Origin of the sequence: Lactobacillus sp. M0393, from assembly GCF_016102025.1 — a bacterium.
Taxonomy (GTDB): Bacteria; Bacillota; Bacilli; order Lactobacillales; family Lactobacillaceae; genus Lactobacillus; species Lactobacillus melliventris.
Genome location: NZ_JACFPK010000002.1, coordinates 29,556 through 87,226, shown reverse-complemented (window position 1 = coordinate 87,226; position 57,671 = coordinate 29,556). Strand labels below are relative to the sequence as shown.

General features: G+C 35.5%; 53 protein-coding genes, 2 tRNA genes and 1 other RNA gene (1 of these 56 only partly in view). 10 read left to right on the top strand and 46 right to left on the bottom strand.

Annotated features, from left to right (window positions below):
• The 12 genes from atpD to H3R29_RS01700 form a co-directional block, all read right to left on the bottom strand.
• Positions 1-616: the 5' end (the start) of a F0F1 ATP synthase subunit beta gene (gene atpD, locus H3R29_RS01755; protein WP_046324714.1), read on the bottom strand. Its footprint begins 824 nt before the window's first position; the window shows 616 of its 1,440 coding nt (coding positions 1-616); it begins with the start codon at positions 614-616; its stop codon lies beyond the left edge, outside the window.
• 22 nt (positions 617-638) lie between these two features.
• Positions 639-1,601 (bottom strand): F0F1 ATP synthase subunit gamma, encoded by a 963-nt coding sequence (locus H3R29_RS01750; protein ID WP_122025962.1) that lies wholly within the window; start codon positions 1,599-1,601, stop codon positions 639-641.
• 11 nt (positions 1,602-1,612) lie between these two features.
• Positions 1,613-3,124, bottom strand: a complete 1,512-nt coding sequence (atpA, locus tag H3R29_RS01745) for a F0F1 ATP synthase subunit alpha (protein ID WP_046324712.1) — start codon at positions 3,122-3,124, stop codon at positions 1,613-1,615.
• A gap of 14 nt (positions 3,125-3,138) precedes the next feature.
• Positions 3,139-3,687: an ATP synthase F1 subunit delta gene (gene atpH / locus H3R29_RS01740; RefSeq protein WP_110445995.1), complete on the bottom strand. Its 549-nt coding sequence runs from the start codon at positions 3,685-3,687 to the stop codon at positions 3,139-3,141.
• Positions 3,687-4,199 (bottom strand): F0F1 ATP synthase subunit B, encoded by a 513-nt coding sequence (gene atpF, locus H3R29_RS01735; protein WP_110445994.1) that lies wholly within the window; start codon positions 4,197-4,199, stop codon positions 3,687-3,689. The genes atpH and atpF overlap by 1 nt, the downstream gene beginning before the upstream one ends.
• Before the next feature lie 45 nt (positions 4,200-4,244).
• Positions 4,245-4,469: a F0F1 ATP synthase subunit C gene (gene atpE / locus H3R29_RS01730; protein WP_034981200.1), complete on the bottom strand. Its 225-nt coding sequence runs from the start codon at positions 4,467-4,469 to the stop codon at positions 4,245-4,247.
• 18 nt (positions 4,470-4,487) lie between these two features.
• Positions 4,488-5,201, bottom strand: a complete 714-nt coding sequence (gene atpB / locus H3R29_RS01725) for a F0F1 ATP synthase subunit A (protein WP_046324709.1) — start codon at positions 5,199-5,201, stop codon at positions 4,488-4,490.
• Positions 5,202-5,318: 117 nt separating this feature from the next.
• Positions 5,319-5,948, bottom strand: a complete 630-nt coding sequence (gene upp / locus H3R29_RS01720; protein ID WP_110445993.1) for a uracil phosphoribosyltransferase — start codon at positions 5,946-5,948, stop codon at positions 5,319-5,321.
• 85 nt (positions 5,949-6,033) lie between these two features.
• Entirely contained in the window at positions 6,034-7,038 is a 1,005-nt protein-coding gene (locus H3R29_RS01715; protein WP_198202385.1) for an L-threonylcarbamoyladenylate synthase, read from the bottom strand.
• A complete protein-coding gene (gene prmC / locus H3R29_RS01710) occupies positions 7,038-7,886 on the bottom strand; it encodes a peptide chain release factor N(5)-glutamine methyltransferase (RefSeq protein ID WP_046324706.1) in 849 nt (282 codons plus the stop codon). The genes H3R29_RS01715 and prmC overlap by 1 nt, the downstream gene beginning before the upstream one ends.
• Complete coding sequence (gene prfA / locus H3R29_RS01705) at positions 7,879-8,967, bottom strand: peptide chain release factor 1 (protein ID WP_110445990.1); 1,089 nt, start codon at positions 8,965-8,967, stop codon at positions 7,879-7,881. Before prfA ends, prmC begins: the two co-directional genes overlap by 8 nt.
• A gap of 17 nt (positions 8,968-8,984) precedes the next feature.
• Entirely contained in the window at positions 8,985-9,584 is a 600-nt protein-coding gene (locus tag H3R29_RS01700; RefSeq protein WP_046324704.1) for a thymidine kinase, read from the bottom strand.
• 145 nt (positions 9,585-9,729) lie between these two features.
• Between H3R29_RS01700 and H3R29_RS01695 the strand changes: the two genes are divergently transcribed.
• Together H3R29_RS01695 and H3R29_RS01690 are read left to right on the top strand one after the other, a co-directional pair.
• A complete protein-coding gene (locus H3R29_RS01695) occupies positions 9,730-11,082 on the top strand; it encodes a Mur ligase family protein (RefSeq protein ID WP_198202384.1) in 1,353 nt (450 codons plus the stop codon).
• Between the two features lie 102 nt (positions 11,083-11,184).
• Positions 11,185-11,433 (top strand): hypothetical protein, encoded by a 249-nt coding sequence (locus tag H3R29_RS01690; protein ID WP_198202383.1) that lies wholly within the window; start codon positions 11,185-11,187, stop codon positions 11,431-11,433.
• 200 nt (positions 11,434-11,633) lie between these two features.
• On the opposite strand, the gene H3R29_RS01685 is transcribed toward H3R29_RS01690, so the two are convergent.
• Both H3R29_RS01685 and H3R29_RS01680 read right to left on the bottom strand, forming a co-directional pair.
• A tRNA-Gln gene (locus tag H3R29_RS01685) sits at positions 11,634-11,705 on the bottom strand.
• Between the two features lie 8 nt (positions 11,706-11,713).
• Positions 11,714-11,785, bottom strand: a tRNA-Glu gene (locus H3R29_RS01680).
• A 198-nt stretch (positions 11,786-11,983) separates the two neighbouring features.
• Between H3R29_RS01680 and H3R29_RS01675 the strand changes: the two genes are divergently transcribed.
• Positions 11,984-12,994, top strand: coding sequence for a serine hydrolase (locus tag H3R29_RS01675; RefSeq protein ID WP_122025951.1), 1,011 nt, complete (start codon positions 11,984-11,986; stop codon positions 12,992-12,994).
• 28 nt (positions 12,995-13,022) lie between these two features.
• Here the strand turns inward: H3R29_RS01675 and H3R29_RS01670 are convergent, their stop codons facing one another.
• The 5 genes from H3R29_RS01670 to H3R29_RS01650 form a co-directional block, all read right to left on the bottom strand.
• On the bottom strand, positions 13,023-13,199 hold the full coding sequence (locus H3R29_RS01670; RefSeq protein WP_174794384.1) for a hypothetical protein: 177 nt from the start codon (positions 13,197-13,199) through the stop codon (positions 13,023-13,025).
• A 280-nt stretch (positions 13,200-13,479) separates the two neighbouring features.
• Positions 13,480-14,946 (bottom strand): hypothetical protein, encoded by a 1,467-nt coding sequence (locus H3R29_RS01665; RefSeq protein ID WP_198202382.1) that lies wholly within the window; start codon positions 14,944-14,946, stop codon positions 13,480-13,482.
• A 1-nt stretch (position 14,947) separates the two neighbouring features.
• Positions 14,948-15,910 (bottom strand): alpha/beta hydrolase, encoded by a 963-nt coding sequence (locus H3R29_RS01660; protein WP_187156550.1) that lies wholly within the window; start codon positions 15,908-15,910, stop codon positions 14,948-14,950.
• Positions 15,911-16,147: a hypothetical protein gene (locus tag H3R29_RS01655; protein WP_187156549.1), complete on the bottom strand. Its 237-nt coding sequence runs from the start codon at positions 16,145-16,147 to the stop codon at positions 15,911-15,913. It lies immediately after the preceding gene.
• A 180-nt stretch (positions 16,148-16,327) separates the two neighbouring features.
• Positions 16,328-18,721: a DUF4982 domain-containing protein gene (locus H3R29_RS01650; protein ID WP_198202381.1), complete on the bottom strand. Its 2,394-nt coding sequence runs from the start codon at positions 18,719-18,721 to the stop codon at positions 16,328-16,330.
• A gap of 106 nt (positions 18,722-18,827) precedes the next feature.
• On the opposite strand from H3R29_RS01650, the gene H3R29_RS01645 reads away from it, so the two are divergent.
• Complete coding sequence (locus H3R29_RS01645; RefSeq protein WP_198202380.1) at positions 18,828-19,928, top strand: helix-turn-helix domain-containing protein; 1,101 nt, start codon at positions 18,828-18,830, stop codon at positions 19,926-19,928.
• A gap of 452 nt (positions 19,929-20,380) precedes the next feature.
• Here the strand turns inward: H3R29_RS01645 and H3R29_RS01640 are convergent, their stop codons facing one another.
• The 3 genes from H3R29_RS01640 to H3R29_RS01630 form a co-directional block, all read right to left on the bottom strand.
• Positions 20,381-21,655 carry a PTS sugar transporter subunit IIC gene (locus H3R29_RS01640; RefSeq protein ID WP_198202379.1) on the bottom strand — a complete coding sequence of 425 codons (1,275 nt, stop codon included), beginning with the start codon at positions 21,653-21,655 and terminating at the stop codon, positions 20,381-20,383.
• Between the two features lies 1 nt (position 21,656).
• Positions 21,657-23,069, bottom strand: a complete 1,413-nt coding sequence (locus tag H3R29_RS01635) for a glycoside hydrolase family 1 protein (RefSeq protein WP_187156545.1) — start codon at positions 23,067-23,069, stop codon at positions 21,657-21,659.
• Between the two features lie 496 nt (positions 23,070-23,565).
• Entirely contained in the window at positions 23,566-24,576 is a 1,011-nt protein-coding gene (locus tag H3R29_RS01630) for a helix-turn-helix domain-containing protein (RefSeq protein ID WP_187156544.1), read from the bottom strand.
• A gap of 136 nt (positions 24,577-24,712) precedes the next feature.
• On the opposite strand from H3R29_RS01630, the gene H3R29_RS01625 reads away from it, so the two are divergent.
• From H3R29_RS01625 to pgmB, 3 genes are read left to right on the top strand one after another with little or no spacing between them, the layout of a single operon-like run.
• Positions 24,713-26,416 carry a glycoside hydrolase family 3 protein gene (locus tag H3R29_RS01625; RefSeq protein WP_198202378.1) on the top strand — a complete coding sequence of 568 codons (1,704 nt, stop codon included), beginning with the start codon at positions 24,713-24,715 and terminating at the stop codon, positions 26,414-26,416.
• Between the two features lie 12 nt (positions 26,417-26,428).
• Entirely contained in the window at positions 26,429-29,248 is a 2,820-nt protein-coding gene (locus H3R29_RS01620; protein WP_198202377.1) for an alpha-L-rhamnosidase, read from the top strand.
• Positions 29,229-29,897: a beta-phosphoglucomutase gene (gene pgmB / locus H3R29_RS01615; RefSeq protein WP_198202376.1), complete on the top strand. Its 669-nt coding sequence runs from the start codon at positions 29,229-29,231 to the stop codon at positions 29,895-29,897. Before H3R29_RS01620 ends, pgmB begins: the two co-directional genes overlap by 20 nt.
• Before the next feature lie 106 nt (positions 29,898-30,003).
• Here the strand turns inward: pgmB and H3R29_RS01610 are convergent, their stop codons facing one another.
• The 4 genes from H3R29_RS01610 to H3R29_RS01595 form a co-directional block, all read right to left on the bottom strand.
• Entirely contained in the window at positions 30,004-31,092 is a 1,089-nt protein-coding gene (locus H3R29_RS01610; protein ID WP_198202375.1) for a PTS sugar transporter subunit IIC, read from the bottom strand.
• Positions 31,093-31,347: 255 nt separating this feature from the next.
• Positions 31,348-32,736, bottom strand: coding sequence for an MFS transporter (locus tag H3R29_RS01605; protein ID WP_198202374.1), 1,389 nt, complete (start codon positions 32,734-32,736; stop codon positions 31,348-31,350).
• Between the two features lie 143 nt (positions 32,737-32,879).
• Positions 32,880-34,229: a glucose-6-phosphate isomerase gene (locus H3R29_RS01600; RefSeq protein ID WP_198202373.1), complete on the bottom strand. Its 1,350-nt coding sequence runs from the start codon at positions 34,227-34,229 to the stop codon at positions 32,880-32,882.
• A 79-nt stretch (positions 34,230-34,308) separates the two neighbouring features.
• Positions 34,309-34,935 (bottom strand): VanZ family protein, encoded by a 627-nt coding sequence (locus H3R29_RS01595; protein ID WP_046324683.1) that lies wholly within the window; start codon positions 34,933-34,935, stop codon positions 34,309-34,311.
• 141 nt (positions 34,936-35,076) lie between these two features.
• Between H3R29_RS01595 and H3R29_RS01590 the strand changes: the two genes are divergently transcribed.
• Positions 35,077-37,278, top strand: a complete 2,202-nt coding sequence (locus H3R29_RS01590) for an LTA synthase family protein (RefSeq protein WP_198202372.1) — start codon at positions 35,077-35,079, stop codon at positions 37,276-37,278.
• Between the two features lie 26 nt (positions 37,279-37,304).
• Positions 37,305-38,171: an SPFH domain-containing protein gene (locus H3R29_RS01585; RefSeq protein WP_198202371.1), complete on the top strand. Its 867-nt coding sequence runs from the start codon at positions 37,305-37,307 to the stop codon at positions 38,169-38,171.
• Positions 38,172-38,214: 43 nt separating this feature from the next.
• On the opposite strand, the gene H3R29_RS01580 is transcribed toward H3R29_RS01585, so the two are convergent.
• The 6 genes from H3R29_RS01580 to glpK all read right to left on the bottom strand — a co-directional run bounded on the left by H3R29_RS01580 (position 38,215) and on the right by glpK (position 45,281).
• Positions 38,215-39,666, bottom strand: coding sequence for a cell wall metabolism sensor histidine kinase WalK (locus tag H3R29_RS01580; RefSeq protein ID WP_198202370.1), 1,452 nt, complete (start codon positions 39,664-39,666; stop codon positions 38,215-38,217).
• An 8-nt stretch (positions 39,667-39,674) separates the two neighbouring features.
• Complete coding sequence (locus tag H3R29_RS01575; RefSeq protein ID WP_046324679.1) at positions 39,675-40,394, bottom strand: response regulator transcription factor; 720 nt, start codon at positions 40,392-40,394, stop codon at positions 39,675-39,677.
• Entirely contained in the window at positions 40,391-40,786 is a 396-nt protein-coding gene (locus H3R29_RS01570) for an SdpI family protein (RefSeq protein WP_122025933.1), read from the bottom strand. The genes H3R29_RS01575 and H3R29_RS01570 overlap by 4 nt, the downstream gene beginning before the upstream one ends.
• Before the next feature lie 15 nt (positions 40,787-40,801).
• A complete protein-coding gene (gene manA / locus H3R29_RS01565) occupies positions 40,802-41,764 on the bottom strand; it encodes a mannose-6-phosphate isomerase, class I (protein WP_198202369.1) in 963 nt (320 codons plus the stop codon).
• 226 nt (positions 41,765-41,990) lie between these two features.
• Positions 41,991-43,733 carry an FAD-dependent oxidoreductase gene (locus H3R29_RS01560; protein ID WP_122037472.1) on the bottom strand — a complete coding sequence of 581 codons (1,743 nt, stop codon included), beginning with the start codon at positions 43,731-43,733 and terminating at the stop codon, positions 41,991-41,993.
• A 33-nt stretch (positions 43,734-43,766) separates the two neighbouring features.
• The gene (gene glpK / locus H3R29_RS01555; protein WP_198202368.1) at positions 43,767-45,281 is read right to left on the bottom strand and encodes a glycerol kinase GlpK; all 1,515 of its coding nucleotides are present in this window, start codon (positions 45,279-45,281) and stop codon (positions 43,767-43,769) included.
• Positions 45,282-45,425: 144 nt separating this feature from the next.
• Here glpK and H3R29_RS01550 point away from each other — a divergent pair, with 144 nt between their 5' ends.
• Positions 45,426-46,304: a LysR family transcriptional regulator gene (locus H3R29_RS01550; protein WP_198202367.1), complete on the top strand. Its 879-nt coding sequence runs from the start codon at positions 45,426-45,428 to the stop codon at positions 46,302-46,304.
• A gap of 18 nt (positions 46,305-46,322) precedes the next feature.
• On the opposite strand, the gene H3R29_RS01545 is transcribed toward H3R29_RS01550, so the two are convergent.
• From H3R29_RS01545 to H3R29_RS01480, 14 genes are all read right to left on the bottom strand, one after another.
• The gene (locus H3R29_RS01545) at positions 46,323-47,525 is read right to left on the bottom strand and encodes an MFS transporter (RefSeq protein ID WP_198202366.1); all 1,203 of its coding nucleotides are present in this window, start codon (positions 47,523-47,525) and stop codon (positions 46,323-46,325) included.
• A 300-nt stretch (positions 47,526-47,825) separates the two neighbouring features.
• Positions 47,826-48,035, bottom strand: coding sequence for a hypothetical protein (locus H3R29_RS01540; RefSeq protein ID WP_198202365.1), 210 nt, complete (start codon positions 48,033-48,035; stop codon positions 47,826-47,828).
• A 662-nt stretch (positions 48,036-48,697) separates the two neighbouring features.
• Positions 48,698-49,063: a transfer-messenger RNA gene (gene ssrA / locus H3R29_RS01535) on the bottom strand.
• Positions 49,064-49,133: 70 nt separating this feature from the next.
• Complete coding sequence (locus H3R29_RS01530; RefSeq protein WP_198202364.1) at positions 49,134-49,940, bottom strand: Cof-type HAD-IIB family hydrolase; 807 nt, start codon at positions 49,938-49,940, stop codon at positions 49,134-49,136.
• Positions 49,941-50,209: 269 nt separating this feature from the next.
• A complete protein-coding gene (locus tag H3R29_RS01525) occupies positions 50,210-51,394 on the bottom strand; it encodes an acetate/propionate family kinase (protein WP_198202363.1) in 1,185 nt (394 codons plus the stop codon).
• Between the two features lie 45 nt (positions 51,395-51,439).
• Entirely contained in the window at positions 51,440-52,441 is a 1,002-nt protein-coding gene (locus tag H3R29_RS01520) for a class I SAM-dependent methyltransferase (protein WP_122025915.1), read from the bottom strand.
• A 190-nt stretch (positions 52,442-52,631) separates the two neighbouring features.
• Entirely contained in the window at positions 52,632-53,141 is a 510-nt protein-coding gene (locus H3R29_RS01515; RefSeq protein WP_198202362.1) for a ComGF family competence protein, read from the bottom strand.
• Positions 53,125-53,400: a type II secretion system protein gene (locus tag H3R29_RS01510; protein WP_122037462.1), complete on the bottom strand. Its 276-nt coding sequence runs from the start codon at positions 53,398-53,400 to the stop codon at positions 53,125-53,127. Before H3R29_RS01510 ends, H3R29_RS01515 begins: the two co-directional genes overlap by 17 nt.
• Entirely contained in the window at positions 53,390-53,812 is a 423-nt protein-coding gene (locus H3R29_RS01505; RefSeq protein WP_198214717.1) for a prepilin-type N-terminal cleavage/methylation domain-containing protein, read from the bottom strand. The genes H3R29_RS01510 and H3R29_RS01505 overlap by 11 nt, the downstream gene beginning before the upstream one ends.
• Positions 53,802-54,143 (bottom strand): competence type IV pilus major pilin ComGC, encoded by a 342-nt coding sequence (gene comGC, locus H3R29_RS01500; RefSeq protein WP_232352193.1) that lies wholly within the window; start codon positions 54,141-54,143, stop codon positions 53,802-53,804. The genes H3R29_RS01505 and comGC overlap by 11 nt, the downstream gene beginning before the upstream one ends.
• Positions 54,144-54,149: 6 nt before the next feature.
• Entirely contained in the window at positions 54,150-55,154 is a 1,005-nt protein-coding gene (locus tag H3R29_RS01495) for a type II secretion system F family protein (RefSeq protein ID WP_046324668.1), read from the bottom strand.
• Positions 55,120-56,094: a competence type IV pilus ATPase ComGA gene (gene comGA / locus H3R29_RS01490; RefSeq protein WP_198202360.1), complete on the bottom strand. Its 975-nt coding sequence runs from the start codon at positions 56,092-56,094 to the stop codon at positions 55,120-55,122. The genes H3R29_RS01495 and comGA overlap by 35 nt, the downstream gene beginning before the upstream one ends.
• Before the next feature lie 135 nt (positions 56,095-56,229).
• A complete protein-coding gene (locus H3R29_RS01485; RefSeq protein WP_046324666.1) occupies positions 56,230-56,613 on the bottom strand; it encodes a VOC family protein in 384 nt (127 codons plus the stop codon).
• A gap of 433 nt (positions 56,614-57,046) precedes the next feature.
• Positions 57,047-57,671, bottom strand: a 625-nt coding sequence (locus tag H3R29_RS01480) for an LPXTG cell wall anchor domain-containing protein (RefSeq protein WP_198214716.1), incomplete at its 5' end; no start/stop codon positions are given.

The following is a 57,671-nucleotide window of genomic DNA, read 5'->3' as shown; positions in this document are numbered from 1 at the left end:
TTTTGCTTAAAACTCCAGATGCTTTCATCTCAAAGTAAAGGTCATTACCTTCACGTGTTCTTTCACCAACACCAGTAAAGACTGAAATACCACCATGCTCTTGGGCGATATTATGGATAAGTTCCTGAATAATAGTGGTTTTACCAACACCGGCACCACCAAACAGGCCGACTTTTCCTCCACGGACATAAGGTTCAAGTAAATCAATTACCTTAATACCGGTTTCAAGAATTTCCTGACTCGTTGTTAATTCATCATATTTAGGAGCATTCTTATGAATACTGTCACGAGCATGATCTTTTGCAAATTTAGGGCCGTTGTCAATAGGCTCACCTAAAACATTAAAAACACGTCCTAAAGTATCATTACCAACCGGTACTGAAATAGGGCCACCTGTGTCTTCAACCTTCATTCCGCGTCTAAGACCATTGGTAGATTCCATCGCAATTGTTCTTAAAACACCATCGCCAAGCTCTAGTGTAACTTCGAGAACAACAGATTCATCGTCCGACTTAACGACGCGCAAAGCATTGTCAATATCAGGCAGATTTTTGTCAAGCGGGAATTTGACATCGACAACTGGGCCGATTACTTGAACAACTTCACCTTCACTCAAAACATCTACCTCCTTTTCTTAATTATTTCAAAGCGTTAGCACCACTGACAATTTCAGTAATTTCAGTAGTGATTTCTGCTTGTCTTGCACGGTTTAATTTAGTAGTTAAACTCGAAACCAAATCGTCAACGTTGTCCGTAGCACTCTGCATGGCAGTCATTGAACTGGCATGTTCAGCAGTTTTGGCATCCAGAATAGCACCGTAAATAGTAGAACGGGCATATTGGGGAATTAGTGTGGTTAAAACAGCATTAACATCAGGTTCGATATCGTATTCCAAATCTTGATGGGCTTTAGCTTCTTTGACACCAATATCAATATCAACGATTGGCAACATTTTTTCAACCCGAAATGCAGATGAAAGTGAGTTGATGTGGTGAGTATAACATACATATAATTCATCATAAACTCCGTTCAAATACATTTTGATTGCAGTTGAAACAATTGGTAAAACTTCATCAAAAGTAGGTACGTCACTAATACTGTCATTTTCATAAACAACGTTCAGCTTGTTTTTCTTAAAGAAATCAGCACCGACTGAGCCAACAGCCAAAACCTTAATATCTTTGTGTTCAGCCTTCGAATCCTCAAACAATCCCATCATGTTTTTGATGACAGCACTATTATAAGAACCAACAAGACCACGGTCACCGGTAATAACCAAATAACCAGTGGAATTGACCTTTTTGCGTGCTTGAACCATATCGGAAACAACACCCAAACCAAAGACATTTTCATAATCGATTTTGCTAATGCTGTCTTCATCAATTGCAACATGTGCCTTACGCAAATGGCTGACGACTTCAGCACTCATCAAGCGTGATAAAGTTTGCCGTACGTGATCATTGTAGATCGTGTAACCCTTATCCCGCTTTTCAGTTTGGTTTAACTTTGATGCCGAAACCATTCTCATGGCCTCAGTAATTTTACCAGTTTGCTTAACCGAAGCTATTTTCTTCTTCAACGCAAGTAAAGATGCAGGCATATAACTACCTCCTATTTATTACTTGGTGAAAAACTATCCGCAAATTTAGAAATTGCTTCTTGTAATTTCTTCTCATCCGGCAATTCACCAGTCTTACGAATGTGCTCTAGCAAATCTGCATGATTAGTATCGAAATTGTCATATAATTCTTTTTCAAATCTGGCAATATCATCAACTGGAACGGAATCAAGATAACCATGAGTTAAGGCATAAAGAATAATAACCTGTTTTTCAACTGGAATTGGTGTATGAAGTGGCTGCTTTAACACTTCAACAACCCTGCGTCCACGATTTAACTTTGCTTGAGTTGCTTGATCCAGATCACTACCAAATTGAGCAAAACTTTCAAGTTCATGGTAAGCTGCCAGGTCGGTACGAAGCGTACCAGCAACTTTTTTCATTGCCTTAATCTGGGCACTACCACCAACACGGGAAACTGAGTTACCGGCATCAATGGCAGGACGGGTTCCTGCAAAGAACAAGTCGCTTTGCAAGAAAATTTGTCCATCAGTAATTGAAATCACGTTAGTTGGAATATAAGCTGAAATATCTCCCGCTTCAGTTTGAATAAATGGAATGGCCGTCATTGAACCGCCACCAAGTTTATCACTCAACTTCGCACTACGTTCAAGTAAACGTGAATGCAAATAGAAGACATCACCAGGATATGCTTCACGACCAGGCGGACGACGGAGAAGTAAAGAAAGTTCACGATAAGCAACAGCTTGCTTTGATAGATCATCAAAGACTACCAAAACATCTTTGCCGTTATACATGAATTCTTCACCCATTGCCGTTCCGGCATATGGCGCTATATACAGCATTGGTGCGGGTTCACTTGGACCAGCTTCGACAACAATTGTATAGTCCATTGCGCCAAAACGCTTTAAAGTTTCTACTTGTGCTCTGACAGTTGATTCCTTCTGACCAATAAAGACATAAATGCAAATTACGTCTTGTCCCTTTTGGCTCAAAATAGTATCAATTGCCAAACTAGTTTTTCCAGTCTTACGGTCACCAATAATTAACTCACGCTGACCGCGACCGATTGGCACTAAGGCATCAATAGCTTTGATACCAGTTTGCAGCGGTTGATTAACTGACTGGCGTTCCATAACACCCGGTGCCGAAGCCTCGATTGGACGAGTCTTTGACGTTTTTATTTCGCCAAGTCCATCAACTGGCTGCCCCAATGGGTTTACCACGCGACCAATTAGTGCATCACCAACCGGCACACGCATAATCTCACCGGTTCTTTTGACTTGGTCACCTTCACGAATATCATCAAAATTGCCTAGAATAATGATACCAACATCATTTGATTCAAGGTTTTGTGCAATACCATAAGAACCATTGTCAAATTCCAATAGTTCGTTGGCCAAAACATTGTTCAATCCGTGAGCCCGGGCGATACCATCACCTATGTATGTTACAACTCCAACTTCATTAATGTCGAGTTTATCATCATAGTGTTCAAGCTGCTGCTTGATTAAAGAGCTAATCTCTTCTGCTTTTATGCTCAATGGTTTCACCTCTTTTAATTTTTATTAATTAACTGCGCACGAATCTTATTCAGTTTGTTCTTGACTGACCCATCGATTACGCAATCACCAACTTTTAGAATCACGCCACCAATAATACTTTGATCAACCTCATTAGTGAGAATGACTTTTCGCAAATTAAATTTTCGAGCGTAACTAGTACCTAATTCCTGCAATTGTCTTTGATCAAGCGCTACTGCTGAAACAGCAACTCCCGTTTCAATTTTTTGATTTTTATTATACAAATCATTGAAACAGTTTATAATGTCCGGCAATTCCATAAAATGGTCATAATCCAGTAACAGGTTCAAAAAATTCTGAACTTCTTCTGACAGACCTTGCTCAATCACAGAAAGCGATTTCGCTTTTTCGGCACTATTAAAAATTGGGTCGCTAAAAATTCTCAAAATTTGCGGATAATTGGAAATAGCCTCAGCTAGTTCCTGCATATCTGCATGAACAGTATCCAAAGCAGACATATCTTCGGCATAATCAAATAGTGCAGTACCAAAACGTGCAGCAATCTCCGCTTTACTTAAGGCCATTATTTATTCAGCCCCTTAATAAATTGATCAACCAAATCTTTTTGGTCATCAGCAGATAAGTTCTTCTCAATTACTTTTTCTGCAATCGTGACAGAAATATCTGCAACTTGTGCACGAGCTTCATCTAAGGCATCCGCTTTAGCCTGAGCAGCATCGGCCTTTGCCTTCTCATGAATCGAAGCCGCATTATCATTAGCTTCTGCAACAATCTGGGTGCTGGTTTTTTCAGCATTCGCTTTTGCATCAGTAAGAATTTGCGTTGCTTCTTGTCTTGAGTTCTTCAAGGCAGCTTCACGCTCATTAGCCAAAACTTCGGCCTTTTTGCGATTGTCTGCAGCTGAATCAAGATCATTGATTACCTTTTGGCGTCTTTTTTCCATCATGTCGGAAACAGGTCCCCATGCATAATGTTTAACCAAAATAAGTAAAATTGCGAAAACAATTAAATACCAGATAGTATTACCCAGATAAATATGACCTGCCGAGGCTGCAAATAAAATTTGAAATGTCATTTACTGCCCTTCTCTCTTTTATCTAAATTGTTTTAAATAAAAAAATTAAACGAAGAGAATCAGGAAAGCAACAACAATCGCCAAAATAGGAACGGCTTCAATCAGACCAACACCGATAAACATTGTTGATCTTAAGTTACCAGCACTTTCAGGTTGACGAGCCATGCTCTCAACTGTCTTAGTGATAACTTTACCATTACCCCAAGAAGCTGCCAATGCAGCAATACCAGCTACAATCGCTGCTGAGATATATTTAAAAGCTTGTGACATATTTAAACCTCCAATAAATTATTCTTTTGTAACTTTTTTCCCAACATAAACCATGGATAAAGTTACGAAAACATATGCCTGGATAGAGCCAATGAAGACAGAGAATCCTTGCCAGATCATAGCAAGCGGTGCTGCTAACACCAAAGTGATAACACCAAAGCTAGGAGCAAAGCTATTACCTATTAAAGTTAATAACACTTCGCCAGCGTAGATATTACCATATAAACGCAAAGATAATGTCAAAAAGTTAGTAATTTCTTCAATCATATTGATCGGGAAAAGAAAACTAACAGGTTCGGCATAATTACGCCAGTAGCCACCAGTACCGAATTTCTGCATACCGAATGTGAATGAAAGAAGCAAGGTCATCATTGCAAACGACATTGTCGTTACCGGATCTGCTGTGGGAGATTTTACAAAAATGTTGTCTCCCGCCTTAACCTCTAAGAAGAGGCCCAACTGGTTCATAAACCAAATGTAAATAAAAAGGACAAAAGCATAAAGCGAAAGGTGCTTTCGTGCATCAACATCACTGACATTGTCTTTAACAATTCCATCAGTAAAGTCAATCAAATATTCCATGATATTTTGCTTTTTATTTGGTTTCATCTCAACTTTTCTTGATAACCAGATGCAGACAAATAATACGACAGCTGCCATTAAAGTTGAGCCAATGATCCCAGAAAGATCAAATGTCAAACCCAGAAATTTAAAAACAAATGATTGCTCCAATTCTTCGTGACCTCCCTTCTCGTGCCCAAATTATCGAACACTCATACAATATTAACACCATTCAATAATTTTGTGAAAAATGTAAGCGTATTTTGCAATTAATTTACATAAAAAAGATTATTTGGTACCAAATAATCTATCGCCTGCATCTCCTAAACCAGGTGTAATATAGCCGTTTGGCAACAATTTTTCATCTTCGGCGGCAGTATAAATATCGACATCCGGATTCTCTTCTTGAATAGCTTTGACACCCTCAGGAGCGGCTACAAGAACAGCCAGCTTAATCACTTTAACGCCCCGCTTTTTAAGCGCACCAATTGCCATATTAGCAGAACCGCCAGTGGCAAGCATTGGGTCAACCACAAGACATTCACGCTCTGCAACGTCTTTAGGCATTTTGCAGAAATATTCGTGAGGCATAAGAGTTTCTTCATCCCGATACATACCAATTACTCCTACCTTGGCTGACGGAATCATTTCCATAACACCATTAAGCATACCGATACCAGCACGTAAAATTGGCACAATAGTCAATTTCTTGCCGGCAATCTCTTTTTGGGTTGTCTTGCCAATTGGTGTTTCAATTTCAACATCTTTCAGCGGCAAATCTCTGGTAATCTCGTAAGTCATCAGTCCCCCGATTTCACCAACTATTCTCCGAAACTCGTTAGAACTTGTCTCCTTACGCCTGATAATTGTTAACTTGTGTTGAATTAACGGATGATTCAAAACCGTAAATTTGCCCATCTTTTTCCTCCTATAAACATAATTACATTTACGTGTATTTTAATAAAAAAAGCAGAGGGTTTAAAGTCCCTTGCTACTAAAATTTTTACTCTTTGACATAATGATGACCAGCGGCAGCTTTATTAAGCCTGTTCATATATGCCAGAGTATTCTCGCTGCCACTAAATCCCTGCACAAAAATTTGTTTGATCTCTGGTTTATCATCGAAGTAACGTAAACCACCAAATAAATTATGGTCGGCCTCTAACAAGTTTTTACCTAAATTAAATTTATTTGCGGCCGGCAGCTTAATTTTTTCAAGCACATCTGTTAATGCCATTACTCCTGTTGCACTTGTTAAATCAATGTTTGCAAAGTCTTCTGGATCATCAACCACGACTACGGGTGCACTCGGAGCATAATGACGGTATTTCATTCCCGGAGCTTTCGGAACATCTTTATCAGCAACTTTACCACTGTTAATTAAAACTTTTTCACCCAAAACCTGACTTAACTCTGCGGGAGTAACTGCACCAGGACGTAAAACAATGGGCGTAGCTACAGACAAGTCAATAATCGTTGATTCCAATCCAACTTCTGTAGGTCCACCATCAATAATTCCCGCAATTTTTCCCTTTAAATCATGATAGACATGCGCAGCTGTCGTTGGACTGGGCTTAGTCGAAGTGTTGGCGGAAGGTCCAACAATTGGGTAACCCAATTTACTGATCAACTGATGAGTTAAGTCATCATTAGGACAGCGAAAAGCCACAGTATCAAGACCACCAGTTACAGCTTTAGGCAGACTGTGAGGTTTAACATAAAGCAAAAGGGTTAAAGGACCTGGCCAAAATTTTTTAATTAACTTTTGAGCACGCTCTGGCACTTCTTTAGCATAATGAGACATCATTTGAGCATCAGAAACGGTCACAATTAACGGATTGTCACTAGGACGTCCCTTAGCCTTATAAACATTTTTTACAGCTTTTTCATTTGTGGCAATGGCACCCAAGCCATAGACTGTTTCTGTCGGAAAAGCAACCAATTCACCTTGAGCGAGTAATTTTACTGCATCATCTATTTGATCTTGTGAAAAAATTTTAGTTTCCATTATTTATTCCACTTTCCTTTAACCATGCGTGGCTTTCCAGCTAAATCATTTTTGAATTCAATGGTAAAATCCGGCAGCTCCCGTCCAAATAAATCAACCAGCTGCTCTTTCTCACTGAAGCCAAATTCCAAGAAAAACTCTCCTCTGCTGTTTAAGTGATCACGCACTTGTTTGACAAACTTCTGGTAAAATTCTATACCATTTTTTCCACCAAAAAGTGCCTCCTGGGGTTCATTTTGCAATACGTTTTGGTCCATCACATCTTTTTCAGTTTCCTTTATATAGGGAGGATTAGAAATGATTTTATCGAACTTTTCAAGACCAATTAAAATGTTTGCTTTTCGAACGGTAACATCAACTTTATGAATCAAAAAATTTTCTTCGCTAGTTCTTAGTGCAGCATCAGTGACGTCAGAAGCATATAAATCAAGATCGGTAATCTGCTTTTTAGCAGCTTCTTTAGCTAGAGCTACTGTAATGCAGCCGGAGCCTGTTCCTAAATCAAGCACTTTATCACCACTGGTCAGATTTGCTAAAGCCCATTCCACTAACTCTTCAGTTTCAAAACGGGGAATTAAAACTCCGCGCTGCACTAAAATTTTATAACCAAAAAACCAGGAGTAACCCAAAATATACTGAGGCGATATCCCTTTAGCCAGCTTGCGCACATCCTTTTGTGCTTGCTTAATTTGGTCTGGTGATAATTCCATGTCCTGTTTTAATTGAAACTCACTAGGACTCAGCTGCAGTCTTTCAGCTAGCAAAAAAGCGATATCTTCTGGTCTTTGTTCTGGTGCAGTTTCAGCAGCCCAAATTCTCAAACTTTTTAAAGTGTCAATTTTAGACATTCTGTTCGGCCAGCTCCTCTAGTTGCTTTGTTTGATTATATAAAATCAAAGCATCAATAATTTCATCAAGTTCTCCATTCATTACCCGGTCAAGCTTATTAAGAGTCAAACCGATACGATGGTCAGTTACCCGGTTTTGCGGGTAATTATAAGTTCTGATGCGCTCAGACCTGTCACCTGTACCAACAGCATTTTTTCTCTTAGCATCATACTTATCACGGTTTTGACTTTCATAGTAATCGTAAACACGTGATTTCAAAATTTGCATGGCTTTTTCCCGGTTTTGCTGTTGACTACGCTGATCTTGCATTGCCACTACAATACCAGTAGGTAAGTGAGTCATGCGCACAGCACTGGAAGTTTTGTTAATATGCTGACCGCCCGCACCACTTGAGCGATAAACATCAACTCTAATGTCTTTGGGATCCAAATCAAGGTCAACTTGCTCATATTCAGGCATGACTGCCACTGTAGCAGTTGAGGTATGAACACGGCCTTGAGATTCAGTTACAGGAACGCGTTGCACGCGGTGCGCTCCGTTTTCATATTTAAGTTTTGAATAAACCTTGTTGCCAGTGATCATAATGGCAACTCGTTTATAACCACCTACTTCAGTTGGCTCACTGTCGACGATAGAAACCTGCCAGTTTTGTCTTTCAGCGTATTTTTCATACATTCTGAGCAAGTCTCCGGCAAACAAGGAAGCTTCATCACCACCAGCTGCTCCTCTAATTTCCATAATAATGTCTTTATCATCATTAGGGTCTTTGGGCAACATTAATATTTTGATTTCATCTTCAAGTTTAGCAATATCCTGCTCTAACTCGTTATTTTCATCTTTGGCCATCTCAACCAAATCTGAATCACTCTCGTTTGCAATAATATCCTTATTGTCTGAAATTTCTTTTTTATCAGCCTTATATTTGCGATATTTTTCAACTACATCGCGTAAATCTGCTTCTTCCTTAGAAACTTCCATGTACCTTTTGGTATCATTGATAACTTCCGGGTCAGCCATCATTTCCTGTAATTCGTCATAATGAGCAACAAGACTTTCAAGCTGTGCCATAATTTTATCCATGTTGTTCTAATCCCTTCCTATCTTGTTTGATGCGGATGAAAATAATGAAACCGACAAACCGGGTAATAACTTTCATCCCCACCTATTTGAACCTGTTCACCCTCGTAAACTGGTTTACCATTGTGTATCCGTTGATTCATTGTAGCCTTTCTACCGCAGTAGTGGCAAATTGTTTTGATCTCTTTTATTTTATCAGCAAAAATCAACAAATTCTTGGTTCCTTCAAATAAATTATTTTGAAAGTCGTTTTTTAAGCCGAAAGTCATGACAGGAATGCATAAATCATCAACAATTTTGGCACATTCTACCACATGATGACGTTCCAAAAACTGGGCTTCATCGACAAAAACACAGGCGATTGCGCCATCACCTTGTGCCTTTTCCTGTTCGTTCAACTTTTTTATATAAGCAAAAATATCAAAATCATGGTCGATCGGAACTGCCTTTCGGTGGAGCCCAATTCTTGAAGCCACAGTGCCTACACCACTACGATTATCAATTTTACTGGTTAACAAAGCAATCTTGCGCCCCTGAGCCTCATAGTTATGAGCATCCTTCAGTATTTCTAAAGTTTTGCCGCTGCTCATCGTACCGTACTCAAAAAATAATTGTGCCATTTTTGCTCCTTTGTTTCATTTAAATTCATCTAACTTATCTAGTATAATGTAAAAATAAAATATGTGTAGTTAAATGGTTATAAAAACTCGTTTTCGGTTTATGGCTATGCTATAGTTGATAATGATTTTAAAGCGAGGGAAAAATATGAGTTTTAAATCTGTAATAGCAAAAAGCGCGGGTAAATCAAGCTACTGGTTTTTACATAACGTTTTAAAAGGTGGCACTAGTTTTCCCGGCAAACTGGCAATGAATCTTGATCCGGAGATTTTAAAGACACTGGCTGACGGCTATGAAACGGTCATTGTTACAGGAACAAACGGTAAAACCATGACTACCGCATTGATTGTGGCGGCATTAAGAGAAAAATACGGTGACGTCTTAACCAATCCATCAGGTTCCAATATGCAACAAGGAATTGTGACGGCTTTTTTAGCCCATAAAAAGAAAAAAGCGGCCAGACCAATTGCGGTGTTAGAAGTTGACGAAGCTAATGTCAAAATGGTGACGGAATTGCTTCATCCTAGTGTGTTTGTTCTTACCAACATCTTTCGCGACCAAATGGATCGCTACGGGGAAATCTACACTACTTACGAAAAAATTGTGGATGGTATTAAATTAGCTCCTGAAGCTACTATTATAGCCAATGGTGACGCCAGTATCTTTTCTTCAGTCGACTTGCCTAATCCTAAAATTTTTTATGGCTTTAAACTGCCAAATGATAATCCGCAAAATGATACCAAGGCTCCAGTTAATACTGACGGCATCTTATGTCCTGATTGTGATCATATCTTACATTATCATGAAAGGATTTACGCCAATCTGGGAGATTTTTTCTGCCCCAACTGCAACTATCGCAGACCTGAATTAACTTATTTTGTTAACAAGATTACTGAGCAGACGCCGAATAACCTTGAGTTTCAAATGGGCAGTAAAAACTATACTATCAACATTGGCGGCACTTACAATATTTATAATGCTCTAGCTGCCTATTCAGTGGCGCGCTATTTTGACCTCAGTGAAGAAGAAATTGCTCAGGCTTTTGCTAAAAACAAGCGCATTTTTGGCAGACAAGAATTAATTAAATATGAAGGAAAAGAAATTGATTTGATTTTAGTTAAAAATCCGGTTGGTCTAGATGAAGTGCTGCACATGCTTAACACGGAAAAAGATGATTATTCCTTAGTTACATTGCTTAACGCTAACCACGCTGACGGCATCGACACTTCCTGGATTTGGGATGGTCAATTTGAAGACTTAAATCACGATCAAATTAAAAAAATTTTGGTTGGCGGCGAGCGCTGGCACGACATGGGCTTTCGACTGGAAGTTGCCGGCTTTGATCCCGGTAAAATGGTTACCTGCACCGATAATGAAGAAGTAATCGCCAATATTGCTAATTTGCCAACTAAAAAAGTTTATATTTTATCTACCTATACTGCTATGCTCTCTTTACGTAAAACTATGGCTGAGAAAAAGATGATTAAGGCAGGGATGTAAAAAATAGTCAAATAATTATTGTTTTGAATATGGCAATTAAAAGCCCGCAAAATGCTTCGTTGATATGACCCTCAAATTTAGGACAAATTTGGGGGTATTATTATGGCTAACTTATCTAAGCAAGACAAAATTGAAATCTTCAATCTTTGGCAAAACTATCAGGTTGGAACCACTGAATTGAGTCGCCGCTATCAGGTTAATCCGTCTACTATTAATTATCTCTTGGCTCTCATTAATCGTCATGGTACAGCTATTCTTGACCGACCTATACAGGCTATTCAATTGCGTTTAAGGAGAGGGTCATTAGACGGGTGTATGTGTAAAATAAAAATTTCAAGTAAAGAAAAATAAACTTATCTTATAAGTAGAAAACTTTCTATTGTCTCCATTCAAAGCTAATTGATAATATTTTAGAAACAAAAAATACACAACCCCCCAAAAATTTAAAAATTGTGTATTTAATCTTAATTAATAAAAACTAGTTTTTCATTAACTCTGATGGGCAAATTAGTTTTTCAACTCTCATAAACCCAGTTGTTGAGCTATTTTTATTGGGATATCCGGGCTCGAACCGAAACATGCAGGAACCAGAAACCTGTGCCTTACCATTTGGCTATATCCCAGTGTTAAATCACCCGCACGAGAATTGAACTCGTAACTCCACCTTGAGAGGGTGGCGTCTTAACCATTTGACCAGCGGGCAAAATCAACAGTAATTATTATGCTTGAAGATACACGCAATGTCAAGTAGTTTTCACGCTTTAGCGGTAAAAATTATCGAACTATTTTTTTGGCAAACGCATCATCATTTTCAGTTGACTACCAGTAGCCACAAATTCTCAAAATTAATTTGAGAATTGTATATAATAGAGTAAGATACTTTTACTAAAGGATAGTTTTTATGATTGACTACTCAAACACCCAGAACTTAATCGAATCAATGGTCACGGAGCGCATTGTACCGGGTGTGAATTATGCTTTTATTAAAGATGAACAGGTTTTTACTTCAACCGTTGGCTTTGCGAGTACTTACCCCAAGGTGACGCAACTGAGTCCGTTTGCCATTTATGATTTAGCCAGTCTGACCAAAGTGATTATCACTGAAAATATTTTGCTTAAATTATATCAAAATGGACAGCTCAATTTTACTGAACCACTGCATGACTTTATTCCTGAATTTAAAGATGAACGCGTACGTCTTTTTCATTTGCTAACTCACACTAGTGGAATAAGGGGCTGGATAAAAAATAGGGATCAATTATCTCGCGAGGAATTAATCGATGCTATCATCCACTTGCCTGTAACAGAAGAATTTGAACATAAAATGCGTTACGCAGATACCAATTTTATTCTTTTAGGTTTAGTTATCAAAAAAATATTTGGTAAACCAGTTCAAGAAGTTGGTCAGAACATAATAATTGAGCCCGCTGGACTCAAAAATACGACTTTTACTCCCGAAAAAGACTTATGTGTTCCCACTGCAGTTTATCAAGGAAGAGTTTTACAAGGAATTCCTCATGATCCCAAAGCACGCCAATTAGGAAGTGATTGTGGCTCAGCCGGTCTGTTCTCTTCTATGAACGATTTGGTTAAATTAAGTAAGGGGTACTTGGGCTTGGATAAAAGTATATTGCCTTATAGTCAAAACTTAGTCGCAAAGCTATTCGAAAATAAAAATCCCCAAGGCTTAAAGCCTCGTTCATGGGGTTGGGATCTACGCTTTGATCCAGAGTTGCACTATCCCTTAATTCTTCATACGGGATTTACTGGAGTTCTGATGCTTCTCGATAGAGTTAAAAAATCTGGCTTAATTCTTTTGACCAATCGCATACACCCTACTGGCCATAATCAAGTCTTCTTAACAATGAGAGAAAGAATCATTCAAAGCTTTTTAAAAGAAAACGACCATTAAAAAAGCAGCTTCATATAGAAGCTGTTTTTTAACACTTTTTACGCTTAGGCCAAAAATGATAAACCAGATCTACCACTGCTTGAGCAAGCATGCCACCAGCCATCCAGTACATTCCCATCATCATATTGCCTGTAAAGGTAAAGTAAGCAGTAATAGCGTATACCACTACCCACAAAACTTTAAAAAATAAGTTATCACACATCATTTGTAAAAAACTCCCTTCAATTCACTTAGAATTATACCGTTTTTAAAGTAAAAAAGGGGGTTATTTCAAGTTATTTAATCACATTAAAGCTCAAGTTTCATTATGATCTGCCATAATTGTTATTAATTCAAAATGTTTACATTCGTAAGCATTAACGAACTTTTTTTAAAAAATTTCTTTGATAAAACCTATTTGATCATTTTTGTGAGTTATGTAATTTAATTGGTTTTTTAACTATCAAAAGGACTTTAAAATTGCAATTCTAAAGTCCTTTTATTTGCTATTCAAAATAATTAGAAACTGTAATCAATGCACATGATTGTGGCATTAGTTCCAAGTTAATCTTGCCATCTTGCATTTTTAGGCTTTCCGCTTTTAATTGTGAAGCAGCACGCAATTCTTTAACTTGCTCATTGTTAACATAGGTTGGTTCTCCCATCTCCTGCCACAATTTCTTTGGATTAGCATGGTTTTCATCAATTCTGTTAATTTCACAAGTACCACTAATTGTTTTGTCCAGATTTATTTCCAATTGTTCTGTTTTTATTGGCTCTTTTGGCACATTATGATTGTAGGCGACGATTTGCAAATCTTTACCTTTTTGAACAGCTAAAATTTCTGCAGTAGCATTATTATTATCTTCAACTTTTATTCTTTGATCACCGAGATTATGGAATATTTCAAATAATCTATAAACTGGTTTTTCAATGCCATCCACTGTTTGCAAACCAAAGCCACCGTGAAAGACTCCTGGTTTTTGGGATTCTTCTTCAAAAATGTCTGAAAATGCCCAATAATCATAACCTTCAACCAGGCCATCATTATCAGCCAGAGTTTTGGCTACCATTGCTGCTCCATAAGGAGTATCATGAGCGGAGTCTCCAACCATCGCTGAAACGCTCCACTCCGTATAAAATAGTGGGTAGTTTTGAGCTTCTTCTCTTGTCTTCGAAGTCATAACTTTAAGTATTCCTCGAGGATAATCTTGTGGAACTCCATTAGTCTTTTTAAAGAATTCGTCAATATCCATGCCACTTTCCCACAACGGATCATCTGTTGGATAATGATGTGTTGAAATAAAGTCCAGCGGTAAATTATTTTTCTGACAAAAGTCTATCATATCTGGTATCCAGGAATTGTAAGATGTGGCAGGACCACCAAAGCGAAGCTTTTCATCAATCTTCTTAGCAGTTCTTACTGTTATTTCATATAAGTGGAAGTAATCTTCTTTGGTACCTGAGAAAAAGCGCGATAAATTTGGTTCATTCCAAACTTCAAAGTACCATGATTCAACCTCATCCTTACCATAGCGCTCAAGAATATGCTCTATGAATTTAGTAATTAGTTCTTCCCAGGCCTTATCGGATTTAGGCATAGAATTATTGCCACCATAAGGAAAGATTTGATTCTGTTTTGAAGCTAAACAGCTGGGCATAAAGCTTAATTCTACAAATGGCTTCATGCCAATTTTTAGTAAGAAATCATAAATTTTATCGATATTAACAAAATTATAGGTGATGCCTTGTGATTTGCCCGTAAAATCCAAGTTCTCAATGCAGACACTCATTTCATCGTCGAACAAACCATGAAAACGGACAAATTTAATACCCATATCCTGATGTACTTTTGTTAATTGCTCTTGATAATCTGCTCTTAATGCGGTATAAGCGTGACTGCTGCCAACACACATTTCCCAATAGTGTGGAAATGGCGTCTTTGAATTTGAATTAATCTTAAAATCTAGCATTCTAATTCTTTCCTTCCATTTTTTCAAAATCACTGACTGCAGGCAGTTTAAGAGCAAAATTATTTTCTAACCACTTGGCACATAAATTGGTCCATTGATTAACAACAGGAGAAATTTGAGATTTAGAACCAGCAGCAGCTTGTGAAGCCAAACTTAGACCATGAGTACCTCGATCAAAAACATGAATTTCATACGAGATATTATTTTTGGCTAAAATAGAAGCCAGTTCCAATGAGTGAAGTGGGTTAACTAGTGGGTCAGTTGCAGTTGTCCATATGAAAAATGGTGGTGTTTCACTATCAACATGATCAACTGGGCTAAGTTTTGTTTCAAGCTCTTTATCTGGAATTTCTGTCCCACAGGTAACAATGTTTGAAGCTGTCATAAAGCGGTAATCCATAGGATTATTTTTTCTCTTTTTAAGATCAGCATCTAAAAGATGATAATCAGTGATGGCATAACCAAGCACAGCAAAGGCTGGCCGTAAATCTTTTTTGTCTACGCCTAAATAATCTGTAAGAACTGGCTCATTAAATTCTGTGGAATAAAGAGCGGCAACATGTCCACCAGCTGAAAAACCGCATACACCAATTCTTTCGGTATCAACGTGCCATTTTGAAGCATTTTTTCTGATCAACAACATGGCCTCACCGAGTTCTCTTATCTGCTTAGGATAAATCGTATTTTCCTTCTTGGGCAAAGTCTTTAACAAATCTGACATTTCTAATGTATCTGAGAAGTATGTAGTATATCTTAAAACAAAAGCGTGATAGCCAAGCGAGGCAAAATACATGGCAACTGGTTCAGCTTCGCGGTCCGAGCAAGTGAAGAAGCCTCCACCAGGACATATTATGACTGCTGGTCTATTCTTGCCATTTAAAGTTTCTATTGAGTCGTCCAAAAGATAGGTTGTCAGCGATGCAGATTGATTTTCTTTACCTAAAAATATTTTTTTGATTTTCATTTAATCTTCTCCTTTTTCATTACTTTGTTGTTTTTCTACTCGACTACCGAATCTGGTAATAAACAATACTTCTGCAGTCACAACTGATACAGCTATGCCAGCCATAAATGAATCGTGGCCTGGTGCAATCTTTACAGCTGCTAGTAACATTGGTACAATCATGCCAGCTACGGAACCAAGTAAAGTAGTGATTGAAACTGCTAATGGAAATTGCTTTTGATCAGTTAAAATTGACATCTCATAGGGGCAGTGGCGTTAACAAGCACAATATTCCCATACCTGAAAAGGCGTTGCCAATGATGTGCAAAACAACATTAGACGAGAACACAATGCAGATAAAAGTAGAGCAAATTCATACTCAAAATACCTATGGCCTTAGAAATTTGTTTTTTAGTCATGAAAGTCACCTTCGTTTTCTTAGTCAAAATCCACATTAAGTTTAGGCAAAACACTTTCTTCGTGTTTTACAATCACAACTGCTTTACCAGAAAAAAGTTTAATTTTACTTAAAGAATATTCGCTGTTATCAGAAGGGTTGCCATTAGTCAATCCGATGATCTGACCATTATTTGCATTAATTTGCAACGAACTATTATCATCGGGAACAAAGTGATTTTGTTCATCAATTGCCTTTAACTCAAATAAAGTACAGTTTTTCCCCCGGTACAAAATAGCAGTATTTACTTTACTAATTTTGTCACTGGTTTCCTTTTTATCTTCAAGCGCAAGCTTATCTTTCACGTATCCTTTAGCTAAAAGTTCTCCAGGTTCATATTTAATCTGCCAATTACATTCATAGTTTTTAACGGCTTTTTTGCCTAAACTTTTATGGTTGATAAACAGTTCAACCTCATCCAGGTTTGAAAAAACTCTGACTTCGGTTTGACCATTTTCAATTGTTAAATCAGTTTTATTCCAAGAAGGCATGAGATGAAGTACCGGCTGATCTTGCCATTGAGCCTGATAATAGTAGAAATAGTCTTTAGGTAAGCCCCCTAAATCCATAATTCCAAATTGAGAACTAATACCCGGCCAACCAAAAGGTGACGGTTCACCATAATAATCAAAGGCGGTCCACAAAAATACACCACCCATATATTCATGTTGATGCAGGTAAGACATCACAGTTTCAGGACGCGCAGTCCCACCTACTCCCGGATCTCCCGGCTTTCTTTTCCCTGGTAAAACCATTGAATATAAAGAGCCAAAATTATTAGTGTGACAGTTTTCAGCATCATCTTTGTAAATACCACGTGTTGAAAAGTACGATGCGTTTTCAGTACACATCATTGGTAAGTTCGGATGACTTTGATGAATAAGTTCAGCTCCTTCACCCATTACACCTGCTTCAGGATAATTGACTCCTAATATGTCAAAGTACTTGATATAATCGTCATTTACTTTTCCCTCTGGATTTAACAATTCTGCAGAAATTAATAATGTATCAGGAGATAAATAACGAATAATCTCTGTGATCTTTTTTACTGAACGACGACCATATTCTGTATTGCCGATAATCTCTTCATTGGCAATTGACCAAAATGAGATACATACATGGGATCGACTTTGCTTTACCATTCTAGTCAAATTTCTTAATCGCCAAGGTGTAGCCTCTAAAAGACGGTTTTCATCAATTAAAATTATTCCCAAGCGATCACATGCGTTTAATAACTCTTTTGCAGCAAAGTGGTGTGAACTCCTAAGCGCATTAACACCCATTTCCTTTAGCCTTTTGATTTTAAAATCAATAATATCTTGATTTAAAGCTATGCCAACCCCACCAAAATCCTGATGCTCACATACACCTTTCAACAGATAAAGTTTGCCATTCAAATGAAAACCATTGACATCATAGTTGACTGTTTTAATACCAAAAGTTTGTTTTAAAGAGTCATTTTCAATTTCCAATCTTGCTTGGTATAAATTAGGATGCTCAGGCGACCATAATTTTGGTTCTTTTATCTCAAATGCTTTGCTAAACCGTCTGACTGACTGAGATTGTATTGTCACAGTCGCAAAATCAATTTGAGTCGTTTGATCTATTGTGAGTTTTGGCGTGACAGAAATAGGCTGATTTAAATCATTTTTGACAGCAAAGCTGACCAACATTTTGGCATTTTGATCATTTATTTTCGTTGTCCTAAAGTAAAACTCATCACTTTCTAAATGGACTAAATCTCTGACTTCAATCCAAACATTCTTATAGATTCCGGCTCCTTCATACCACCACCCTTCAGAACCGGTTGTTGTATCGGTACGCACGAGAATAACATTATTCCCATCGCTAGCGAATCTAATTATTTGTGAAACATCATAGTCTATCTCTACATAGCCACTGTCATTGTGTCCCAAATAACAACCATTAAACCAAATATCACTTGACCCCATAATGCCATCAAAATGTAACAGATACTCCCTATCTTCTGATGAATCTGTTGCAAGTTTAAAAGTCTTGCGGTAATAGGCTATTCCATCAAGTTTAGAACCGGTCATCAACGTATTCGGATCATTTTGATATGGTTCACGTCTTTTCCAATCATCAGGTATATTAATTTCCTGCCACGTTTTATCCAAAGACTTAATAAAATCTGTACCAGCCAAATTCTGTAAACCTTTATCGGGATCACCATTAGATATTAAGTTTAAGAAGTGATTACCTCCCGGACCAACTGGAAGAATATTGCCAGTTTCATTTTCAAGTGGAGCCGTTAACCCACCAAAAGCATACGATTTTTTTGCTAATATTTTTGGTTTTTGGATTTCACCCAAATGAAATTTCCAGTTATAATTTAAAGAAATGGATTCGTTCATATTAGCCTCCTTTTTTTACTTTCCAATGTTATTATAAGCGCTTTCATAGACTAATCAGATATACTTTTTAGTCCTAAATTTAACAAAATTAGTGTTAGGAGAAAAAATGAACCGTAGAATTTATATGTCTTACAATGCTATTCAAAAATACTTGTCATTTTGTTTTTTTAAAAGACATCAAAAAATTTCTTTACTGGATGCAATTTTGCATTTATATCAAAAAAGTAATTATTCGTATGAATTGCCTAAAACTCCAAATTCTTTAAACAAGTCTCATGATATTTTTTCACTCTATCAATGTTTGCAAAATTTACATGTTGACGTAACTCCAATTATCCATAAGCCCCAACAGCTATACAAAAACGTGTCAGAATCTTATTTCATGTTCGCAGAAAAAGACGCTAGAATTTTACTGCAATTTCAAAATGAATTAGTTCACTTCCATAAACATGATTATTTTGAAATAGATCTTGTTTTAAACGGAAAAACAAATTTCTTTACTGATAATTCAGTCTTTACCTTGCACAAAGGTGACTTAGTAATAATTTCACCCGGTACTTCTCATAAAGTAGAAGTCATTGAGAGTAGTATTGTTATTTGCATTGTGATGAAGAAAAGTACTTTTGATAATTCATTTTTTAATTTAATAGAAGCTGATAACATACTAGCGGATTTTTTTAACAAATGTCTCTATAGTTCTACCGAAAACTATTTAGCTTTTAACGTTCAAATCACAGAGAAAATTTTAGGAATAATCCAAAATATATTCATTGAATCTTATTCCTCCTTACCACAATCAAACGCGATTTGTTGTGACTATATTTCTATTTTATTATCCTATGCTCTACGCGGTTTAAGCGAGTCAAATAATTTTAAAACTTGCGATAATAATCTGACCAATAGATTTGCCAAAATCATTAATACTATTAAAGTTAACTGTGATACTGTTAAGTTAAAAGATTTGGCTCGGCAATATAATTATGATAAAGCGTATTTGGGAAAGTTGATTTCTAAAAAGACAGGACATTCTTTTAACTATTTACGCAACTACTACCGCATACAAAAAAGCTGCAATTTACTGAAATATACGGATGACAGTATCAATAGCATCAGCGAACAAGTTGGCTACAGTTCAGTCAACAGCTTTGAAAGAAGTTTTCAAACTATACTCCACCTCACACCCAGCGCATATCGGAGAAGTTTTTAGAAAGACTGCATTTTTATACTTAGAAAATCAAGTCATTTAATATTTATAAAGCAAAAATTAATTTAGTTGTATTTATTAGTTTAAATTTTGTAATAATAACTATACAACTAGAATAAAGTCAGTATTATTCTATCATAATATTGAAACATAGTTATTATTAGCTAAAGCTATTCTTTTAAGCTTTGAAAAAAGACTGGGTAAGGCTTAACCAGTTTCAATTAAAAATAAGTATATGAATTCTGGATTTTTTTTACTAGTAGTAACGACTATTAAATTTCAAATAGGATAAACCTTTAGTTAGGTTTTCTAACCTATAAATTAATTATATGTTGTATCTCTAATATGTATAAATAACTGTATTTTATTTTTTTGCATAAAAAAGTAAATAGTTTCTGACTATTTACTTACAAAAATATCTTAATTTTTTCCTTTAAAAATTCTAAACTTTGATTTTACTTCTTATTTTTTCCATCTGTTTCCTTTGCTTCTTCTTCTAAAATAGTCTTGTCATATGCTTTAATGAATGGCATACAAATGAATATATCTAAAATAAATAATACTACTTCTAAAATTGCGAGTGAAAAACTGCCATTAATAATTCCCGTAAAGCCCAAAGGAACATTAGTTACTAGTATTCCAGCATAACGTGCAACTATACCCGTTTTGATTACATAGTATCCAATAAAAGCATTTAAAGCAGGTACAATAATAAAAGGAACTGCTAAGACGGGATTAAATATAATTGGAAAGCCGAAATTCATTGGCTCAGAAATGCCAAAAAGTGCAGGTACAATAGCTATTTTACTTGCTGTTCGCAAACGCTTTGAACGGGCAAAAATTAAAACAGCTATAGCTAAAGCAGGATAAAATACTGCAACTGTAAGACTATAATTAAAGGTAAAGCCAATAATGTTAGGAATTGATTTACCTGCAGCATAGGCAGCTTGATTAACCGCATCTAATTGAAACAAGATAGTACCTAAAATTGATTCCACAAATCCCGGGTGAATACCAAAAACCCAAAGCAATTGCACTACTATATTAATTAAAACGATAGACCAAATATTATTTCCAATAATTGCGTTTAAAGGAGTTTGCAATAAGTAATAAATTAAATCAAATGCAGATTTAAATGGGGTAGCCAAAAAAATCATTCTTAGAACAAAAGCTACAAATGCAATTACGAAGCCAGGAATTAAGGCGCTAAATGAATTTGAAACATATGGCGGCGTTCCTTTTGGCATTTTAATTGTCCAATTGTGATCATTAACAACAAATTTATATAATCTCACTACAATCCAGGAGCCAATTATAGCAGTGATCATTCCTGCTGGCCCTAAATAATCGTAAGTAAGATAAGCAACTGCTCCCTTTTTCATTAAATATGTTGGTAGTAAAATCAAATAAAACATTATAGATAACAATCCAATATGTTTATACTTCACGTCATACTCATCGGCAAAACTGGAAGCACAAGTAAATGCAACTAACACTCCTAAAAAATTAGTTGTTGCATTAGTTATCATAGATAATGATGCGGCAACACCTGTACCTTGAATAAAACTTTGCCAAGCAGGAATGCGTAGTCCATTAAAAAGACTTGCAAAAGCGCCAACTACTATCAATGGAAAAGTTCCCATTACACCGTTTGATAGTCCTTGTATTACTTTATTTTTACTTACTTTATCACTTAGTTTACCCAACTTAGTAGATATTTCATTATTCATTTTACTCCTCCAAATTTTCTCCATTAGTAGCAATCATCTTTTTATACCAATAAAAAGACTTCTTAGGTATTCTTTTTAAATCGCCTTCTCCTTCATCGTCCAAATTAACATAAATTAATCCGTATCTTTTTCTCATTTCTCCTGTTCCAGCACTAACTAAATCTATTGCACTCCACACTTCATAGCCAAAGACATCGACACCATCTTTATTAACAGCATCTTTTAATGCTTGAATATGAGCCTTCAAATAATTTATACGGTAATCGTCATTAATTTCACCGTTTTGAAAGTTATCTTCCGTACCTAAACCATTTTCAACAACGATTAACGGTTTTTGATACCTCATGTAAAGAAATCGTAGGGACATTCTTAAGCCCAAGGGGTCAATTTCCCAGCCCCATTTTGTGGCTTTTAAATATGGATTTTTAATTCCAAAAACAACATTTCCTGAAGATTTATCTGATGCTTTTTTAGAGTCTTCAGTTACTAAGGAAGAATAATAACTAAAGCTGACAAAATCTACAGTGCCCTTTTTTAAAGTTTCTAAATCATTTTCAGTAATATCTAATTTTAAATTCTCATCATTGAATTTATTTATAACTTTCTGGGGATATTTTCCGAATACCTGTATATCCCCCGCTTCCAAAACAGAATCTTCCATGTCAAATGAAGCTTTGACATCCAATGGATCACATGTTTTGGGATAAACAATTGGAAAAAGTATCATATTTCCTACTGAATTTTTAGGATTAATTTTATGACATTCGATTACAGCTCGTGCACTAGCTACTAATTGGTAATGTAAAGCCTGATAGATCACTTGATCACGATTTTCATCATTTTTTATTACTATTCCTGCAGGATTCCAAGGATTTCCAGAAATAGCATTTATTTCATTAAATGTCAGCCAGTAATGAACGTCACTTTTATATTCTTGAAAAACCGTTTTTGCATAATTAACAAAAAATTTTATAAGTTTCCTATTTCTCCAAGAATGATATTTTTTAACTAAATTTAATGGCATTTCATAGTGAGATAACGTCACTATGGGTTCTATATTATATTTATGCAACTCATTAAAGACATCATGATAAAACTTCAGTCCTTCTTCATTAGCCTTATTTTCATCACCATTGGGAAAAATCCGTGACCAAGCAATAGACATCCTATAAGACTTGAATCCCATTTCGGCAAATAACTCGATGTCTTCCTTGTAATGATGATAAAAGTCAATCCCTAAGTGACTAGGATATTTCTCCCCGTTTTCAACTGTATCAGTAACTATTCTTTTCTTATGCAGTGAACCTTGAGTCAAAACATCAGCCGTACTCAATCCTTTACCATCTAAATCAAAAGCACCTTCAATTTGATTAGCTGCAGTTGAGCCACCCCATAAAAAATTTTTCTTCAACATTGTTATACTCACATTCATTTTTTAATTTTGTCTTATTACTATGTAATCTGAGATTAGTTATTGCAATTATCGTCAGAAATTTTTATTAGCACAGTTTAAAAAACATCTTCTAGTATTTATTTTCCAAATATCATCATAAACTCTTTTATTAACTGAATAGATATACTTATTAGTGTCAAATTTAACAAAATTAGTAGTTTGTGAAAAATTAATTGTTCGTAGATTTAAAATTAAAATTTTCAATAACACCCAAATATTTAATTATTCGATACTAATTCTATTTCACATCACAAAAGTTTTTATATGAATGAATATATTCTTCTATGTGAGCTTTTCAATTTATCATTCACATCACTCTTCTTTCTTTATTAAAATTAAAGCGCTTTAATTTTAATAAAGTATATGATTGTTATAGTAGGCAAACAATATGCAAAAGCTAGACAAATTATGTTGATTTCACAGATTTTATTAAAAAAGAAGACATAAAAAAATACCATTATCTGGTATTAGAACGGTATTTTGCTGGAGAAATGCCAAAGTATTGTTTGAAAATTTTATAAAAATAGGATGCATTTTCATATCCCACTCTCGTGGCAATCTTTTCAATCGAAACCTTAGTGTATGTCAGATATTTTGCTGCTACATTCACTCTTTGCAGCTGGACTAACTTAATAAATGACAAACCGGTTTCATTTTTTAAATAATCTGATAAATAATTAGGATTAAAGCCAAAATGCTGCGCCATCTGCTCCAATGTGATCTTAGAATAATTTTTTTCAATATACAGTAGCAAAGAAAGTAAATTATTGTTTTTCTTTTTTGAATCAGTGACCGATGCTTCTCGATAATATGTTTTTCGTATTAGCAAGGAAAACATAGTCAGCATTTCCAATTTGATAATCTGATCTGATTGTATTCGTGCACCATAATATTCATCAATGATATCGTATATGACAGCAGTAATTTTAGGATCATGATCAATCTCGAATAAACTGTATCGTCCTTCACCATGATCTTCATCTGACAATAAAGAAAAAAGTAAACTTGAAATTGAAATGCCTTTTCCTTTTGATTGCAAAAAATCCAGTTCGTTCAAAGAAAAAGCAGATGTACGCAATTCAATATTTAAAACTACACCATTTTTGCTAATCGGTTCCACTTTGTGAGGTGTTTTGACGCCTACAAAAATCATATTATCCTGCTTAACTTTAATACGTTCATGTTCAGTTACTAAGACACAGTTACCCACCAAGGGAACGTTAATTTCTACATAATCATGTATATGAAATGGAATATATGATTCTACGGGTTGAACTGATATTGTAATTGAACTACTGTTTAGCACTAAGTTATCAGAATAAGTATTGAAGAATTCATAAACAGGTTCACTATTAATATGACCAGCAACTTTTAATTTGAAATCACCATTTTTAAAATCTTGCAACATTGTATTCCAATCTCGAAAGCTATTATTCTGACGTAACATTTGAATTATTTTTTCGTGCATTTTGACACCTTTAAGCTTATGAAAAAGATTCTGTGAAATAAACAGTTTTATTATGTAATTTAACAATAGTTTACCTTTTTACATTAAGTTAAAATGAAGAACAAAGCAAGACATTTCAGAATTTGGGAGGAAAATAATGACAGATCTAACAAAAAAGCCTTATAACTTATCAAGCGCAGAAATTGATTTTGTCAAAAACAAAGTGGCAAATATGCCACTTTCTGCTAAAATAGGACAACTTTTCTTTGTAATTGGTGAGGATGAAGACAACACTGACTTAACAGAGTTTGTTAAAAAATATCAACCAGGTGGCATCATGTACCGGCCTGATAAAGCCCAAAAATTGCAACATGAAATAGCAGTATCTCAAAAAGCAAGTGCAACTCCCCTGTTCATTGCTGCTAATTTGGAAGCTGGCGGCAATGGTTTATTAACTGAAGGCACATGGTTTGGCAGACCCTTACAGGTTGCCGCTACGGATGACGAACAGAATGCATATAATTTGGGTGATGTATCAGGCTATGAAGCAAAACAAGTTGGCGGCAACATGTCTTTTGCACCAATTGTTGATTTAGACCAAAACTTCCGCAACCCGATCATGAATGTGCGCACATTTGGTAGTAGCGAAGAGCGTGTTATCAGAATGTCTGATTCACAAATCAAAGGTCTTAAGGCTAATCATGTTATTCCGGTAGCTAAACACTTCCCTGGAGACGGCGTTGATGAACGCGACCAACACCTCTTGAGCTCAATTAACTCCTTGTCTGCTGACAAATGGATGGAATCTTACGGGCAAATCTATCATCATTTAATTCAAAATGGTCTGCCTGCTGTCATGATTGCCCACATTATGCAACCAGCTTGGGAACGCCGTTTACAGCCTGGTATTGAAGATAAGGATTTACGTCCTGCATCTACTTCCAAATTACTAATTGATGGCCTTTTGCGCACTGTTTTGCATTTTAATGGTCTCACAATAACTGATGCCACACCAATGATCGGATACAATGCAATTTTGCCACGTTCAGAAGCCTTACCTGCAACCATTAATGCGGGTATCGACATGATCTTATTCAACAAGGATATCGATGAAGACTATCAATTTGTGACTGACGCAGTCAAAAGTGGCAAGATTTCTATGGCAAGAGTGGACGAAGCTGTTACCAGAATAATTGCAACTAAAATTGCACAAGGCGTAATGAATACAGAAAATAACCTTTGCGAACCCGCATCGCGAGAAATTAATTTAAAGTTAGCTGAACACGAAAAACTGGCCGCCAAAGTAGCACAAGAATCTGTTACTTTAGTTAAAGATCGTGACAAACTGCTACCGATTACACCAGAAAAATATCCTCGTGTTCGTTTAGTCGTTTTAGGTGATACAGACGATGGTGGTTTTAAGGAAGGCGGTAAAGTAACCGCAAAATTTAAAGAGAAACTGACAGAAAAAGGATTTAAAGTTACAGTTTTTGATCGGAAAAATCTTAATTTTAAAGAGGTTTTCGAAGGTGGAGTGCAATATGAAAAAGATCAATTTGACCTGGCATTTTATGTTGCTAACGTTGAAACGGCAAGTAATCAAACGACAACAAGACTTGATTGGATTCATCTAATGGCAGCAGACGCTCCGTGGTTTATGAAGGACATCCCTACTGTTTTTGTTTCCACTTGCAATCCCTATCACCTATTCGATATTCCAATGGTTTCAACTTATATTAATGCTTATACAGGCAATGATGTCACAATTGATGCTCTTCTGGAAAAAATGATGGGAAATGATAAATTTAGTGGACATAGTCCTGTTGATCCTTTCTGTGGCCGCTTTGAGACTCACTTATAAGGAGGCAGATCAATGTTAAAAATTAAAGATATTTTAGTCAATCATTATGCTGAGCCTCTTGGTTATGATTTAGACAACCATTTGAGAATTGAATTCAGCGCTGAAGCGAGTCAGATTTCAAGCAATATTCAAAAAAGAATAACAATTGATGCAAATGAACCAATTTTTGACAGTCAGTGGCAACAATATGATAACAATTACTTTGACTTTAAATTGGAGCTTAAACCGCGCACGAGATATGACGTTACTGTTTGGTTAAAAAGCGCTGATACCCAGACAAGCGAAAAAAGCTTCTTTGAAACTGGTAAGATGAATGAGCCTTTCACTGCCGAATGGATCGGTAATCAAGATAAAAACATTCAAAATACTCTTTTAAAGAAAGAATTTACTGTACCTAAGGAAGTTGTTAATGCACGTCTTTATATTAGCGGTTTAGGGGTTTACGAAGCTTATTTGAACAAGCAAAAAATTGGTGATGAGTTTCTTACCCCCGGCGTCACTGCATATGACAAGCTAGTACAAATTCAAACTTATGATGTTACCGCAATGCTGGCGGAAAAATCGCAGCAAGAACTTTTGATTTCCCTTGGTGATGGTTGGTACAAAGGCAACTTTGGCTTTGATGGTGGTAAAGATTGCATTTATGGCGACCAGCAAATGGCCATTGCTGAACTGCATATCGCATATGATGATGGTAGTAGTGAAGTGATAAACACAGACTCTTCTTGGAAAACTACTGCTGGAAAAATTACCAAATCAGCCATTTATTATGGTGAAGACTTTGACGCTACCAAGAAAATAACTAATTGGCAACCGGTAATCGTATTACACCATACTAAAGAAATATTGCACGACCGTTTAAGCCTACCATTAAAAATAAAAGAATATTTACCTGTTAAAGAAATTATTCATACTCCTAAAGGTGAAACAGTTCTTGATTTCGGTCAAAATCAAGCTGGTTGGCCAGAATTTAAAAATGCGGACCCTTCTGGCAGCGAAATTGATTTACAAGTGGGCGAAATTCTGCAAGATGGTAACTTTTACCGGGATAATCTTCGAGAAGCTCGTGCTGCCTTTCATTATATTTCGAATGGTGAAAAAGAATGGATTAGACCACACTTCACCTACTACGGTTACCGCTATGTTAAAGTTTCCGGCAATTCAAAACCCTTAAGAAAAGATGATTTCAGGGCAACGGTAATTTATTCCGATCTTGAAATTACTGGTGGTATAGAAACTACTAATACCAAAGTTAATCGCCTGCTCCAGAATGTTTTGTGGAGTCAAAAAAGCAACTTCTTTGATGTTCCAACAGACTGTCCGCAACGAGACGAGCGTTTAGGCTGGTCCGGTGATGCCGACATCTTTGCCAGCACTGCCATTTTAAACATGAATGCTTACGCCTTTTTCAAAAAATATGCTAAAGATATGAAAATTGAACAGGCTGCACACAATGGAATGCTAACAATGTATGCTCCTGCAATGGGCAATAATAGTGGTGGTGCAGCAATTTGGGGAGATGCCGCAACCGTTATTCCCTGGACAGCATACCAAGCAACAGCTGATCCGGCTATTTTAAGACAAAATTACTCCAGTATGAAGTCCTGGGTAGATTGGATTGGTCAAGCAACCACTACCAAGAATCTTTGGACTGGTTGCTTTCAATTCGGTGATTGGCTGTCTTTAGATGGTGAAAACCCAGCGATGCCTAGTGGAAAGACTGACGAAGATTATATTGCTTCAATTTATTACGCCTATTCCAGTTGGATTGTTGCTCAAACAGCTAAAATTTTAGGTAATGCCAGTGATGCTAAGAAATATGAACAACAAGCTCAAGCTATTAAAACAGCCATCAAAGACGAATTTATTACTAAAAATGGCCGGCTGGCAATTGACACACAAACTGCATACGCCCTAGCCCTTCATTTCGATTTAGTACCAGAAAAACAGAAAAAACGTGTAGTTAAAGATTTAGTTCAAAGGTTAAATAAGGATCACAACCATTTGCAAACTGGTTTTATTGGAACGCCTTTTATTTGTCAGGTTTTATCTGAAAATGGCGAACATAAATTAGCGACACAAATTTTTCTAAACGAAGATTTTCCAAGCTGGCTTTATGAAGTTAATTTGGGTGCCACTACTATTTGGGAACGTTGGAACTCCGTGCTGCCAGATGGCTCAATGAATCCTGAAGGAATGAATTCTCTTAACCACTATTCAATCGGTGCAATCATGCAATGGGTTTATCAACAAGTTTTGGGATTAAGAAAGCAAACCAAGGGCTACCAAAATGTGCTCTTTGCGCCTCAATTTGATTATCGGTTTAAAAAGGTTTCTGGACACTACCACAGTTCATACGGTGATCTCAAAATGGCATACCAACTTGAAACTGATGCTCGGCACACTATCAAGGTCAACCTCAGCATTCCGTTTGGTCAAAAAGTAACCGTAAAATTACCTAGAGTGAAGAATAAAGTAGAACTTAATGGTCAGCCAGCATCGATACCATTGGAATTAACTAATGGTGACTTTACAATCTCTTATGTACCTGAAAGAAGTTATATCGAATACTACAATATCAACATGCCTGCCAAACAACTAATGAAAGATTCAGAGATTGTTAAACAATTAAAATCAATTAATCCAGTCTTTGATTTTTTGCAAGATCCTGATAATCTCGCAAAATTTGGCGAAAATTCCCTGGTGAAGTTAAATAATTTGTTGCCATTTATTAATATCTCAGATAATGACTTTACCCAAATTAATAAAATACTTGACACAACACCTGTAGCAAGTGAAAGGAAGTTTTTAAATGAAAGGCGTTCTATTTGATTTAGATGGAGTCATCGCAGATACATCTGTCTATCATTTCCAGGCATGGCGCAAATTAATTAAAAATCATTTCAATCTTGAGTTGCCGGATGAACTGGAAAAGCAAACTAAAGGCGTGAATCGCAGTGATTCTTTAAAAGCAATTTTAAACTTTTTAGCTATCTCCGTTTCAAAAGAACAGTTTAATGAAATGACTAATGAGAAGAATAATATTTTCCGCAATTTGCTGGCCAATTTAACACCCGCAAATATCTTGCCTGGAATTAATGAATTGATTTCTGCCTTTAAGAAGAATAATGTCAGACTTTCCTTGGCTTCGGCGAGTCTGAATGGCCCCTTTATTTTAGAAAAATTACAATTAACAGATGCATTCGATGCTATTGCCGATCCTAGTAAAGTAGCTGCTGGTAAACCTGCTCCAGATATCTTTATTGCTGCAGCCGCGGCCATAAGTCTCAAGCCACAAGACTGCGTTGGTATTGAGGACTCAATTGCTGGCATCACTGCTATTAATAAGTCAGGGGCATTATCCGTTGGTGTTGGCTCTAAGAAAGACCTCAAAGATGCTAAAGTCCTTTTCCCTAAAACAGCAGCTTTAAATTATAAGCAAATCGAAACTGCCTGGAAAAAATTTAGCTTAGAAAAATAATTAAAAAATAAAAGCTCGTGAATAAAATAATATTTTTTCACGAGTTTTTTGATGTTTAAAATAAATTGATGTAAGTAAGGTATTGGTTTTTTAATGACAGAAATAATTATTCGCCTAAATAGGCAAAGGCAACTTTTTCATCATAAAGATGAAATACTTTTTCAAAAAGGAAGCGACAAATCATTGCTACTACAACCGGAAATACTATCCAGACAATTAATGCCATTACAATATTAATGCTTGCTTTACCAGCGTCTAATGAGGCAAGAGGTCCAACTAAGCCAACAAGGCCAAAGCCAGCAGAAGCTGGTGTGCCACTAACATGGAATAAGGCTACTGGAATAGCGGAAAGAGCTGCAGTAATTAAGGTTGGCAAAACGATAATTGGATATCTGAAAAGATTAGGCATCATCATTTTCATTGCTCCCAGTGCTATGGCTATGGTAACTCCAGATTTATTAGTGCGCCAAGAATGAACTACTAATACCAAAGTGGTTGCGGCCACCCCCATCGCGGCTGCTCCTGCGGAGATACCATTTAACTGAATTGCCATACCAATAGCAACAGTTGATATTGGCGAAATGATTAAGACTGCAAACATACAGGAAATTAAAATACACATTAATATTGGTTGTAGGTTAGTAAAGGAGTTAATTACAGTTCCCAGCCAAGTGGTAATTTTACTAACATAAGGCAAAATTAACATGCCAATTAGACCAGCTCCACCACCCACAAAAATCGGTGCGGCAACAATTTTGACAGAGCCAAAATGTTGTCCAACTAATAGCAAAAATCCCACAGCTGTAGCAGCTGTAATCATCGTATTAATCAGATCGCCTGTTCCTGCAGATACAAAAACTCCTTGAACTTTAGTGGCTGGGTTAACGATCTGTGGCACAAACTTGGTTACTCCAGAACCAACATATGCGGCAGCTCCTACAATAGCAACGTCGAGTGGCTCCATTTTAAATTGAATCGCAATTAGAGCTCCAATTAATAGTGGCGTAGCACATTGAAAAATCAAAAGCGCTTGATTAATAGTTGCAGTCATCGGATTTTGTCCAAATAACTTTAAAATTGCGCTGACAACTGCATTGGGAATTAGTCCCACAATAATTCCAGTTGCAGTTCCAGCTAAAATTTTATTAAGAAAAGTTTTTACTGTTATTTTATTTGTGTTGGTTGTATCAGCCATATTTATACTCCTTTAATTAAATAGTTCTTAAGTATGCTTTGTCAGCAAAATAATTTGTGACAAAATCGAAATATGCTGATTGCTAATTCGTCTCATTGCTTTTTCCTCCCTTAAAATTAATTATTAAGTATTTTATCATTTTATTTAAAAATGTACACTAAAATGTTAATTTATTTTAATATTAATTATCTGGCAAAAAAATAACTTCATTTATTGCAAATGAAGTTACAACAATTAACGAAACTATTTAATTATTTATCTTATTTTTTGCTCAAGTCTAAACAAGTTTAAATAACTTAGTAAAATTATGACACTGACAAACGTCAAAAATAGAAAGGCTTCTTGACTTCCTTGAGCAGTGAGTGCAGCATAATTGCCCGGTCTTTTTTGCCAAGAAGAAATAATGGCAGCCATTACTGTAGTCCCCATTGAGCCAGCATATTGCTGGCCAGTTTGAAAGACTGCGGTAGCATCAGTATGCAATTCTTCTGGTTGCAGTTTTGAGGCCTCTGCCATTGTGTTGTTAAACGCCATTTGGCGACCAATAATCATAATTCCGTAAAAGACACCGACCATCACTGTACTAATTTTTAAGCTAAAAATCGCAAAAAGCAGACATGCTGTTAAACAAAATACTGTTCCGGTCAACAAAGGTAACGGTGCACCCTTTTTATCATAAATACGTCCAAACCACGGATTTAAGATACCACTAATAATACATCCCGGAAGTAAAACTAAACCACCAACAAGAGAACTAGCGTGATTAACAATCTGCACGTAGTTAGGAACGGCAAAACTGGTGCCAATATTAATAAACTGAAGTAACAGATAGGAAATCATGGCAAAAATAAAGGGTTTATTTTTGAAAATACTCAAGTTTATTAATTTCTTCTTACTTGAGCGTGAGAGTTTAATAAATAAGTATACTAAAATGGCCACTACTACCATGCTGAGCCAAAAGCCGATATCTGTTAAACCATTACTAATGCGATTAAAGCCTAAGTTAAAAATAATCATTGCACTGGCAATAACGATATAGCTTAACCAGTCAAAGCTGGGATGCTTTTTTTCATGGTATTGCTCTACCACAAATAGGCCCAAGATCATGATGATTATTGCAATTATAGCTACAATTTCAAAAATTAGTGGCCAGCCAAAATAGTAAACCACAGTGCCACCAAAGGTTGGCCCCAAAGATGGTGCAAGTATAATAACTAAGCCTGTTAGTCCCATGTAAAAGCCCCATTTTTCTTGCGGCATCAGTTCAACAACCATGTTGAACATTAATGGAATTGAAAGACCGGCACCGATTGACGAAATTAAGCGACCTGCCAGTAAGACCCCAAAATTAGTCGCAAAGCCCGCTACAACCGATCCGGCAATAAAAGCAATTGCAGCAGTTAAAAATAATTGTCTCGCGGAAAAACGATCATTCAAATATGAACTCGCAACCATAATTACAGAAATTGTCAGTAAGTACCCAGTTGTAGTCCACTGAACTAATCCCAAACCGATATGAAATTGTTTCATTAAAGTGGGAAAAGTAACATTTAAGCTAGTTTCAGTTAGTATTGAAACAAAAGCCATTAAAGCACAACTGATAATCGCCAAAACCCGTTTTGGTGTCTCTCTTTTTTCTTCCATATATTTCTCCTTAATAAAAAAGGGTTAAAAGTCATAAACTTTTACCCTTTCCATTATGATTAAATATCACTATATATGATGTACAGGTTAATCTCTATATATTTATGTTAGTCTTATTTAAAAGAAGTTGCAATAAATAAAAATTAGTTTTCCTGTTTAAATCTATTAGCTAGGTCATCGTGTAATTCTTCATAACCTGGTTTGTTAAGCAAACCAAACATATTACGCTTATATTCTTCAACGCCTGGCTGGTTGAATGGATTAATGCCATTGACATAACCAGAAACAGCAATAGCCAACTCAAAGAAGTAAATTAAGTAGCCTAAAGTATGTTCAGTTTGATCTGGAATGTTAACTGTCATTACCGGTACTCCACCATCTGTGTGAGCCAGAACAACACCCTCATAAGCACGTTCATTGACAAAGTTTAAACTCTTACCGGATAAGAAATTCAGCTGGTCTAAATTGCGATCATCAGAAGGAATTTCGACATCATTTGTGGGGTTTTCAACTCTAATAACAGTTTCAAAGAGGTTTCTTCTGCCTTCTTGAATATATTGTCCTAATGAATGAAGGTCGGTAGTGAAATTGGCACTTGCTGGCCAAATACCTTTATTATCCTTACCTTCAGATTCACCCATTAATTGTTTGCACCATTCACTAAACATTCTTAAAGTGGGTTCGTAATTTTCAACTATTTCAGTAGTGTAACCCTTGCGATACAAAATATTACGCAATGCAGCATATTGATAAGGAGTTGCTTTACTCAAGTCTGTATCGGTGTAATCGGCTCTGGCATCAGCAGCACCTTTCATCAACTGATCAATATCAGCTCCAGAAACAGCTATTGGTAAAAGACCCACAGCCGACAAAACGCTGTAACGACCACCAATATCGTCCGGCACAACAAATTCTTCGTAGCCTTCAGCGTCTGCCTCAGTCTTCAATGCTCCCTTAGCCTTATCGGTGGTAGCAAAAATTCTGGTCTTAGCCTCTTCTTCACCATACTTTTTAATTAATTTATCTTTAAAAATGCGGAAAGCAACAGCTGGTTCGGTAGTTGTACCAGACTTAGAAATAATATTTACGCTAAAGTCCTTATCGCCAACCCACTCGATTAAGTCATGTAAGTATGAGCCGGACAATGAATTGCCGCAAAAAACAATAGTAGGATATTTTTCTTTACCCTTACCGTAAAACGCACCATTCAAAAATTCAACGGCAGCTTGAGCACCTAAGTAAGAACCACCTATTCCGATACATACCAATACTTCAGAATCACTTTGAATCTTTTTAGCGGCTTTTTTAATTCTGGCAAACTCATCTTGGTCATAATTAACTGGCAGATCAATCCAGCCAAGAAAATCATTACCTGCACCTGTGCCATCTTTAAGCTCTTTAGCAGAAGCATCAATAATAGCCTGCATTTCACTTAGTTCATTTTCATGAACAAATGGGGTTAATTTGGTGCTATCAAATTTAATTAAACTCATATTTACGCTCTCCTTACTGAATTAAATACTTCTTTCACAAGAACATTTTAGCAATCTTATTTTATAAATGCCAGACCTTTTAGTTAGTTTTACGAGACTTTCTCCTGATTAACATAACCAATAAGTAACCAAAATAGCCAACCGCCGTGCCGCAACTATTAAAGAACACATCATCAATATCGGTCACTCCAGTTTCAAGCAAAAATTGCATCCCTTCAATGAAAACCGAAAAAATAATTCCGGCTAATAAAACCCGCCAGAACGTTTGCTTTTTGGGAAAAACAAATGGTGACAAAAAGCCAAAAGGTACAAAACAAAGAATGTTACCCAAAGAATTATAAAAAAAATCAAGCCTACTTTGAGCGTGATACATTTTCCACGTTTCCCTGAGAAAGACAAAATTAATTTCATTAAGAGGCCTGTGAAGGTTTAAGGTTAGATTCCAAGGAAAATACGTATTGCGAAAAGTCGTCAACATTAAAACTAATATCAAATAAAAAGCAAATAGCCATACTGCTGCTTCTGACTTTACTGTACGTCTGCTTCTAATAGTCATCAGCCAAATTAAACGCATTACCATAAAAAATAAAAAGTAAAAAAGAGTTTTATCAAGTGCCAACATGATTAGCTTAATCAAAGCAAAATGATTTATTTTGGTCGCATAAAGTTGTGAAAGCTGGTTATATATTGGTCCTAAAAATATCATACTGGTTCAGTTCCTAAAATAGAGTTCATTTAAATTATACTCAAATTTCCTGTTTAATTATTAAAAAAGGTCTAACTATTTGGAAAAGATTGTCTAAAAGTCCAGAAACTTTTAAAATAGTCTGATAAGGGAGAGTTCATTTTGAATAAAAAAAATCTGACCAATTTCATTCAGACTCGTATAGGCTTTTTTTGCCTTCTGGTTGTTTTATTTACACTGAAATACATTTTTGCCGCCTATCATGATTTCAACTTGGGTATTTCCGACCCCTATCAACATTTTATAATGTGGCTGAGTCCGGTTGGCAGCGCTATTTTACTAATTAGCATTGGACTTTATTTTTCTAAGCCGCTTGTTTCTTATTGTGCCATGCTGCTGCTTGATGTCGCAAATTCTGGATTGTTATTTGCAAATATTCTTTATTACCGTCAATTCTCTGATTTTATCACCGTCAAGACCATAACTAATGCTGGAAAAGTCGCTCCTGGTTTAGGAAAAAGTGCTGTAGCACTACTTCAGCCTTCCGATATGCTATTGTGGCTTGATCTTATCGTGGTAGTTACACTATTAATCACTCACAAAATAAAAATTGATCAAAAATCTTTTGGCCTTCTTACCCCTTTTGCCGTTACTTCTGTCGGTAGTTTGGTTTTGGTTCTAAATATTTTTCTGGCCGAATCATCCAGACCAAGGTTATTAGGGACAACTTTTGATCGTTCATACATTGTCAAGTACCTCGGTATTAATACTTATACTGTCTATGATGGTATTAAGAATGAACAAACGGAACAGGTAAATAGAAATGCCAATACTGCCGATTTAAACAAAATTTTGACTTATAACCAAAGAAATAAATTGCCCGCAAATCCAGAGTACTTCGGTAAAGAAAAGGGCAAAAATGTTATTATTATTCATCTTGAGAGCTTTCAACAATTTTTGATTGATCTGAAAATTAACGGAAAAGAGGTCACACCTTACCTCAATTCAATTTATCACGACAAACACACTTTGAGTTTTGCCAATTTTTACCATCAAGTCGGTATTGGTCGTACCAGTGATGCGGAGAACATGCTGGAAACTGGCACATACGGTATTTCTGATGGCTCTTTATTTACAGCGATGGGCAGTTCAAACACCTTTCAGGCTGCTCCACAGATTTTACGTCAACACGGCAACTATACGTCAGCGGTATTTCATGGTAATGTAGGTACTTTTTGGAATCGCGATGATGTTTATAAAAATCTTGGTTACAATTATTTCTTTGACCAAAATTACTTTAGCCATGATAAAAACGACCACATCGGCTACGGTATTAAAGACAAAATATTGTTTGCTGAAAGTATTAAATATTTAGAAAGAATGCAGCAACCTTTTTATACTAAATTCATCACCGTAACTAATCACACACCGTTTGATATGGATGAAGAAGATCTGGATCCAACGTTTAAAACCAGTGATACTTCGGACAAGTCAATTAACAACTACTTTGAAACAGCCCATTATCTGGATCAATCTATTCGCGAATTTTTCGATTACTTAAAGAAATCCGGTTTAATCAAAAACACTATGGTAGTGATCTACGGTGATCATTACGGCTTAACTAATTCGGAGAATGAAACTTTAGCACCGATTGTTGGTGAAAGCTCTGATACCTGGAATGCTTTCAATAACGTACAAATGCAACGCGTGCCTTTTATGATCCACGCACCCAATCTCAAAGGAAAAATTAAACACAAAGTCGCTGGTGAAATTGATGTTTTGCCAACAATACTTCATCTTTTAGGCATTTCTAACCGTAATTATATTCAATTTGGCCATGATCTGTTAGCTCCCAAATATCGTCCGTGGATTGTTTTTAGGAATGGCACGATTGTCAGTCAAAAGTACGTCATTATCGGTGGTAAGGGCCTTAAAGGAGTAGTCTATGACCGTAAAAGCGGCAAGCAAATTATCAATTTTACTGAACAAGAAAAATATGAAATAAACAAGTTAGCAAAAGAAGGTAAAAAATCATTAAAATATTCAGACTTATTAAATAATCATAATTTGTTACGATTTTACACCCCCAGCGGTTTTAAACCAGTTGACCCAAATGAGTTTGACAACTTAACTAATTTTAAACAAATGGAAAATATTAGACAGCAGTTAAAAAATAAATCAACCGCACTGATAAGTAAACACCGCAAATCTACTACTGGTTTGTATAAGACAGATGCCATTGAATTAAAGGGACGTGAAGAAGAAATTACTGCTATTCCAGAATCTGTTTCTGGTAATCACTTAACTGAAAAGAAAAATAAATCTAGTAAAAAGAATAAAAAGTCATATAATAAAGAAAAATAAGAATTCGGAATCTTTGGAGGATTAAAATGCTTTATGTAGTGATTCTTTTAATTATTGTAATTTTATTACTCTCCTGCTGTCGGGTTGTCCCTCAAAATAATGAAGGCCTAATAGAAACACTGGGAAAGTATTCCAGAACTGTAAAGGCGGGATTAGTACTGATTATTCCAGTAATTCAGAGATTACGCAAGGTCTCACTGGCAATGTTTCCCGCAGAAATTTCCAAATATTCAATTATTACCAAAGATAATGCAGAAATCACTACCAGTCTAACTCTAAATTATTTGGTAACAGATTCTTACAAGTATTTTTACAACAACACGGATTCAGTTAAATCTATGGTCGAACTCATTCGGGGACACTTGCGTGACATCATCGGAAGAATGGACTTAAACGACGCCTTAGGCTCAACTAGCAGCATTAACACTCAACTTTCAGAAGCTATTGGCGATTTAACAGACATTTATGGCATTCGGGTAGTTCGGGTCAATATTGATGAACTTCTACCTAGTCCAGAGATTCAAAGAGCAATGGATAAGCAGCTTACTGCAGACCGTGAAAAAATAGCAGCTATTGAAAAGGCGGAAGGTGAAGCTAAAAATATTGAATTAACTACCAAAGCTAAAAATGACGCTCTGATTGCTACAGCAAAGGCCAAAGCTGAAGCTGTTAAAACCGAAGCAGACGCAGAAGCGTATCGCATTAACCAGCTACAATTGACCTTGGCAAGAGCTAGTGATGGCTATTTTAAGAATCAAAGCTTAGACAGTTTCAATAATTTAGCTAAAGGTCCCAATAATCTAATTGTGGTAGGAAAAGATGAAATGACTAATCTTGGTTCAATTCCTGTAACTGCAAAAGTTTGGCACGAAACAACTAAAAATGACAAATAGGTTATAAACATAAAAAATCATTTCCAAAAAAGGAAATGATTTTTTAATCTTCAAGATATTGTTCATAGCCCTGGTCAAAAAGTATGATTGTAAATTCCGCTCCTTGATTGATTGCAGATTGGACACTAATTTTGCCACCATGCTGTTTGATCAAAGAGGATACAATAGATAATCCTAAACCATATTCTCCTTTACCAGAGCGGCTGCGTGAAGGATCAGCCTTAAAGTATCTTTCAAAAGCGTATTTAATTTGTTGCTGATTCATTCCGATACCATTATCTTTAATCATAATTACCGTGGCGTGTGCAATTCTATAACCGCTAATTTCAATTTTACCGTTAGCAGTAAACTGAATTGCATTCTGTACCAAATTAACCATTATTTGGGTAAAACGATCTTTATCTGCATAAACAGGCAGATTTTTTGGAGCAGTGATAAAGATTGTATCATCAGCTTTAGCAGCATTTTGCTTAAGTTGCATTGTTACATCATCAAATGTCTTTCTGGCATTAAAGCGCGTTTTAACTAAATTTATTTGGTTATTGCGAATTTTTTCATAATCCAAATTTTCATTAACTAAACGAATTAACCGCTTAGTTTCTCTACTCATCAAGGCAATAGACTTGGGCTTAGCTTTATCAGGAATTGCATCATATTGTAAGCCTTCTAAAATACCATTTATCGTAGTCAAAGGTGTGCGCATTTCATGAGCAGCATCAGCCATAAACTGGTCTCGCCTTTTTTCTTGCTCCTTCACTTCTTGATTTGATTTTTTTAATGTCCGAACCATCTGGTTGAAGTTATCTGCCAGCTGAGTTATTTCATCATGACCACAGTAATGTGTCTGCACATCAAAGTCACCTGCTGTAACTTTTTTGGTAGCGACAGATAACTTTTTAATTCTATTGGTTGCATAAAAAGAAAGAATCAAGCTTAGTACTAAACCTACTATCATGGCAGAAACTAACGCGTTGAAGAGATTTTGTTTAGCAATTCTAACAGGCCGCTCTACTTGAGCAATTCTGACTCCTAACCACATTGCTCCAATAAATTTTCCTTTATCCTTCCAGGGTAAAAGTACACCAGTACAAGCATCCTTTTTATAGCCTAAGCTGGAGAGTGCTTCATTATTATTTTTAATACGCAGCTTCTTGCCACTTTTCAATTGTCTCAGGCGGTGAGGAGTTAGTTTAATTTTGTCATTTTTTTGAGGATAAACTTGTGAACCTTGTGCATTAAAAACGCTAAGATACACCCTATCGCTATGAAGGACAAATTCTAGCTTATTTAAAAATTTAGGATTCAGCATTGCTGCTCCGTCTTTTTTATCATTTGTAGCCAAAGTCCCTAACGCTGCGGCAAAATCTTCCATTCGCCGATAATTATATTCATATGACTGCTGAGTAGTATTATTGATTTCAGAAAAACCGATTATTGATACCGTAGTAATAATGATTAGTAAAAAACTAAGCATATGCTGATAAATCAACTTCATAATAAAGCCTACGAATCATCAAATTTATAGCCAACCCCCCAAACGGTTTGGATCACATTTGCACCTACTTTTTCCAATTTTTGGCGCAATTTTTTAATATGTGCATCCACGGTGCGATCTTCACCATAATAATTATAACCCCAAACAGATTCTAATAATTGTTCACGAGAAAAGACCTGCTTTGGCTTCTGGGCCATGGTATATAACAAATCAAATTCTTTGGGGGTAATATTTTGAACATGTTTATTGTCATATAATACTTCACGTCTGCTTGTAGAAATTTTAATATGATTAGTTACCACATCAAATTTTTCTCCGGATTCTGCTGTTTTGGTTTGTTCCTGCTTATCATCAATTCTGATTCTGCGTTGCAAAGCTTTAATACGTGCTATTAGCGCCAAAGGACTAAATGGCTTAGATACATAATCGTCGGCACCAGCATTAAATCCTTGAATTTGTTCTTCTTCACTGCTGCGCGCAGTAAGCATAATGATTGGAATTGATGGTGAGATTGCACAAACTTCTTTAGCAACTTCTATGCCATCTTTTTTAGGTAAATTAAGGTCTAGAGTGATCAAATCATATTGATCAGGATTCTCAGCAAACATTTTAACGGCTTGTTCCCCATCAGTGGCAACATCCATGGACCATCCTTCTTTTTCGAAAAACATCCCCATCATTTCTGCAACCGACTGATCATCCTCGACCATTAAAATTTTCAGTTTCATTTTCTGTCCCTAAATCCTTTTGTTCTCTCCTTTTTTACTTTGTCAGGGTCTATATAATCTGCCGGCAATTCATGACGAATTATCAAAAATTTTTTAAGACTTTTTTCAGTAGCCATGATTGGAAAGATAATGAAAAGATAAAATGTCAGCAGCCAAAGTAAAAAGTAACGATCCCATTTAAGTAAATGGATTCCAACTCCTAATAATAATTGCATTAAACCAAATATAATAAAATAACCACCTGCTTTATGCTGAGCAAATTTAAAACTTGCTTTATTCACTGTGGCCAAGTACGAATAATATCCGTAAAACGGCCAAGGTCTTTTCGGAGGTGAAATGAGCCATAATAGCCCAACTATTAACATAATTGAGCCACAAGCTATATAGATCATATTTTATTATTCTCCTTAAATATTAGGCGTAGAAATAACCAATTTCATATTACCTGTGAATGTAAATTTTTTAATGTTATTAGGAATTATCAGATTTGTTCCAATTGATAGGTCATATGATTTATTTTCAATTTGAAGTGTACCTGTCCCCTTTATGATTGTTACTAATAAGTAGGGGTGACTATTTAAACCAGTATGCCATTTTCCAGCTAAATCTATTTGCCACAAATAAAAATGAGGTGAAACAGGTGGTGCAACCAAAGTTTTAATAGTAGCGTCCTGCACGTGATCTATTGTAATATCCAGTTTAGGATCAACATGTGGGACTTGAGTAACAGCGATTGATTTTTGGGTATGCAGTTCGCGTTTCTTACCAGTTTTTTGGTCAATACGATCATAGTCATACAACCTGTATGTCACATCACTAGATTGTTGGGTTTCAATAACTAATATTCCCTTAGTAAGCGCGTGGATTGTTCCTGAAGGGACATAAAAGAAATCACCAGTTTTTACTGGTACTTTGCGTAAAAGTTTATCCCATTCTCCCTTTTCTATCATTTCAGCCAGTTCTGCGCGAGTTTTGGCAGTATGCCCATAAATTAGATATGATCCAGGATCAGCCTGCAAAACATACCAGCTTTCAGTTTTGCCACTATCGTTTTCTACTTTGCGAGCATATTCATCATTGGGATGAACCTGAACAGACAAATTATCATTTGCATCCAGGAACTTTACCAGCAGCGGAAATTCTTTACTTTCAGGATTGCCAAATAGCGTCGGGTTTTCTTGATAAACCTGACGCAGACTTTGCCCTTTAAATTGACCATTGATTACTGTAGAAGCATCCTCTTTATAGCCGGATATTACCCAAGCTTCTCCTACCTTGCCATCCGGAATATTATAATTAAAGATTGTTTTCAATTTGCGTCCACCCCAAAGTTTGGGTCTAAAATAAGGAGTAAGAAAAATTGGCTCCATTTTAATCACCTCTCTAATAGTTTAATCTTTTAAGATGTAAATTTAAAACTATTTTTTCAAATATGACAACATTTATTATTGTTATAATAATACTTTTTGCTAACCTCTGCTCACATAAAATAATTTAATTGTAATAGTGTGCTTAAAAAGGGCAAGAAAAAGCCCGTCAGTTTATCTTGACGGGCTTTTTGGGGGAATAATTTACTACTTTCTGTTTGTTAATCTATTATTTTTTATTCTTTAGTTTATCTAGTCGTGATTGTGCTATTTCCTGCTCTAAATCATGTACATATTGAGTCTTTTGCTCTTTATCCCAGCCATAGTAATCAGACATATGGTTAACGACACCTTCTTTAACCTGGTTTAAAGTATCACTCTTGAATAAGATGTGATAAGTACGCCTTAAGAGATAGTCAACTGGTGTCAGTGTCATTTCTTCAGCTAGTGAATAATCAAGGGCAGCTGTTTCGCCAAGACTTAATCCTGCAGCGGGCTTAATCGTCTTGGCATAGTCATAAATTTGCTCTGCTTGTGAACCAAACAAGTTGGCAATTTCCTTGGCATCATCAGCTGTAATACCAGCTGCTACGCCATCTTTAGCAATCCGAGCAAGTTCTTCTTCTGCATGATCTGAATCAAAATCACCACCTGCAACTTTAATTTCAGCAGAATTTTGTAAAGTAAAGTTCTTAGAAAACTTGTCATGAAGCTTTTGCTGTATTTTCTTCATGGCACCATTAGCCATAATACGATAATCTGTTAATTTACCACCAGCTAGAGTAATTAAGCCATCCTCAGCTTCAGTTAATGAACTACCGCGAGATACAGCAGACGGTGCTGAAGTACTGTCAGAGACACTGGCACCAGTTGCTGCATCTGCTGCTTCATTGCCTTCAACTTCGACTTCAATTAGGGGACGAACTCCAGCCCAGCTGGCTTCAATATCGTTAATAGTTAAATGAGCGGAAGGATACTTCTTATTAATAATATTTAACAAATAATCGACATCACTTTGTTCAACAGTAGGATGAGCATAATCACCGGTAAAGTCGGTATCGGTAGTGCCAAAATAGGTTTTACCTTCTCTAGGAATAGTAAAAATCATACGACCGTCTGCTGTACCTGAACCAAAGTAAGTTGGTTGTGGCACAGTCAAGCGTGATTGGTCAACTACTAAGTGAACACCCTTTGTAGGACGCAGACGCGGCTTTTTATAAACTGCTTTATCTTCCTGTCTTACTAAATCGGACCAAGGCCCGGAGGTGTTAATAACTACATCTGCATGAATTTCAAATTCTTCACCGGTTAAGTTATCATGGACGCGTACTCCGTTAACCTGCTTTTGCTCGTTATGTAAAATCGCAATGCATTTCAGCCGACTAACAGCCAAACATCCTAATTCATGTGCCTTTTTGACATTTTCTACTACTAAACGTGAATCATTGTTTTGGTAGTCTAGGTAAACGCCTGCGCCTTGTAGATTTTCGCTGTTTAATTGTGGCTCCCGTTTTAAAGTTTCTGCTTTATCCATTGTATAGTTAGCATACTTAATTAAAGGGGAGTCACCCTCGATTCCAGCTAAATGATCATATAGATCCATTGCTACTTTGACGGAAAACATGGTAAAAGTTGTTCCCGGCTCATCATAAATTGGTAAAATCATAGGATCAGGCCGAGTCATATGAGGAGCAATATGCTGAACTATTGCACGTTCCTTGACTGTATCAGAAACTACTTGGACATCAAAAGTCTTAAGATAGCGAATACCACCATGAACTAACCTAGTTGAACGTGATGAAGTTCCGCCACCAAAGTCCTGCATATCGATTAAACCGGTTTTCATCTTAGCTGCACTAGCTTGCAATGCAACGCCAGCTCCAGTAATACCGCCACCGATAACCAATAAATCTAATTTTTCATTTTTTAAACGTTCAATTTCTTCCTGTCTGGTTTTAATTGAAAACGCCATGGTATAACCTCTTTCTTTTAGTAAAACTGTTAACTAATTCTTTTGGTAAGGTTTGTATGAAAAACTTTGAGCAGCCTTAACAGCTGACTTCCACCCTTCATAAAGATGGTCTCTTTCAGCGCCACTCATTTGTGGTTTAAATATCTTGCCGACTTTTTGGATTTTCTTTATTTCCTCGAAATCTTTCCAATAGCCAATAGCTAAGCCTGCAAGAAAAGCAGCACCTAAAGCGGTTGTTTCAAGATTAGCCGCACGCTCTATTTCAATTCCTAAAATGTCTGCCTGGAATTGCATTAGATAGTCGTTATTGGCAGCACCACCATCGACTTTTAATTTAGGAATTTTAATTTTGGTATCTTCATGCATAGTATCAATAACATCGCGACTTTCATAAGCCAAAGATTGCAGAGTTGCTTTTGTAAAATCATCCCTTGTCGTGCCTCTAGTCAAGCCAAAGACTGAACCACGGACATTTGAGTCCCAGTATGGAGCACCTAGACCGGTAAATGCTGGGACGACAAAAACTTCATTGTTATCCTTGGAACGTTTTGCGGCTTCTTCTGATTGAGGAGCGTCATCAATAATGCCCAATTGATCACGCAACCACTGAATAGCAGAACCGGCAACGTAAATACTACCTTCTAAAGCATAATTTACTTTGCCATTAATGCCATATGCCACAGTCGTTAACAAGTTATTGGCCGAGAATTTTGGCTTTTCCCCTGTATTCATAACAGTGAACGCACCGGTACCATAAGTGTTTTTAACCATTCCTGGTTCAAAAGCTAATTGACCAAACAGAGCTGATTGCTGGTCACCAGCCATTCCGGCTATGGGAACTTGACTGCCGTAGAAGTGATATTCCGCAGTAGTGCCATAAATTTCAGAATTAGAACGAATCTCCGGTAAAATTTTTCTAGGAATATTTAATAATTTTAGTATCTCATCATCCCAATCAAGGTTGGTAATGTTAAAAAGCATTGTCCGGCTGGCATTAGTGTAATCAGTAACATGAACTTTGCCGCCAGTCAGTTTCCAGACGAGCCATGAATCGATGGTGCCAAATAATAATTCACCATTTTCAGCACGCTCCTGAGCGCCAGGAACATGGTCAAGTATCCAGCGAATTTTAGTTGCAGAGAAATATGCATCAGGAATTAAACCGGTTTTTTCATGGATCATATCGGAATACCCGTCAGCAATGATTTTATCGGCAATATCTGAAGTTTGCCGAGATTGCCAGACAATTGCGTGGTAGATTGGCAAGCCAGTTTTCTTATCCCAAATTACAGTCGTTTCCCGTTGGTTAGTGATACCAATAGCGGCAATCTGGTTAGGCTTAATTCCTGAATTAATAAACGAATTGGCAATAGTCGATAAAACTGAATTCCAAATTTCGTTAGCATCATGTTCTACCCAGCCAGGTTTAGGAAAATATTGATTAAACTCTTTCCGTGAATCAATTACTTTTTTACCAGAATGGTCTAAAATAATTGCACGTGTACTTGTAGTACCTTCATCAATCGCTAAAATATATTTTTCAGCCATTATACTTCTCCTTTTTAGTTACAAAACTAATTTAGTAAAGGTAACTGTCGTTACAATTCAATTTTACCCTCGCTTTTTAGTAAGCGCTAACATATAATGATGATAACTTATTAGATAAAGTTATAAGTAAAAGGACAAAATGTGATGAAATATAGCCTATTAGCATATAAATATTTTATAGATGTTGTAGAAACTCAAGGATTTACTCCGGCCGCTAAGAGAAATTTTGTTTCTCAAACAGCCATTAGTAACGCAATAAAAAATTTAGAGGAAGATTTAGGCGTTCAACTGATTGATCGTTCAACTTCCCACTTTAAAGTTACTTTAACGGGTATTAATCTGTATCACTATGCAGTACCGGTACTTAAGAAATATTATGAATTTAATGAAAAAATTAGTCAGTTAAATGATTCATTTCAAACGTTGAGAATACATTATTTACATGGTTTTGATTATTGGGCCGTTAGCTTAGCGCGATTACTTACAAAAAACAATTCAGGCTTACAATTACAATTAGATACCGAAAATTTTGCTACTAGTATACCGAAACTTGATGCAGAGGATTACGATGTGCTGATTGGTTTCTCAACAGCGGTAAGTAAAATTAAGAATATTCATGTTAAGAAAATCGGAACTGCCAATTTTGGGATTTTACTGAGCAAAAAAGCTGTTAATCAAGATGGTAGGCTAAAAAGGAATGTTATAAAAAAGCAGCCCCTTTTCTTGCAAAAATGGACTGCTACAGATAAGAATGATGTACAAACAAAAATTAAAAAAATTTTGGCCAAAAAGAACATTTGTTATGAACAAATTATTTATTTAGACAGTTTCGACGCGGCATTATCGAATGTTGTTTTAGATTATGGTATGGGTATCTATCCAGAAGAACTGCCATTGCCAGAAACTTATGCTAAATGCGTTACTTACTTACCCAACTTACCAAAACTAAAATATGATGTTGTGGCAATTTATAAAAATCCAGCTATTTGTAATTTATTAGACCATTGCTTGTCTAAAAAATAAGTTTTTGCTTTTTTGCAATTAATGCAGCTTTTCCAGTTTACCTAATTCGCCTAAACCAGTAACTAGGGAAATAAATACAGAAAGAAACATGCAAACAGAAGCTACAACAAAGATGGAGTGAACTTCTTCTTTAATTAAGAAACCACTAATTAATGACATAATGGGCCCAATTATTCGGGTAAGTGATGTAGAAATTGATGTTATTGTTCCTTTAAATTGAGGCGGTGTTTCTGCTTGAATAATGGTAAAAAAGTTTGCTTGTGACCAAACACAACCAAAGGACACTATTGCATAACCAAAGGTAACCCAAAAGAAAGACTGAACATTTAGCATTATCATAAAGCCGCACATTATTAGAAGTCCAATCATAATCATCTGTGTACCAAGTTTCATATTCTTGTTGATACGCAGGTAGATGAAATTGCCAATAATGCTGGCAACTGCAGCTACTGTGTAAAAAACACTTACTAGGTTAACTGAAACTTTCATTTCCTGTTTTAATAAAAACGTTAACATGGGAACGACTGCTTGAAAGCCAACATTAGCTACAAAAAAACTTGCAAGCAGCCATTTAATGTCATGATGAGCAAATAAAAAGGAAATCCCCTTTTTAGCACTTTTGTTAAAGGAACTTTCTTTTTTCATTGCCCCATTTTCTGTTTGTAAAGGTTCATAGTCTTTAATAACATAAGTTAAATAGCCAAAACTTAAAGCATCTAATAAAAAACCACCAATATAATTGATCAAATTAATAATGACAGCTGCAATGCCTGGGCCGAAAGTTTTTTGCACAGACGAAATTAAACCAACTTGGCCCGAAACAGATGATAATTCTTCTTTTTTTACCGATTCTGCAATAAATATCTGGTAGCCTGTCCAAGTGATTAAGTCGAAACTGCCAAGTAGGAAAATGACCAATAGCAGCCAATATATTGAGACGTTTCTTATAACCAAAAATGGTGCAATTATAATTAGCACCATTTGCATAATCAGAGAAAAAAGCATGATTTTTTTACGAGAATACATGTCAAAAATTGGTCCAATTGTTAGTCCAAATAATGCTGTAGGCAAATATTCGACTGCCGTTAACAGTCCCATTATTATTGATGAATGTGTTCTCGACAACATCAAAAGTGGAATTGCAAAAGTATAAAACTGATCGCCAAGTCCTGAAATAGCATAACCTATTAGTAACTTGGACTTTTGTGTTAATTTTTTCATTGTTTATTTTTTGCTCATTCAAACTATGTGTACTTTATTATAGTGCACAAAAAAGCATTAGATAAAGCAAATTTCAAAGTGATTTAGTCTTTAAATATTCTGAATATACTATATATACAAAATAGACAAACTTATTTTTAATTTCGACCTTTTTAGCGATTAAAATTTGCTCCCTGCCATTATTAGAATTCTAAGAACAATAACAACAAGTGAACAAATTAAAATGATAGTCCATGCTGTATTCTTTCTCATTTTTCCTCCACTATTTTCTATAGCTTGATACTCCAGATCTTTTTAATGCTAAATTTCACGAGCACTCAAAATATCCGAGATTTTAATTTCATTTTCAACAGAACCTCCAAGAAAAGTTAATTCTGGTTCGTCATCATCTTCATTCAATATATCCTGAACAAAAATTTCCTTCTTTTGACCATTTTTCAACGTAAACTCAACATTGCGACCATAAAAATATTTTCTTAACTCTTGCAATGTCATTTTATGTGGATCCATTTCTTCAACTTTCTAGTCATCAAACAACTTTTATATAATTTCGTAGGGTCGATAATAAAATAACTTAAATAACTTTTCATTTTAAAACTGTTTTGTGAAAGTTTATCTGTTTTAAGCACGGAACAAAATTGAAACGTAGTTAGATATGCTTATACAATCACCATTTTTGAAAGCTCAATGAAAAATAAATAGTTCTTATTTTTCATTTCTTTTATTTTATACTAGTTACTTGTCAGCTAACACAAGGAATTAAGATATTCGTTTTTAGTTCTTGGTCTTTTTCCGCCACTCTTTTATCATAATACGTTATTGATTCCTTTGTCTATATAGTTAATTAGCATTTTTGCTACATAATTAATTGTTTCATAATCATTCAAAAAACTTTCTTTTGTTATATTCACTGAGCTAATTCTGCAAAAAATGACTGTTAAAGCTAAGTTAAATGTTAAATAGTAAGCAGATGTTGGATTTTTTATTATTTTTATATTAAAAAATAACAGTCGTACTATAAAAATTAATGAATAAATCGTAGCCTAGTAAAAGAACATAGAAGTTTATAATTCCTACTAAAAAAATAAAAATTCCAGTTTAATTCTTTTTTACCATACAAAAGTAAAATAAAGCCCTATGAACGCTTTATTCATAGGGCTTTATTGAAATATTTATGGAGGTGAGGGGAATTGAACCCCTGTCCAAACGCATTCCGTCACTGACATCTACGATCATAGTTATATTATTTGAACTTCACTAGTCCAAAACGCCATATAACAGGGCTAGTATGGACTAGCTAACCTGGAATGACTCTTTTTAACTATTCAGATGAGGTAGTTAAACGTAACTCACTAAGTTGATACTTGAATTCAGACGTGAGTAATCCGAAAGCAAGCAACACATGCGCCTAAACTAGGCAGCTAATGCGTAAGAATTTTCTTTATTTGCAGTTATAAAACTGTGACGTTTTTACGTAGACGTGACCTACGAACCGCAGTCAATGCGAATCTACGCCTGTCGAATCCCAAAACACCCCCGCTTTAGGTAATACAATTATAGCATAACAAAGCTAAATTGCCTAATACCAGAAGAAACCTTGCACTTTATCTAAAAAACAAATTGGTCAAAAGCCAAGGCAATTCCATCTTGATTATTTGATGCAGTTTCAAAGTTAGCTTGGTTTTTCGCTTCAGAAGAGCCATTTGCCATAACTACTGAAGTTCCTGCAACCCTAAACATAGGTATATCGTTTCGCTCATCCCCAATTGCCATCACTTCATTAGTTTCGAATCCTAGTTTTTTTGTCAAAAATTTAAGTGCCACCCCCTTGTTAACATCTGGATGCATTATTTCTAAAAAGTTATCGGCAGCTCGCACCACATAATTTTCTTTGCCAAAGGTTTTTACAACATTAGCTTCAACTTCGTCAAGCTTGACTTTTTCGTCAGCAAAAACAGCCTTAATTATTTGTTCATCTTTAGGTAGTTCATCAGGCCTTCTGATTAGAACACCAGCACTATTTTCCCACGCCTGGACAATAGTAATTCGATTAACATTTAAATTACTTGTAATGATTGCACTGTTTTCAGCGACAACATTGTAAGCCACGCCATGCTCTTTAGAATATTGGTCAATCTTTTCATAAGTTGTTTGATCAATTCCCAATTGTTGAAGAGTCTTACCTGTCACCGTCTCAATGATAGCGCCATTAAAAGTAACAACATATTGATTGTCCTGAACTATTCCTAGTTCATTCAAAAAATGCTTCACACCAGCTAATGGTCGTCCAGAGCAGAGTACTACCTTGATATTTCGCGCTACTGCCTTCTTAACTACTTCAATAGTAGATTGAAGTAACCTTCCCTGACTATTTAATAGTGTGTCATCAACATCAATTGCAACTAATTTAATCATTTATTTTTCCTTTACCATTTTCTTCAGGTTTACAGTTATTTTCTATCGCAGCGACCATACTTTTGCAAATTATTTTGATAGTCAGACCAGCTCAGCCATCACTATTAAGTTTGTCTCGAAATTTTTGAGCCAATTTGTTTTTTGCCAATCAAATATAATATTTCATTATGATGATGCTTTGCTTTTCGAATACTATAATATCAAAAATAAACAAAAAAAGTCGCTAATTTTTTCTTAGCAACTTCTCTATTTTATTATAAATTTCATCATTAACTCAAGTGAGCTAAACGAACGACATCCCGTTCAATCATTAATTCCTCATCAGTTGGAATAACTAAAGCTTTAATTTTTGAATCTGGCTTCGTAATAAATTTCTCACCATTTGATTTATTTGCTTCTAAATCAGGGTTTAAACCAATAAATTCAAATGATTTAATGATATTTTCACGAATACCAGAATCATGCTCACCTACTCCAGCAGTGAAAATAATCGCATCTGCACCTTTCATTTCAACCATGTAAGAACCAATATATTGAATGACACGATTTACAAAAATAGCTCTAGCAAGATCAGCTTTTTTATCAGAATTTTTCTCTAGGTCACGCATATCTGAGGAAATCTCAGAAATACCTAATAGACCAGATTTATCATTCAAAATATCAATCATTTCGTTAATATCAATATGGTCTTTATTCATGATATATTGCAAAACAGATGGATCAACATCACCGGAACGAGTACCCATAGTGATGCCTGCTAATGGAGTGAAGCCCATAGATGTATCAAAAGACTTGCCACCTTTAACTGCAGTAATCGATGCTCCGGAACCAAGATGACAAACAATCAGTCTCAAATCCTTGGCATCTTTACCAAGCATTTGAGCCGCACGACCAACTATATAACGAACTGAAGTACCATGGGCTCCATATTTACGTACGCCATATTTTTCATAATAATGATATGGAATTGAATACATGTAGTGAACAGGATCCAAAGTTTGGTGAAATGATGTATCAAACACGCCTACTTCAGGAACACCTGGTAGTAATTTCATAAAGGCTTCAATGCCTTTGCCTTCTGCAGGATTATGAAGGGGGGCATATTCTTTTAAATCATAAATTTTTTGTAACTTATCCTTGTCAATTAGTGCCGAATCGGTAAATTCTTCGCCACCCGCAACTATTCTATGACCTACACCAACAATTTCGCTTAGGTCATTAACAACATGGTATTTCTTTAAAGCCGAAAGCAATAAATTAACAGCAGTTTCCTGATCTGGAATTGCAACTTTCTCAGTATGTTTTTCGCCATTTGCCAGTTCAATTTGGAAAGAGGAACCATTAATGCCTACTCTGTCGGCAATTCCTTCTGCCAAAACCTTTTCTTCTGGTAAAGCAAACAACTTATATTTAAAAGAAGAGCTGCCTGAGTTGATTGCTAAAACTTTTTTCATAAATGTAATTCCCTCCATAAACTTGAATTTTTAACTTTTCACAAATCAATTAATATTTTTAGTATACCACTCATTTAGTTTAACATTAAGCTTTATTAGGTCTTCTTCCTTTTTAAACGAGTCTAACTTTGTGAGAAATACTTCACTATTTCTGGCATTTTTTCCATGATTTTGAAAAATTAAAATTGATCTTTGGTTAAATTTGTTTTGAAAAGCATTGTCAGGCAATTCAATTATTGACCGTAAAAAAACTTTTTCTGACAGCCAAGGCATGAAGTCACTGCCGCCTTTACCAGAAAGAATTGTCTGTGGTACGAGTAGAAAAGCATAACCAGCTGGCCTGAGGTTCTTAATAATTTGTTCTATAAATAAAAGGTGAGCAAGCGAATGACCTTTCACAGATTTAGTAGCAAAATTAGCAGCATTATCATCAACCGGATAATAACCTACAGGCAAATCACTTACAACAACATCTGGGCTGGGAAACATCCAAGGAGTTAAACCATCTTGACAAAACATTTCAATATCAATTTTATTCAAATGGGCTGCAATATCTGCAAAGCTTAGCATTTCTTCATCATTATCAATACCATAAAGTTCAAAATCCGCTTTAGAATGGTTGGAATTTTTTAGTTGTCTGACTACAGAAAATAGCAAATTGCCAGTGCCAATTGCCGGATCAGCAATAATTAGTTTTTCTTTTGGCAACAGTTTGAGCATAAACATAGCGATAACAGTAGCAATAGCAGGTGGAGTCGGCATTTGATTAACATCTAGCCCATCTTCATTAACAGCTTTTAAAACTAACAAAGTGAAGATTTGTATCTTAATTTTTGGTGAAAGCTGATCGTAGTGCAAATTAGCATACTTTTGACTCAATTTTTGAACGGTCTCTTTGTCAGGAGCTCCCAACTCAACTTTTATCTGATTATTTTCTAAATTGTCAAAGGTTTCAACTAGAGCATCACCCAAAGAGACATTCAATGCTTCTTGTAAACACTTAACACAATCCAAAAAATTATTAAAAAGTTTTTCTATATTATCCATAATTTCTTCCCCTTATCTCCTAAACATTTTAATTTTAATAGAAACAAGGTTATAAGAGCAAGCAAATCAATTATTAATCAGATATTCAATCAATAAAAAATTATTTTCCATACTTTCCTGATAAACTTCTAAATAAAATTGAATAAAAATCAAACAGGTAGTCAAAACTAAGACACTACTTAAAACTGCGTTACCTCTTATTTTCCAACTTTTGCTTTTTATCATTTACTACCTTCTTCTTCAAATTGGGACGAGAATTAAATTTAAAGTATAATTCAGACTTTCTACCATCTTTTTCCATTACATTTATTTTAATCAACCTATCTTTTGTAAGAAAATCAGCTTTTTCAACATTCAGTAATAAAGGCATATGCCCTCCTTTAGGTGTTGTCACACGTACCATATCTTTGTATAGCGTCAAATAATAGGTAGTTGTCTCATTCTTCTTATTTGTTTTTACAAACACTGCTTTTGAGAAATTTGAATCTTTAGGTAAGGTATAAGCCTTTATACCCTTTTCTTCATTTATAAACCGATTTAATTGCACATATGAAAAAACAACATCATCTGTTTTATGGTGTGCTTTATTAGCTAATGTCAATGTCTTTAACAAATTTTGTAACATCAATACTACAATTAAGGTAATAAGAACTGAGAGCATTGCTTCAGCTAAAATAAAGCCTTTACTTCTTAATTTCATATTTTTTATTATTTTTTACATCGAGAATTTTTTTATTATCTACAAAGCGATAAAGGCGGTCATGTACCATTACCTGTTTAACGTTGGTTTTTTTCATCACGTTCCAAGCGTAAGTACGGTCAGTTTTTTGCTCAATTTTCCTTTCAATAAGTCTACTTTCCCCAATTATTAATTCTACAGTGGTAATTCCAACACATGCGATTATTAATCCAATCATGCTTTCCATTACTAAAAAGCCACACATTTTTTTATGAATCATTTATAGCACGTCCCCAAGTCATTTGTAATTTTATCTTTCGTGTATTTTTATCATTACTGATGGTAATAGTATGAGGAGCCATTGAACCGGTAGTTGATATTTGTAAATTAGACAAATTATAAACATGTATTGGCTGGCTTATTTTTAATGAATTAAAGTAATTATCTCCGACAAATTCTATTTCTTTCAAATCCGGAAAATATTTAATAACACATGCTTGTTTACTTGTTGCTGAAACACGAGCGGCTTGTTCCACTGCACTCCTAATTTCTCCAACTGTATTCTCTAAAATTATTTTTTCTTTATAAGCATTTAACTCTATTGCACCTATTCCTGTGATGATTATTGCTATGGCCAAGGTAATAACCATTTCTACGAGAGTAAATCCTTTTAAATTAACTTTATTTAGCATTCTTTTCAACGATACCATCTTTTACAGCATAGTCCTTCGACTTTGTCAGTTGCTTCTTAGTTAGATAACCATCTTCAAACATGTTCTGAAAACTGATTGTTTTACCATTACGATCTTTATCATCTTCGTATAAAGTTACTTGAGTTTGTAAAGTTGATTTAAAGGCGTCATCCGTTTTTCTATTTGCATTGTTTTTTTGTTTTGCTAAGTTCGGAGCAATAATCACTAAAAGCATCATAATTATTGCAACTACAACTACCATTTCTATTAAAGTAAATCCCTTAACTTTACTCTTTTTCGATATCAAATTTAGTATTTTTTTCTTCATCATTATTCCTCAAATTTTTTGCATCATTGCATACATTGGTAATAATAGCTTCAAATATAAGCCAATAATGCATAAGCCAATTAAAATAAAACAAAATGGTTGTATATTTACAATTAACTTTTCTATTCTTTGTGCTAATTCATTAAAAAGTGCGTGTCCTAGAAGCATGAATTTTTTACTTAAATCTATTTTCTTTGAACCGGTTTGTAATAACAAAAGTAATTCATTCGGTAAAAAATCCTCTTTTTTGATTATTAAGTCAGGACTTATTCCCTGAGCCAACTGCTTACCCACACTCAAGCCAATTTGTTGTTGTAATGAGCCCTCCACCTGCATAGCAGCATAATCACAAATTTTTTGTAAAGAGAACCCACTCGCAAGCAAAAGTCCTACATCGTAAATTAAAATATATTCCACATATATTTGCACTAACGGCCCAATTATAGGAAAATGCCTCAGTTTACGTAGAGAAATATAATCTTGTTTTTTTAGTAAAAGCAAGACTTTACTCATAAAATAAATTATTACTAAGCAGGAAAATAATAAAATTAACAACATATAATCGCCAGTATGTTCACCAGATTCAGCAAATTGATTTGCGACAAAAGTTTGCATAAATAGTAAAAGGAAAATCATCATCAAAACTAAAACAAATGGATAGGTCAGCTCAGATTTTAGTTTTTTAAGCTGATCATTTTTCAAGCGATTCAGTGTGGCAATTTGAGTCAGGCATTCTGTTAAATTTCCTTGTGCCATTGATAATTCGATTTGAGTTACTATTGTTTTAGAAAAACCTAACTTTAACATTTCTGAACTCAATTTCTTTCCTGCTTGAATTTCAGTACACAATCTAATAAAAATATTTTTGTGATTTGGCCATATTACTGGCATCATTTCTAAACTCGCATTAAGGGAAAAGCCGTTAGATAAACTATTTTGTAAATATTCCAAAAATTCTAGTCGTTCTTTACTCGTTAATTTATCCTTGTTGATATTGCTCAAATATTTGCGCACTTATTTTTCCTCTTTCTTTGAGCTCACTTAAATTTTCTGACCAAGAGACAAAACCTGCCCTTTTTTCTTGGTTAATATCCTCTTGCAATTGGGAGCCGCTATCAATATCCATCAAACAGGCAAAACCATCTGCTGTAGGTAAAAGGCGTTGATAACATACAGCCGTCAAACAGTTATACAAATCTGCTGTACTAACGTGTAAACTTTCTAATCTAGAAATAGTTTGTAAAGTGCTTTTGGCATGAACCGTTGCAAAGACAAGGTGTCCACTTAAAGCTGCATCTACAGCTAATCTTGCAGTGACTTTATTTCTAATTTCTCCAATAATCAGAATGTCTGGTCGATGGCGCAAAGATGCTTCAAGTAGTCCCTCATAGCTAATATCAGCTGCTAAATTAACCTGTGTTTGCAAGAAATCCGCCTCTTGAATTTCAACAGGATCTTCAATAGTCATTACCATTTGGTTTTTACCTACTATTTTTGCCAAATTATACATAGTAGTTGTTTTACCCGACCCAGTTGGCCCACTGGTAATTATCAATCCCCTTCTTCTAGTTAAGTCTGTTAACTTTTCAATTTGCCTATTAAAAAAATATTTGCCAGAATCAATTTGATAAATAATCCTCACAACTAAAGATTCATTATCATTAAAGTCTCCAATGCTGGAAAGTCTTAAATAGTACACAACATTTTTATACTCATATTCAAAAGCACCCACTTGAGGTCTCCGGTGTTCAGCTATATCCATTTGAGCACTAAATTTCAAAAAATTAATTATTTCTTTCCCTTCATTCACTGGATAGTGAGCTTGATTTTTGATTCCTACAATTGTTCTAAAGTTAACTGCTAACTTATTCCTCTGCAATAAGAAAAAAATGTCACTTGCACGTTTATTTATTGCTTCTTCAATCATATTATTAACTGTGTCTTTGATTCTCATCAATTCCCTCCTTTACTTTGTACTAATATTAAATACGCGAAATTGAGATAAAACTTTTAAAAAAATTTACGAAAAAAAAAACATGATCCCTAAATTAAGAATCATGTTAGATATGTTTTTACTATTTAAATATTACTAATTAATATAATTTGAAATTTCAATCAAATTCTGGTCTGGATCTCTTACATATATTGAACGAATCTTACCTTCTGCTCCAGTTCTAATTACAGGTCCCAAAACAATAGGTAAATTATTTTTTTCGAATTCATCCAGTAAATTATCAATCGGTGTATCACTAATTAGGCAGATATCACCAGATCCAGGTGTTGGATAGGCAGCTTTAGGGTCTGTTTCATGATCTACTTCATTCAAATTAATTTTTTGATGTCCGATCTTCAAAGCAGCTCTGCCATCTTGAAAATTAATTGTTTCAATACCAAAATAATGACGGTAAAAATCAGTTGTTACGTTTATATTGTTAACTGTTAATACTAAATGATCTAATCGGACTATAGCCATTGGATAAGCTTCCTTTCGCTTTTTACTCTGCAAATAACATAATTTACTAAACTTATTTTATATATATAATTAGTATATACTAGTAATAACTAAATTTTATATTTAACATATTACGCTGGATTAACTTATAATTTTAGAGTTATTGTTCTCCTCATTAAAAACTTAAAATTCAACCAAAGGGATATGTTATTATAGCTAATAGAAAAATTAGCCATTATTCTAGTATTTTTTAGATGAAATCTTGTATTAAATTTGATCAACGAAAATATTGACAAAAGGTAAATAATTAAAAACTCAATATTAAAATGTATTAATCTTCTTTTTAGCTTAATTATGAAAAGCCTTAATTTAGTAATAAAAACTGTTATCTTAATTAAAAGGGAGTTTTTTAATAAGCTCCCTTTTTTAATTTTCGATTTTAAATTATTAAAACTTATTTCTCATTTTTTCGTTTTAAAAATCTTAGAAGTTCATCTCCTAGCGTACCAATTAACATCAAGCCACCTAAAGTTATTAAAGACATGTCAGAATTCTTTTCTTTGCCTGTCCGTGGTAATGTACTTTCTTGTTTATCGGCATTATTTGATGCATTTATACCGTTCAAACCGTTACTGCCGTTCAAACCATTACTGCCGTTCAAACCATTACTGCCGTTCAAACCGTTACTGCCGTTCAAACCGTTACTGCCGTTCAGACCATTACTGCCGTTCAAACCGTTACTGCCGTTCAGACCGTTACTGCCGTTCAAACCGTTACTGCCGTTCAAACCGTTACTGCCGTTCAAACCGTTACTGCCGTTCAGACCATTACTGCCGTTCAGACCGTTACTGCCATTCAAACCGTTACTGCCATTCAAACCGTTACTGCCGTTCAGACCGTTACTGCCATTGGAGCCGTTGCTGCTACCATTGGAGCCGTTGCTACTACCATTAGAGCCGTTGCTACTACCATTGGAGCCGTTGCTACTACCATTAGAGCCGTTGCTGCTACCGTTGGAGCCATCGCTACTACCATTAGAGCCGTTGCTGCTACCATTAGACCCGTTGCTGCTACCGTTG

Excerpts from the sequence above, each read along its gene's own strand:
- H3R29_RS01485 (WP_046324666.1), bottom strand. The coding sequence starts at position 56,613 with ATGGCTATAGTCCGATTAGATCATTTAGTATTAACAGTTAACAATATA.
- H3R29_RS01520 (WP_122025915.1), bottom strand. The coding sequence starts at position 52,441 with ATGGATAATATAGAAAAACTTTTTAATAATTTTTTGGATTGTGTTAAG.
- H3R29_RS01715 (WP_198202385.1), bottom strand. The coding sequence starts at position 7,038 with ATGGAAACTAAAATTTTTTCACAAGATCAAATAGATGATGCAGTAAAA.
- prmC (WP_046324706.1), bottom strand. The coding sequence starts at position 7,886 with ATGTCTAAAATTGACACTTTAAAAAGTTTGAGAATTTGGGCTGCTGAA.
- H3R29_RS01645 (WP_198202380.1), top strand. The coding sequence starts at position 18,828 with ATGAACCGTAGAATTTATATGTCTTACAATGCTATTCAAAAATACTTG.
- H3R29_RS01575 (WP_046324679.1), bottom strand. The coding sequence starts at position 40,394 with ATGAAACTGAAAATTTTAATGGTCGAGGATGATCAGTCGGTTGCAGAA.
- manA (WP_198202369.1), bottom strand. The coding sequence starts at position 41,764 with ATGGAGCCAATTTTTCTTACTCCTTATTTTAGACCCAAACTTTGGGGT.
- comGC (WP_232352193.1), bottom strand. The coding sequence starts at position 54,143 with ATGATGAAGAAAAAAATACTAAATTTGATATCGAAAAAGAGTAAAGTT.
- upp (WP_110445993.1), bottom strand. The coding sequence starts at position 5,948 with ATGGGCAAATTTACGGTTTTGAATCATCCGTTAATTCAACACAAGTTA.
- atpE (WP_034981200.1), bottom strand. The coding sequence starts at position 4,469 with ATGTCACAAGCTTTTAAATATATCTCAGCAGCGATTGTAGCTGGTATT.
- H3R29_RS01600 (WP_198202373.1), bottom strand. The coding sequence starts at position 34,229 with ATGAGTTTAATTAAATTTGATAGCACCAAATTAACCCCATTTGTTCAT.
- H3R29_RS01620 (WP_198202377.1), top strand. The coding sequence starts at position 26,429 with ATGTTAAAAATTAAAGATATTTTAGTCAATCATTATGCTGAGCCTCTT.
- H3R29_RS01690 (WP_198202383.1), top strand. The coding sequence starts at position 11,185 with ATGGCTAACTTATCTAAGCAAGACAAAATTGAAATCTTCAATCTTTGG.
- H3R29_RS01525 (WP_198202363.1), bottom strand. The coding sequence starts at position 51,394 with ATGAAAAAAGTTTTAGCAATCAACTCAGGCAGCTCTTCTTTTAAATAT.
- atpH (WP_110445995.1), bottom strand. The coding sequence starts at position 3,687 with ATGGCCTTAAGTAAAGCGGAGATTGCTGCACGTTTTGGTACTGCACTA.
- H3R29_RS01580 (WP_198202370.1), bottom strand. The coding sequence starts at position 39,666 with ATGAAGTTGATTTATCAGCATATGCTTAGTTTTTTACTAATCATTATT.
- H3R29_RS01655 (WP_187156549.1), bottom strand. The coding sequence starts at position 16,147 with ATGTCAATTTTAACTGATCAAAAGCAATTTCCATTAGCAGTTTCAATC.
- H3R29_RS01550 (WP_198202367.1), top strand. The coding sequence starts at position 45,426 with ATGAAATATAGCCTATTAGCATATAAATATTTTATAGATGTTGTAGAA.
- H3R29_RS01515 (WP_198202362.1), bottom strand. The coding sequence starts at position 53,141 with ATGAAATTAAGAAGTAAAGGCTTTATTTTAGCTGAAGCAATGCTCTCA.
- H3R29_RS01660 (WP_187156550.1), bottom strand. The coding sequence starts at position 15,910 with ATGAAAATCAAAAAAATATTTTTAGGTAAAGAAAATCAATCTGCATCG.
- H3R29_RS01560 (WP_122037472.1), bottom strand. The coding sequence starts at position 43,733 with ATGGCGTTTTCAATTAAAACCAGACAGGAAGAAATTGAACGTTTAAAA.
- H3R29_RS01665 (WP_198202382.1), bottom strand. The coding sequence starts at position 14,946 with ATGCTAGATTTTAAGATTAATTCAAATTCAAAGACGCCATTTCCACAC.
- H3R29_RS01640 (WP_198202379.1), bottom strand. The coding sequence starts at position 21,655 with ATGAATAATGAAATATCTACTAAGTTGGGTAAACTAAGTGATAAAGTA.
- H3R29_RS01510 (WP_122037462.1), bottom strand. The coding sequence starts at position 53,400 with ATGATTCATAAAAAAATGTGTGGCTTTTTAGTAATGGAAAGCATGATT.
- H3R29_RS01635 (WP_187156545.1), bottom strand. The coding sequence starts at position 23,069 with ATGTTGAAGAAAAATTTTTTATGGGGTGGCTCAACTGCAGCTAATCAA.
- H3R29_RS01700 (WP_046324704.1), bottom strand. The coding sequence starts at position 9,584 with ATGGCACAATTATTTTTTGAGTACGGTACGATGAGCAGCGGCAAAACT.
- comGA (WP_198202360.1), bottom strand. The coding sequence starts at position 56,094 with ATGAGAATCAAAGACACAGTTAATAATATGATTGAAGAAGCAATAAAT.
- H3R29_RS01605 (WP_198202374.1), bottom strand. The coding sequence starts at position 32,736 with ATGGAAGAAAAAAGAGAGACACCAAAACGGGTTTTGGCGATTATCAGT.
- H3R29_RS01530 (WP_198202364.1), bottom strand. The coding sequence starts at position 49,940 with ATGATTAAATTAGTTGCAATTGATGTTGATGACACACTATTAAATAGT.
- H3R29_RS01675 (WP_122025951.1), top strand. The coding sequence starts at position 11,984 with ATGATTGACTACTCAAACACCCAGAACTTAATCGAATCAATGGTCACG.
- H3R29_RS01625 (WP_198202378.1), top strand. The coding sequence starts at position 24,713 with ATGACAGATCTAACAAAAAAGCCTTATAACTTATCAAGCGCAGAAATT.
- atpF (WP_110445994.1), bottom strand. The coding sequence starts at position 4,199 with ATGACATTTCAAATTTTATTTGCAGCCTCGGCAGGTCATATTTATCTG.
- H3R29_RS01505 (WP_198214717.1), bottom strand. The coding sequence starts at position 53,812 with ATGCTAAATAAAGTTAATTTAAAAGGATTTACTCTCGTAGAAATGGTT.
- H3R29_RS01650 (WP_198202381.1), bottom strand. The coding sequence starts at position 18,721 with ATGAACGAATCCATTTCTTTAAATTATAACTGGAAATTTCATTTGGGT.
- H3R29_RS01610 (WP_198202375.1), bottom strand. The coding sequence starts at position 31,092 with ATGGCTGATACAACCAACACAAATAAAATAACAGTAAAAACTTTTCTT.
- H3R29_RS01595 (WP_046324683.1), bottom strand. The coding sequence starts at position 34,935 with ATGATATTTTTAGGACCAATATATAACCAGCTTTCACAACTTTATGCG.
- H3R29_RS01695 (WP_198202384.1), top strand. The coding sequence starts at position 9,730 with ATGAGTTTTAAATCTGTAATAGCAAAAAGCGCGGGTAAATCAAGCTAC.
- H3R29_RS01670 (WP_174794384.1), bottom strand. The coding sequence starts at position 13,199 with ATGATGTGTGATAACTTATTTTTTAAAGTTTTGTGGGTAGTGGTATAC.
- prfA (WP_110445990.1), bottom strand. The coding sequence starts at position 8,967 with ATGGATAAAATTATGGCACAGCTTGAAAGTCTTGTTGCTCATTATGAC.
- H3R29_RS01545 (WP_198202366.1), bottom strand. The coding sequence starts at position 47,525 with ATGAAAAAATTAACACAAAAGTCCAAGTTACTAATAGGTTATGCTATT.
- H3R29_RS01540 (WP_198202365.1), bottom strand. The coding sequence starts at position 48,035 with ATGGATCCACATAAAATGACATTGCAAGAGTTAAGAAAATATTTTTAT.
- pgmB (WP_198202376.1), top strand. The coding sequence starts at position 29,229 with ATGAAAGGCGTTCTATTTGATTTAGATGGAGTCATCGCAGATACATCT.
- H3R29_RS01750 (WP_122025962.1), bottom strand. The coding sequence starts at position 1,601 with ATGCCTGCATCTTTACTTGCGTTGAAGAAGAAAATAGCTTCGGTTAAG.
- H3R29_RS01585 (WP_198202371.1), top strand. The coding sequence starts at position 37,305 with ATGCTTTATGTAGTGATTCTTTTAATTATTGTAATTTTATTACTCTCC.
- H3R29_RS01630 (WP_187156544.1), bottom strand. The coding sequence starts at position 24,576 with ATGCACGAAAAAATAATTCAAATGTTACGTCAGAATAATAGCTTTCGA.
- glpK (WP_198202368.1), bottom strand. The coding sequence starts at position 45,281 with ATGGCTGAAAAATATATTTTAGCGATTGATGAAGGTACTACAAGTACA.
- H3R29_RS01570 (WP_122025933.1), bottom strand. The coding sequence starts at position 40,786 with ATGATCTATATAGCTTGTGGCTCAATTATGTTAATAGTTGGGCTATTA.